We start from the raw sequence: 55,110 nt of genomic DNA, 5'->3' as shown, positions 1-55,110 counted from the left end.
TCACGTCGACCATGGCAAGACCTCGCTGACCGCTGCCATCACCAAGGTGCTGGCCGAAACCGGCGGCGCCACCTTCGTGGACTATGCCAACATCGACAAGGCGCCGGAAGAGCGCGAGCGCGGCATCACCATCTCGACCGCCCACGTCGAGTATGAAACCGCCGACCGTCACTATGCCCACGTCGACTGCCCGGGCCACGCCGACTATGTGAAGAACATGATCACCGGCGCGGCGCAGATGGACGGCGCCATCCTGGTCGTGTCGGCCACCGACGGTCCGATGCCGCAGACCCGCGAGCACATCCTGCTGGCCAAGCAGGTCGGCGTGCCGGCCATGGTCGTGTTCATGAACAAGGTCGACCTGGTGGACGATCCGGAAATCCTGGAACTCGTCGAGCTGGAAATCCGCGAACTGCTGTCGAAGTATGACTTCCCGGGTGATGACATTCCGATCGTCAAGGGTTCGGCCGTGTGCGCCCTGGAAGGCAAGCAGCCGGAAATCGGCCACGCCGCCATCTTGGAGCTGATGAAGGCCGTTGACGCCTACATCCCGCAGCCGGAGCGTCCGCTGGACAAGCCGTTCCTGATGCCGATCGAAGACGTGTTCTCGATCTCGGGCCGCGGCACCGTGGTGACCGGCCGCGTCGAAACCGGCGTGGTGAAGGTTGGCGAAGAACTGGAAATCGTCGGCATCCACGACACCCGCAAGACCGTTTGCACCGGCGTGGAAATGTTCCGCAAGCTGCTCGATCAGGGCCAGGCTGGCGACAACATCGGCGCGCTGCTGCGCGGTGTGGGCCGTGACGAAGTCGAGCGCGGCCAGGTGCTGTGCAAGCCCGGGTCGATCAAGCCGCACACCGAGTTCACCGCCGAGGTGTACGTGCTGTCGAAGGACGAAGGTGGCCGTCACACGCCGTTCTTCGCCAACTATCGTCCGCAGTTCTACTTCCGCACCACCGACGTCACCGGCACCGTTGAGCTGCCGGAAGGCACCGAGATGGTGATGCCGGGCGACAACGTGCAGCTGAAGGTCAAGCTGATCGCTCCGATCGCCATGGACCAGGGTCTGCGCTTCGCCATTCGCGAAGGCGGCCGCACCGTCGGCGCCGGCGTGGTTGCGTCGATCATCAAGTGAGTGTATGGGGCCGCTTCCCTAGGGAAGCGGCCCTGATTCGTTGATGCGCGATACCGCTGCATCGACGGGCAAGCCGGGCCCCACGGCTGAAAACCAGGGGCAAGAATTTCGAAGCGGCCGGTGCAACCCCGACCTACCAGTTCGGGGATGAACCGGTCCGCTTTTTTTGAACACGCTGTTTGACAAGATTGGTGCCATGGACGCTCAAAACATCCGCATTCGCCTGAAGGCTTTTGACCATCGTGTGCTCGATATGGCCACCGGTGAGATCGCCGACACCGCTAAGCGGACCGGCGCTGCTATCCGTGGTCCGATTCCGCTGCCGACGCGCTTCGAGAAGTTCACCGTGAACCGCTCGCCGCACGTCGACAAGAAGAGCCGTGAACAGTTCGAGGTGCGCACCTACAAGCGTCTCCTCGACATTGTTGATCCCACCCCGCAGACGGTTGACGCGCTGATGAAGCTCGATCTGGCCGCCGGCGTGGATGTGGAAATCAAGCTCGGCAAGTAACCGACCTTCCCCAAATACGCGGAGCGACTTTGGAAGGGTCACGCCCCTCCACCCGGCAACGGGAGGGGGCCTCTGATGAAAGGAAACAGATCATGCGCACTGGCGTGATCGCGAAGAAAATGGGGATGACGCGGATTTTCCGCGAAGATGGCCGGCACGTGCCGGTCACCGTTCTCGCCCTGGAGAACAACCAGGTTGTCGCGGTGAAGACCGACGAGACCGATGGCTACACCGCCGTGCAGCTTGGCGCCGGCGTGAAGAAGGCCAAGAACACCAGCAAGCCGGAACGCGGCCACTTCGGCAAGGCCGAAGTCGAGCCCAAGGCCAAGGTGGCGGAATTCCGTGTCGCGGCTGATGCCGTGCTGGAACCGGGTGCCACCATCAGCGCCGATCATTTCGTTCCGGGCCAGCTGGTTGACGTCACCGGCATCACGCAGGGCAAGGGCTTCGCCGGCGCCATGAAGCGCTGGGGCTTCGGTGGTCTGCGCGCCACCCACGGTGTCTCGGTCTCGCACCGTTCGCACGGTTCGACCGGCAACCGCCAGGATCCTGGCCGCACCTTCCCGGGCAAGAAGATGGCCGGGCACATGGGTGCCAAGCAGCGCACGCAGCAGAATCTGGAAGTCGTGTCGACCGACGTCGAGCGCGGCCTGATCTTCGTGATGGGCTCGGTGCCCGGCTCGAAGGGTGGCTGGCTGCTGGTGAAGGACGCCGTGAAGGTTCCGGCGCACGCTGACCGCCCGTATCCGGCCGCGCTGAAGGCGGCTGCCAACACCAACGTCGTTGCTGAAGTGGCTGATGCCGCTCCGGCTGCTGACGAATCCACGGAGGCTTGATCATGAAGGTTCAGGTGAAGACCCTGACCGCGGCCGACGCTGGCGAGATCGAGCTGTCGGAAGCCGTGTTCGGCAAGGAGCCGCGGCTGGACATCCTGCACCGCGTCGTGACCTGGCAGCTGGAAAAGCGCCGCGGCACCGCCCGCAAGGCGCGCGAGCGCAGCGAAGTCGCCCGCACCGGCAAGAAGCTGGGCAACCAGAAGGGCGGCGGTCGTGCCCGTCACGGCAACCGCGCCGCGCCGCAGTTCATCGGCGGCGGCAAGGCCCATGGTCCGCGCGTGCGTGATTTCAACCCGTCGCTGAACAAGAAGATCCGTCGCCTGGGTCTGGCCACCGCCCTGTCGGTGAAGGCCCAGGAAGGCAAGCTGATCGTGGTGGAAGACCTGAACCTTGGCGAAGCCAAGACCAAGGCCTTCATCGCTTCGATGGAAAAACTGGGGATCACCTCCGGCCTGTTCATCGACGGCGCCGCCGTTGATGCCGGCTTCGCGATGGCTTCGGCCAACGTGCCGCACGTGGATGTGCTGCCGGCGATCGGTGCCAATGTCTATGACATCCTCAACCACGACACGCTGGTGCTGACCCGCGCCGCGGTTTCGGCCCTGGAGGCCCGCGTCAATGGCTAACATCGACATCAAGCATTATGACGTGGTGGTGAAGCCTGTCATCACCGAGAAGTCGACCCTGGTGAGCGAATTCAACCAGGTCGTCTTCCAGGTCGCCAAGGATGCCACCAAGCCGCAGATCAAGGCTGCCGTCGAAGCGCTGTATGGCGTGAAGGTGCTGGCCGTGAACACGATGGTGGCCAAGGGCAAGACCAAGCGCTGGCGTGGCCAGGAATATCGCCGGTCTGACGTGAAGAAGGCCGTGGTGACGGTTGCCGATGGCGACCGCATCGACGTGACCACCAGCATCTAAAGGCGGGAAGTCATGGCTCTCAAGAATTTCAACCCGACCAGCCCCGGCACCCGTGGCCTGGTGCTGATCGACCGTTCGGCCCTGCACAAGGGTCGCCCGGTCAAGGCGCTCACCGAAGGTCTGAAGAAGACCGGCGGCCGCAACAACAAGGGCCACGCCACTGCGCGCGGCATTGGTGGCGGTCACAAGCGCCTGTACCGCGTCGTCGATTTCAAGCGCCGCCTGTGGGATGTCGCCGCGACTGTCGAGCGTCTGGAATATGACCCCAACCGTTCGGCCTTCATCGCCCTGGTGAAATATGCCGACAAGGCGGGCACCCAGGCCTATATCATCGCGCCGCAGCGCCTGAACGTTGGTGATCAGGTGATCGCCGGCAAGAAGGTGGACGTGAAGCCGGGCAATGCCATGGAAATCGGCCAGATGCCGGTTGGCACCATTGTCCACAACGTCGAGCTGAAGCCCGGCAAGGGTGGCCAGATGGCCCGCGCCGCCGGCACCTTCGTGCAGGTGGTGGGCCGCGACAAGGGCATGGTGATCATCCGCCTGAACTCGGGCGAAACCCGCTATGTCCGCGCCGAGTGCATGGCGACGGTTGGTGCCGTGTCGAACCCCGACAACAGCAACCAGAACCTGGGCAAGGCCGGCCGCAACCGCTGGCTCGGCTATCGTCCGCTCACCCGCGGTGTTGCCAAGAACCCGGTCGACCACCCGCACGGCGGTGGTGAAGGCCGCACCTCGGGCGGCCGTCACCCGGTCACCCCGTGGGGCAAGCCGACCAAGGGCATGAAGACCCGTTCGAACAAGGCGACGGATCACATGATCATCCGCAGCCGCCACGCCAAGAAGAAGAGGTAAGGCCAGATGAGCCGCTCTGTCTGGAAGGGTCCGTTCGTGGACCTCTCGCTCCTCAAGAAGGCCGAAGCCGCGCAAGCGGGTGGTGCCCGCGCCCCGATCAAGACCTGGTCGCGTCGTTCCACCATCCTGCCGCAGTTCGTTGGTCTCACCTTCAACGTGTACAACGGCAAGAAGCACATCCCCGTGCTGGTCAATGAAGACATGGTGGGGATGAAGCTGGGCGAATTCGCGCCCACGCGCTTCTTCCCCGGCCACGCCGCTGACAAGAAGGGCAAGCGCTGATGTCCAAGCCCAAGTCCCCCCGCAAGGTTGGCGACCGCGAGGCGCTGGCTGTTGCCACCACCATCCGTGGTTCGGCCTACAAGCTGAACCTGGTTGCCGGCCTGATCCGTGGCCGCAAGGCGTCTGACGCGCTGAACATCCTCGCCTTCTCCAAGAAGGCGATGGCGGTTGATGTGCGCAAAGTGCTGGCTTCGGCCGTCGCCAACGCCGTAAACAACCACAACCTCGATGTCGATGCGCTCGTCGTCAAGGAAGCCAGCGTTGGCAAGGCGATCACCATGAAGCGCTTCACCCCGCGGGCGCGCGGTCGCGCTTCGGCAATCACCAAGCCGTTCAGCCGCCTGCGCGTTGTCGTGCGCGAAGCCGGTGAAGAGGGAGCAAACTAATGGGTCACAAGACGTCCCCCATCGGTCTGCGCCTGCAGATCAACCGCACCTGGGACAGCCGCTGGTTCGCCAAGGGCGATGATTACGGCAATCTGCTGCTGGAAGATCTGCGCATCCGCGAGTTCATCCTGAAGAACCACGCCCAGGCCGCCATCTCCAAGGTGGTGATCGAGCGTCCGGCCAAGCTGTGCCGCGTGTCCATCTATGCCGCGCGCCCGGGCGTGATCATCGGCAAGAAGGGCGCCGACATCGAGAAGCTGAAGAAGCAGATCGGCCAGATGACCCGCAGCGACGTGTCGCTGAACATCGTCGAGATCCGCAAGCCGGAAATCGATGCCAAGCTGGTGGCCGCCGGTGTGTGCGATCAGCTGGAGCGCCGCATCGCCTTCCGCCGCGCCATGAAGCGCGCCGTCCAGTCGGCTCTGCGTCTGGGCGCCGAAGGCATCAAGATCACCTGCTCCGGCCGTCTGGGCGGCGCTGAAATCGCCCGCGTGGAATGGTATCGCGAAGGCCGCGTGCCTCTGCACACCCTGCGCGGCAACGTCGATTATGCCGAGCATCAGGCCCACACCGCCTATGGCGTGTGCGGCGTGAAGGTCTGGATCTTCAAGGGCGAAATCCTTGGCCACGATCCGATGGCCCAGGATCGTCTGATGATGGAAGCCCAGACGTCGGGCGTCCGTCCGGCGCGCTGAGGAGTGAATTGAAATGCTGTCGCCAAAGCGCACAAAATTCCGCAAGGCCTTCAAGGGCCGCATCCATGGCAACGCCAAGGGTGGCACCGCGCTGAACTTCGGCGCCTTCGGTCTGAAGGCGATGGAGCCGGAGCGGATCACCGCCCGCCAGATCGAAGCCGCCCGCCGGACGATCTCGCGCCACATCAAGCGCCAGGGCCGCCTGTGGATCCGCATCTTCCCGGATGTTCCGGTCTCGTCCAAGCCCGCCGAAGTCCGCATGGGCTCGGGCAAGGGCTCGCCGGAATATTGGGTGGCTCGTGTCAAGCCCGGCCGCATCATGTTCGAACTCGACGGTGTGCCTTATGACGTGGCCGCCGGCGCCTTCGAACGTGCCGCTGCCAAGCTGCCGATCAAGACCAAGATGGTGGTTCGCCTGGGCGAACCGACGACCCAGGATTAAGGCAAATGGCCAAGAATAATTTCGCCGATCTGAAGGTTTCGACCGACGATCACCTCGCCACCCAGCTCGCTGAGCTGAAGCGCGAGCAGTTCAACCTGCGGTTCCAGGCGGCCACCGGCCAGCTGGAAAAGCCGGGCCGGGTGCGCGAAGTTCGCCGCACGATCGCCCGCATCAAGACGCTGCAATCGGCCCGCAAGGCCGCCCAGCCGGGAGCGTAAGACATGCCGAAGCGTGTTCTGCAGGGCACCTGCGTGTCCGACAAGGGCGACAAGACGGTCGTCGTGCTGGTGGAGCGCAAGGTCGCTCACCCGGTTTACGGCAAGATCATCCGTCGCTCGAAGAAGTATCACGCCCATGATGAGGGCAATGTGATCAAGGCCGGTGACACCGTGCGCATCGAGGAATGCGCGCCGATGTCCAAGCTGAAGACCTGGAAGGTTCTGGAAAAGGTCGGCTGAGCCGCCTGTTCCAGAGTATGTTTCAAGCCGTCTGCCAGTCGGAAATTGGCAGACTTTAAGGAAGGATCGAGCGCATGATCCAGATGCAGACGAACCTCGACGTGGCGGACAACAGTGGCGCCAAGCGGGTGATGTGCATCAAGGTCCTGGGTGGCTCCAAGCGCCGGTTCGCCGGTGTAGGCGACATCATCGTGGTGTCGGTCAAGGAAGCCCAGCCCAAGGGCAAGGTGAAGAAGGGTGACGTGCACCGCGCTGTGGTTGTGCGCACCGCCAAGGATATCCGCCGTCCCGACGGTTCGGTGATCCGTTTCGACAGCAATGCGGCTGTGCTGATCAACAAGAACGAGGAGCCGATCGGCACCCGTATCTTTGGCCCGGTGGTGCGCGAACTGCGCGCAACGGGTCACATGAAGATCATCAGCCTGGCGCCGGAGGTGCTGTGATGAGCGCTGCTAAGATCAAGAAGGGTGACACGGTCATCGTCCTGTCCGGCAAGGACAAGGGCAAGGAAGGCACCGTGACCCGCAGCCTGCCGCGCGAAGGCAAGGTTGTGGTCGCTGGCGTGAACCTGATCACGCGCCACAACAAGCCGTCGCAGACCAACCCCAACGGTGGCATCGAGCGGGTGGAAGCCCCGATGGCCGCGTCCAAGGTTGCGCTGAAGGATCCCACCACCGGCCAGCCGACCCGCGTCGGCTTCGCAATGGTTGATGGCAAGAAGGTGCGCATCGCCAAGAAGTCGGGAGCGCAGATCAATGGCTGACAAGATCACCCCCCGCATGCAGACCCTCTATGCGGACAAGGTCCGCGCCAAGATGGTCGAGCTGTTCGGGTACAAGAACATCATGGAAGTGCCGAAGATCGAGAAGATCGTGCTCAACATGGGCGTCGGCGAAGCCACCCAGGACAAGAAGAAGGTCGAGCAGGCTGCCGGTGAAATGGCCCTGATCGCCGGCCAGAAGCCGGTGATCTGCCGCGCCAAGAAGTCGGTCGCGCAGTTCAAGCTGCGTGAAGGCATGCCGATCGGCTGCAAGGTGACGCTGCGCCGCGAGCGCATGTATGAATTCCTTGACCGCCTGGTGACCATCGCCCTGCCGCGCGTGAAGGATTTCCGTGGCCTGTCCGCCAAGTCGTTCGACGGCCGTGGCAATTATGCCATGGGCATCAAGGAACAGCTGATCTTCCCCGAGATCAACTATGACCGGATCGACAAGATCCGCGGCATGGACATCATTGTCACCACGACCGCGAAGACCGACGAGGAGGCCCGCGCCCTGCTGGCCCTGTTCGGTTTCCCGTTCATTGGCTACACCCTCGAGAAGAAGGCGGCCTGAGCCATGGCAAAGCTTTCGATGATCAACAAGAACGAGCGTCGCAAGGCGCTGGTTGTGAAGTACGCCGGCAAATATGCCGTTCTAAAGGCCATTGCCAACGATGAAAGCCGCTCTGATGAAGAGCGTCTGATGGCCCGCCTGAAGATGGCCGAACTGCCCCGCAACGCGAACCCGACCCGGGTGCGCAACCGCTGCGAACTGACGGGCCGTCCGCGCGCCTATTATCGCAAGTTCAAGCTCTCCCGCGTCATGCTGCGTGAACTGGCCAACAAGGGCCTGATCCCCGGCGTGACCAAGTCGAGCTGGTAAGGATAGCCAGGATGTCGATGTCTGATCCCCTGGGCGATATGCTCACCCGCATCCGCAACGGCCAGCAGGCCCGCAAGGATAGCGTTCTCACCCCGGCCAGCAAGCTGCGCGCCCGCGTGCTCGACGTGCTGCAGCGCGAAGGCTTCATCCGCGGTTATTCGTCGGTTCTTGATGGCGTCCATCAGAACCTGCGCATTGACCTGAAGTATTTCGAAGGCAAGCCGGCCATCCAGCACCTGGCTCGCGTGTCGAAGCCCGGCCGCCGCGTTTACAGCGGCGCCACCGAGCTGCCGCGCGTGCGCAATGGTCTGGGCATCACCATCGTTTCGACGCCCAAGGGCGTTCTGTCGGACGCGGAAGCGCGCGAGCAGAACGTGGGCGGCGAAGTCCTCTGCCAGGTGTTCTAAGCCATGTCGCGCATTGGAAAGAAAGCCGTTGCCATTCCGGCCGGCGTCACCGCCACGATCAACGAGCGCATGCTGGTTGTGAAGGGTCCCAAGGGCGAAATGTCGATGCCGCTGGTGGATGACATCAGCTACACCATCGATGGCGGCGAGATCGCCGTGAAGCCGGCGAACGAGACCAAGCGCGCCCGAGCCTATTGGGGCATGCAGCGCACGATGGTGTCGAACCTGGTCACCGGCGTGACCAGCGGCTTCACCAAGGTGCTGGAAATCACCGGCGTCGGCTATCGCGCTTCGGTGCAGGGCAGCAATCTGAAGCTGCAGCTGGGCTATAGCCACGATGTCGATTTCGCCATCCCCGACGGCATCACCATCAAGACGCCTGACCAGACGACCGTTGAGATCAGCGGTTCCGACAAGCAGCGCGTTGGCCAGGTGGCCGCCGAGATCCGCCGCTGGCGCAAGCCCGAGCCGTACAAGGGCAAGGGCATCAAGTATCGCGGCGAGTTCATCTTCCGGAAGGAAGGGAAGAAGAAATGAGCAAGCTCACCCCCTTCGAGCAGCGTCGCCGCCGCGTCCGCACGGCGATCCGTCTCAAGAGCGGCGGCCGTCCGCGGCTGTCGATTCACCGTTCGTCGCAGCATATCTATGCCCAGATCATCGACGACACCAAGGGCATCACGGTTGCTGCCGCCTCCACCCTGGAGAAGGACGTGCGCGGCACCACCGGTGCCACCACCGACGCGGCCGCGGCGGTGGGCAAGCGCCTGGCCGAACGCGCCAAGGCTGCCGGTGTGTCGGCCGTGGTGTTCGACCGTGGCGGTTTCCTCTTCCATGGCCGCGTGAAGGCGTTGGCCGATGGCGCCCGCGAAGGCGGGCTGGAGTTCTGATATGAGCGAAGAGATCGAAGTTGCCGGCGCTGCGCCGGAAGGCGAAGGCCGGGGCCGTGGCCGCGGTCGCGGTCGTGGTGGCAATGACCGTCGTGGTGGTGGCGAGCGCGGTGAGCGCGGCCAGCGCCGTGGCCGCGAAGCCAGCGGTGAACCCGCCGGTGAAGAGCTGATCGAAAAGCTCGTCCACATCAACCGCGTCTCCAAGACCGTGAAGGGCGGCAAGCGCTTCGGTTTTGCCGCGCTGGTCGTGGTTGGCGACGGCAAGGGCCGCGTTGGCTTCGGCCATGGCAAGGCCCGCGAGGTGCCGGAAGCCATCGCCAAGGCGACGGCCGCTGCCAAGAAGGCGATGATCCGCGTGCCGCTGCGCGATGGCCGCACCATGCACCATGATGGCTTCGGCCATTTCGGCGCGGGCAAGGTCTATGTCCGCTCGGCCACGCAGGGCACCGGCATCATCGCCGGTGGTCCGATGCGCGCCGTGTTCGAAGCGCTCGGCGTTGCCGACGTGGTCACCAAGTCGGTGGGCACCAACAACCCGTACAACATGATCCGCGCGACCTTTGCGGCCCTCACCGGCCAGGTCAGCCCCAAGAGCGTGGCCCAGCGCCGCGGCAAGAAGGTGGCTGATCTGCTGGCGCGCCGTGGCGACATTTCGGCCAAGGTGGCCGAAGCCGACGCCGAAGCGGTGGCGTGAGGAGGACACCATGGCCAAGCTGAAAGTCACCCAGATCGGTTCGCCGATCCGCCGCGCCCCGAACCAGGAAAAGAACCTGATCGGCCTGGGCCTGAACAAGCTGCACCGCAGCCGCGAGCACACTGACACGCCGGAAGTGCGTGGCATGATCGCCAAGGTTGCGCATCTTGTGAAGGTCGAGGAACTGGCCTGACGCATGTTCCGGCCCGTCGGTGCGGCCCTGATGGGCGGCGCCGGCGGGCCGGACCCATTTTCAAGCGCGACAGCGAAAGCGAGTGCAAAACATGACCAAGCTCAACGATCTTCACGACAATCCCGGTGCCCGCAAGAAGCGCGTGCGCGTTGGCCGCGGCATCGGTTCCGGCGTGGGCAAGACCGCCGGTCGCGGCCAGAAGGGCCAGACCAGCCGTTCGGGCGTTGCCATCAACGGCTTTGAAGGCGGCCAGATGCCGCTGCACATGCGCCTGCCCAAGCGTGGCTTCAACAACATCTTCCGCAAGGATTATGCCGTGTTGAACCTGGGCACCCTGCAGTCGGCCATCGACGCCGGCCGCCTGGATGCCGGCAGCCTGATCGATGCCGATGCGCTGGTGGCTGCCAAGATCATCACCAACGCCCGTGACGGCGTGCGCCTGCTCGGCGTTGGCGAACTCACCGCCAAGGTGACGCTGAAGCTGGCCGGTGCCTCGGCCACGGCCAACGCTGCCGTGGAAGCCGCCGGTGGTTCGATCGAACTGCCTGCCCCGGCCCCGGCGCCGCTGAGCCGCGAGGAGCAGAAGGCCGCCCGTGCCGCTGCCCGTGCGGCCAAGGCTCCCAAGTAAGTTTCGGCCCGGGTCAATCAGACCCATGGCAAAAGCGCCGCGTGTCGCCTACATGGGACGGACACGCGGCGTTTGCCGTTTCAACGCACCAGAATGATCGGGTAGGGATCAATGGCGTCTGCCGCCGACCAAATGGCCGCGAGCTTGTCGTTCGCGAATTTCAGCAAGGCCACCGAGCTGAAGAACCGCATCTGGTTCACGCTCGGGGCCCTGATCGTGTTCCGTCTTGTCAGCTTCGTGCCGCTGCCCGGCATTGATCCGCTGGCGCTGAACAGCCTGTTCAACCAGACCCGCGGCGGCGTGCTGGATTTCTTCAACATGTTCTCCGGCGGCGCGCTGGAGCGCATGAGCCTGATTGCGCTCGGCATCACGCCCTACATCACCGCTTCGATCGTGGTGCAGCTGCTGACCAGCCTGATTCCCAGCTTCATGACGCTGAAGAAGGAAGGCGAGGCGGGCCGCAAGACGCTGAACCAGTACACACGCTATGGCACGGTGTTCCTGACCATCCTGCAGGGCTATGGCATCGCGGTCGGCCTGGAAAGCTGGGGCGCCGGTTCGGGCGCGTCGGCCGTGCTCGATCCCGGCATGTTCTTCCGCATTTCCACCGTGATCTCGCTTCTGGGCGGCACCATGTTCCTGATGTGGCTGGGTGAGCAGATCACCAGCCGCGGCATCGGCAACGGCATTTCGCTGATCATCATGGCCGGCATCGTGGCGCAGCTCCCATCGGCGATGGGCACGTTGTTCGAACAGGGCCGCACCGGCGCGATTTCGGCGGGCTTCGTGCTGCTGGTCACGGTGGTGGCCCTGGCGACGATCGCCGGCATCTGCGTGATGGAACGCGCCCAGCGCAAGATCCTGATCCAGTATCCCAAGCGCCAGATGGGCAATCGCATGTTCCAGGGCGATTCCAGCTTCCTGCCGCTGAAGATCAACACCTCGGGCGTCATCCCGCCGATCTTTGCCAGCTCGCTGCTGCTGATGCCGCTGACGGTGGCGCAGTTCTTCAGCCAGCAGGGCAACATGCCGGAATGGTTGACGACGGTGACGACCGCGCTGCAGCACGGCGCTCCGCTCTACATGTTCCTTTATGCTGCCGGCATCGTGTTCTTCAGCTTCTTTTACACCGCCGTGGTGTTCAACCCGGACGAAACGGCGGAGAATCTGAAGAAATATGGTGGCTTCGTGCCCGGTATCCGGCCCGGCACCCGCACGTCGGAATATCTGGACTATGTGCTCACGCGGCTCACGGTGATCGGCGCGGCCTATCTGGTGGTGATCTGCCTGCTGCCGGAGTTCATGATCAGCCAGCTGAAGGTGCCCTTCTACTTTGGTGGGACTAGCCTGCTGATCGTGGTCAATGTCACCATGGACACCGTGGCCCAGATCCAGAGCCACATGCTGGCCCACCAGTATGAGGGCCTGATCAAGAAGTCCAAGTTGAGGGGGAACCGCCGTTGAATCTGATCCTGCTGGGTCCGCCGGGGGCGGGCAAGGGCACCCAGGCCAGCCGCCTCGTCAAGGAGCGCGGCATGGTGCAGCTTTCAACCGGTGACATGCTGCGCGCCGCGGTCGCGGCCGGCACCCCAGTCGGGCTCGCCGCCAAGGCGGTGATGGCGTCCGGCGGTCTCGTCTCTGACGAGATCGTCAACGGCATCCTGTCGGAACGGCTTGACCATGATGACGCCCGTGCCGGTTTCATCCTGGATGGCTATCCGCGCACCGATGTGCAGGCCCATGCGCTTGACGCGATGCTGGCCGAGAAGGGCCTGGCCATTCACCATGTCATCGAACTGGTGGTGGACGAGGACGCGCTGGTGGAACGCATCACCGGCCGCTTCACCTGCGGCAACTGCGGCGAAGGCTATCACGATCATTTCAAGCAGCCCAAGACGGCCGGCGTGTGTGATGTGTGTGGCAGCACCCAGTTCAAGCGTCGTCCGGATGACAATGCCGAGACCGTGCGCCAGCGCATGGCGGAATATCGCGCCAAGACGGCGCCGATCATTCCGCATTATGAAGGCCGGGGCATTGTGTCGCGCATCGATGGCATGGCCAGCATGGATGATGTGGCCGCGGCGATCGACTCGATCCTTAACGCCTGATTGACTCCGCTTGTTGCCGGCTTGACTTCTGCGCGACTCGCGTCTAACCGCCTCTCTTCCGTTCCATCGGATGACGAACTGGCGGCCCGTTCTGGGGTGGCCGGCATATTGCTTTGAGATGGTGGCATCTTGCCCAGGGCCGCCGTGGAGCATGAAAGGATAACGACTGTGGCACGTATTGCGGGTGTCAACATCCCGACCAACAAGCGCGTTGAGATCGCGCTCACCTACATCCACGGCATCGGCCGCACCACCGCCAGCCGCCTGGCGGCCGAACTCGGCTTCCCGCCGGAGCGCCGGGTGCAGGACCTGACCGACGCCGAGATCCTGTTGATCCGTGAAAAGATCGACCGCGAACTGACCGTGGAAGGCGATCTGCGCCGCCAGAACGCCATGAACATCAAGCGCCTGATGGACCTGGCCTGCTATCGCGGCCTGCGTCACCGCAAGGGCCTGCCGGTCCGCGGCCAGCGCACGCACACCAACGCCCGCACCCGCAAGGGCAAGGCCAAGCCGATCGCCGGCAAGAAGAAGTAAGCGCGTCACCGCCGCTCTTCTTCCCCACATCAGGCTTAAGGATTTTTCAAAATGGCTCGCGAAGTTGCTCGCATCAAGCGCAGGGAGCGCAAGAACATCACCTCTGGCGTCGCGCACGTGAACGCCAGCTTCAACAACACCATGATCACCATCACCGATGCGCAGGGCAACGCCATTGCCTGGTCGTCGGCTGGCACCATGGGCTTCAAGGGCAGCCGCAAGTCGACGCCGTTCGCGGCGCAGATGGCTGCCGAAGACGCCGGCAAGAAGGCCGCCGAACATGGCGTGCGCACCCTGGAAGTGGAAGTGCGCGGCCCCGGTTCGGGCCGTGAATCGGCCCTGCGCGCGCTGCAGGCCGTGGGCTTCGTGATCACCGCCATCCGCGACGTGACCCCGATCCCCCACAATGGCGTGCGCCCGCCCAAGCGTCGTCGCGTCTGATCTGTCTGCCCTGGCGCCGGGCTCCGTTGGTGGCTCCCAGCGTGCAAGACTTTCATCGTCCAACGGGACGGGCAGGTGACGATCTGCTCCTCCCACAATCGAGGTGAACCCCGTGGCAGTCATCGCCAAGAACTGGACCGAACTCAAGAAGCCGAACCGTCTGGAGCAGCGCCCCAGCGGTGACGGCAAGCAGAAGGCGGCGTTCATCGCCGAACCGCTGGAGCGTGGCTTTGGCCTGACGCTGGGCAACGCCCTGCGCCGCGTGCTGCTGTCCTCGCTGCAGGGCGCCGCGGTCACCGCCATCAAGATGGACGGTGCGCTGCACGAATTCTCCAGCCTGCCGGGCGTGCGTGAAGACGTCACCGACATCGTGCTGAACATCAAGCAGATCGGCATCCGCATGGCGGGTGACGGGGCCAAGCGCGTTTATCTGAACGCCACCGGCCCCGGCCCGGTCACCGCCGGCCAGATCGCCGTCACCGGCGACATGGAGGTGATGAACAAGGATCTGGTGATCTGCAACCTTGATGCCGGCGCCACGCTGAACATGGAACTGACGGTGGAAACCGGCAAGGGCTATGTCCCGGCCAGTGCCAACCGTCCGGCCGATGCCCCCATCGGCCTGATCCCGGTTGACGCGCTGTTCTCGCCGGTGCGCCAGGTGAGCTACAAGGTGGACAACACCCGCGTTGGCCAGGAACTGGATTATGACAAGCTGACCATCACGGTGGAAACCGATGGCAGCCTGACGCCGGAAGACGCGTTGGCCTATGCCGCAAAGATCCTGCAGGACCAGCTGCAGCTGTTCGTGAACTTCGAGGATGCGGCCGTGGCCGCGCCGGTGGCCCATGCCGCCGCCGCCGGTGGCGCCGTGGAAGTGGACGACAGCGCCAGCATCAACCGCTACCTGCTCAAGAAGGTGGACGAGCTGGAATTGTCGGTGCGTTCGGCCAACTGCCTGAAGAACGACAACATCATCTACATCGGCGATCTGGTGCAGAAGACCGAGAGCGAGATGCTGCGCACGCCGAACTTCGGCCGCAAGTCGCTGAACGAGATCAAGGAAGTCCTCTCGCACATGGGCCTGCGCCTCGGCATGGAGATTGCCGGTTGGCCGCCGGAAAACATCGAAGAGATGGCGAAGAAGCTCGAGCAGGAATTTTGAGTCCTGCGCGGCGGGTTGGCCCTGTGGCCAGCCCGCCGCGTTGGCAGGGGCATCTGGCTGACCCCTTTTCTCAGCCTGGTCCGGGGTACCTGATACGGCCCCCGAACGAACGGAGTGAAGACCCATGCGCCACGGCGTTGCCCATCGCAAACTCGGCCGCACCTCGGCCCACCGCATTGCCATGCTGAAGAACATGGCCGCCAGCCTGATCAAGCATGAGCAGATCAAGACCACGCTGCCCAAGGCCAAGGAACTGCGCCCCTATGTCGAAAAGCTGGTGACGCTGGCCAAGCATGGTGGCCTGTCCAACCGCCGCCTCGCCATGGCCCGCACGGGCGATGAAGCCCAGCTCGCCAAGCTGTTTGACGTGCTGGCTGCCCGCTATGCCGACCGCCAGGGCGGTTATGTCCGCGTGCTGAAGGCCGGCATCCGCCGTTCGGACGCCACGCCGATGGCCATCGTCGAATTCGTCGATCGTGACGTGTCGGCCAAGGGCCAGGACAGCGGCCCGGTCATCACCGGCGACGACGAATAAGCCCATACTGCAAGGACAGGCCCGATGGCTGACGAGATCGATCTGGGCGCCAACGAAGGCAACGGCTTCATGGACGAGCCGATGCCCCAAGTGGCGATCATCACCCAATATGTGAAGGATCTGTCCTTCGAGAATCCCAACGCGCCGAACAGCCTGCAGCTGCAGGCGCAGCCGCGCATCGACGTGAATGTTGGCGTCAACGCCCGCAAGGCGGCCGACAATGTCTATGAAGTCGAGCTGAAGATCAGCGCCAAGGCCGATGTGGATGGCACTGCCACCTTCATGGTCGAGCTGGTCTATGCCGGCCTGTTCGGCCTGCAGAATGTGCCGGAAGAAGCGCTGGAGCCCTTCTGCATCATCGAAGGCCCGCGCATCCTGTTCCCGTTCGCTCGCCGCATCATTGCCGATGCCGTGCGCGACGGCGGCTTCCCGCCGCTGATGCTCGATCCGATCGATTTCGGCGCGCTCTATCTGGCGCAGCAGCAGCAGGGCCAGGTCGGCAACGCCTGATCCAGCCGGTGCTGGAACGAAACGGGCGGCCTTCGGGCCGCCCGTTTTCGTTTGAGGGCCGGCAGAGTCAATTGGTGCCTTGTTGAATGTCCAAACCCGCTCATGCCGAGCTTGTCGAGGCACCGACCGGCTGTGGTGCGTGCCTCGACAAGCTCGGCCTGAACGGGTTGGGTAATGTTCCATCAAACCCAGTTTCCTCGCGACGCCTTGCGCTTTGCGCCGTAACCCGCCATCCCCATCGCAATGAATCTCCTCCGCGCCACCGCCACCATCGGCAGTCTTACCCTGCTGTCGCGCGTTGCCGGGTTCGTGCGCGATGTGTTGCAGGCGACGCTGATCGGCGCCGGCATGGCGGCCGATGCCTTTCTGATCGCCCAGCGCCTGCCCAATTTATTCCGCGCCCTGTTCGCCGAAGGGGCCTTCTCGGCGGCCTTCGTGCCCATGTTCAACCGCCAGGTCGGCGCCGACGGCGGTCGCATGGATGGTGCCCGCGCCTTTGCCGAAGAGGTGCTGGCGGTGCTGCTGCCGGTGCTGTTGCTGTTCACGGTGGTGATGGTGGCGGCCGCCGGCCCGGTGGTGTGGTCGCTCACCGGCGGCTTTCCCGATGCCAGCGCCGAAAAACTGGCGCTCACCGTCCATCTCACCCGGCTCACCTTCCCCTATCTGATGCTGATCAGCCTCACCTCCCTGCTGGGGGCGCTGCTGAATTCGGTCGGCCGCTTTGCCGTCAATGCCGCGGCGCCGATCCTGCTCAACATCGTGCTGATTGCCGGGCTGTTGTGGTCGGGCGGCAGCGATGATGTGGCGGCCGCGCGTGTGCAGGCCTTGTGTGTCACCATCGGCGGCATCGCGCAGCTGGCCTGGCTGGTGTGGTCGTGCAGCAAGGCCGGCGTGGCGCTGCGCCTGCGCTGGCCGCGGGTCACCCCGCAGGTGCGGGCGCTGCTGAAGCTGATCCTGCCGGCCGCGCTCGGTGCCGGCGCGGTGCAGATCAACCTGCTCATCTCCACCGCGCTTGCCGCCCGCTTCCTCGGCGAGGGCGCGGTCAGCTGGCTTTATTATGCCGATCGCCTGAACCAGCTGCCGCTGGGCATCATCGGGATTGGGGTTGGCACCGCGCTGCTGCCCACCATGTCGCGCCTGCTCGGCGGGGGAGACGATGCCGGCGCCATTGCCCAGCAGAACCGCGCCATCGAACTGGTGCTGCTGCTCACCCTGCCGGCCGCCGCCGGGCTGGTGGTGGCGGCCGAGCCCATCATCCGCGTGCTGTTCGAACACGGCCAGTTCGGTGCGGCCGACAGCGCCGCCACCGCCGCCGCGCTCGCCGGCTTTGCCTTGGGCCTGCCGGCCTATGTGTTGATCAAGGTGCTCACCCCCGGCTTCCACGCCCGGGCCGACACGCGCACCCCGGTGCGGGTGGCGCTGGCCTCCATGCTGGTCAATCTGGTCGCCAATCTGGCGTTGGTCTGGCCGCTGGGCCATGTTGGTATCGCCGTGGGCACCGCCATTTCGGCCTGGATGAACGCCTTCACCCTGTGGTGGCTGCTGCGCACGCGCGGTCAATTCCAGCTTGATGCCCGGGCACACCGGCTGCTGCCCCGGCTGGTGCTGGCCACGGCGGCGATGGTGGCCGTGCTGCTGCTGCTGGCCCCCTGGCTGGCGGTGGCGCCGGAAATGGCCTTCACGCACCAGATCCTCCTGCTTGGCCTGTTGATATCGGCGGGCGGCCTGGCCTATCTGGCGGCGGCCCGCCTGTTGGGCCTGTTCACCCTTTCTGCCCTTATTGCCTGCCTCAGGGCGCGACGGAAGCGATCATGAGCCGCATCTTTTCGGGCATCCAGCCCACCGGAAACCTGCATCTCGGCAATTATCTCGGCGCGATCCGCAACTGGGTGCGCATGCAGGACGCGCATGAGTGCATCTTTTCGGTTGTCGATCTGCACGCCATCACCGTGGCGCAGGATCCCGCCACCCTGCGGCGCGGCATCCACGAGATGACCGCCGCGCTGATCGCGGCCGGGCTGGATCCCGAACGCTGCGTGCTGTTCCCGCAAAGCCGGGTGCGCGTGCATGCCGAGTTGGCCTGGGTGCTGATGTGCACCGCCCGTGTCGGCTGGCTCAACCGCATGACCCAGTTCAAGGAAAAGAGCGGCAAGGACCGCGAGGGTGCGTCCGTCGGCCTCTACACCTATCCGGTGCTGCAGGCGGCCGACATCCTGGCCTACAAGGCCACCCATGTGCCGGTGGGTGAAGACCAGAAGCAGCATCTGGAGCTGGCGCGCGACATCGCCATCAAGTTCAACAACGACATGGGGGTGGAGCTGTTCCCGCCGCCCGAACCGGTGATCGAAGGGCCGGCGACCCGGGTGATGAGCCTGCGCGATGGTTCGTCCAAGATGTCCAAGAGCGATCCCAGCGACCAGAGCCGCATCAACCTGACCGATGATGCCGACACCATCGCCGCCAAGGTGAAGCGCGCCAAGACCGATCCCGATGCCTTGCCCTCCGAAGCCGCGGGCCTTGCCGGCCGGCCGGAAGCGGCCAATCTCGTCAACCTGATGGCCGCGCTCACCGATCGCAGCATTGCCGATGTGCTCGCCGAATTTGGCGGCAAGGGCTTTGGCGCCTTCAAGCCCGCCCTAGCCGAGGTGATGGTGACCAGGCTTGCGCCGATCACCAGCCGCTTCAACGAGCTGAAGAACGACGATGTGGCGATCGAGGCGATCTGTGCCCGCGGTGCCGAACGGGCCCGGGCCATCGCCGAGCCCGTGCTGGCCGAGGTTCACCGCGCCGTCGGCTTTGTCGCCTGAGGCCCGGCGTCGCCGAGCTGGCGGCGTAGAAAGACGAACCCCGCGCCCTTTGGACACGCCTCACAGGCCGATTCGGCTGGCGTCAAGGCTGCTCTGCCGCTTGGCCTGGGCCTTCACCGCCAACAGGCGGTCGACTGGAATCGCGGTAAAGCTGGCCGTCCACCCTGTCGGCCGGGTCATAGCCGGGCGAACAGTAGGGCAGGCCCTGCACGGCAAAAGCCCTGCGCGGCCAGCGGCAGGGCATCACTGGCCATCGCCGGCTGCTTGCCAATCGGGCCGGGTGCGGGCAAGTGACGTGTTGTCTGGGTGGCAAGGTGACCGGTTGTTCATCGGCGGGAAACTTGTGCAAGCCTATGGTTTGCGCTATTCATTGCAGAAAGTTCATGTGGAGCGCTACTCGATGATCACCACCGCACCTGCCCGTATCCTGTTGCCGCTGGCAGCGGCGCTGGCGCTCTCGGCCTGCACCACCGGTTTTGAAGCCCGCGTGGCGCGGTTCCAACAACTGCCGGCCGCCCACGGCAACAGCTTTGTGATCGAACCGCGCGACAAGGCGCTGGAAGGCGGGCTGGAATTCGCCACCTATGCCAATCTGGTCAAGCAGAAGCTGATTGCCGCCGGTTTCCAGGAAGCGGCCAGCCCGGCCACCGCCGCGCTGGTGGTGCAGCTGGATTATCATATCACCGCCCCGCGCGAGAAGGTGCAGAGCCGGCCCGGCATCGGCTTTGGTGCCGGCTGGGGCGGCTGGGGCTGGGGCCCCTATTGGGGCGCCGGCTGGGGTGGCTGGGGTGCCTGGGGTCCGGGCTTTGGTGGTTGGGGCGGCTGGGGCAACAATGATGTCTACAGCATGACCCAATACAACACCACGCTGGCCATGCGCATCAACCGCACGGCCGACAAGCAGAGCGTGTTTGAAGGCCGCGCCGAAACCGTGAGCAGCAGCAACAATCTGACCAAGCTGGTGCCCAACCTGGTGACGGCGATCTTCACCAATTTCCCCGGCAACAGCGGTGAAACCGTGCGCGTGCGCTTTGATCCGGCCAAGCCCGCCGTGGCACCGACGGTGAAGCCGCTGCGCTGATCCCGGCGCCGGCCAGGCGTTGGCCAGACATCATGGGGCGTGTCGCTGCTGCGCGATGCGCCCCATTGTCATTTCGGGCCCAGCCGCTAGCGATGGGCCAAGGGAGATTGGAGCATGGCCGTCTGGATTGCGCTTGGCGCGGTGTTCATCAGCCTGATCGGCGTGGCGATTGCGCTTTATGCCGCCAACCAGAAGAAGAAAAACGGCAAATAGGCCGTGATCAGGGCTTGGGCGTGGGTTCGTTGTAGCCCATGCGGTTGGTGCGATCCTGGGCCCAGGCCTCGATCTGCTTGCGGTCGCAACCGGTGAAGCCGGCGGCGCCCACGGCGCTGCAACTGCCGATGCTGCCCCCCGCGCCACCGGCGCCATCGCCCAGCAGCAGGGCGCGATTCTGGGTCAGCACGCTCTGGCGGTTCTCGGCCCGGCGCAGCGGCTCGGGAATGCGATAGACTTCCGATTCGGGCAGGCGGGCGCACACCACCACTTCATCGGCGGAGCGCGGCTTGGGGCAGGCTTCGTTGCCGAACACCGTCACCAGTCGCTGCCGGGGCTGGGTGCCGTCGCCGGTTGGGATGTCGGCCGGCTTCAGGATGGAGGGTCGCGGCGGCGCCGTGGTCGGATTGGCGGGTATCTGCGCCAGTGCCGGAGCAGCAGTCATCAGCAAAAGGGCGAAGGGCAGGCGCATCACCGAGGGCTCCAGTATTTCAGGCCACGAGTTTAGGCGGTTTCGAGGCCGGGGGGAACCGTGAAAGGATGGCGATCCACAGCTGTGCTGATGGTGAACGGCCCTGCGCCTGAAGGCCAAAGAAAAACCCCGCCGCGGTTGCCCGGGGCGGGGTGTGTTTCACGCCGTGATCGGCCGATCAGTTGGTGGCGGCGGCCTGCATGGCTTCCAGCCGGGCGACGGCCGCCTCGTCGCCAGCGCTGCGCGCCGCAGCGAGCTGGGTGGCCACGGCGGCCACATCGATCTCGGCCACCGGGGTCGCCTGTTCGGCCAGGATGGTCAGGCCGGTTTCGGTCACCTCGGCAAAGCCGCCATCGATGAAAAACCGCTGCGTGGCCGGGCCACCATCGGTTTCATGGATGTGGATGGCGCCGGGGCGGATGGTGCTCATCATCGGCGCGTGGCCGGGCAGCACACCAAAATCGCCTTCGGTGCCGGGCATGACCACCATGGCCACCTTGGCGCGGGCCAGGCGGCGTTCCGGCGAGACGAGTTCGAAATCGAGCAGTTCAGCCATGGTCTTCCTCTTGGCCCCTTCCCCGTGGGGGAGAGGGAGGGACCCACCGCACGGCGGTGGGAGGGTGAGGGTTACGCCGCGTCGGCAGCCAGCTTCTTGGCCTTGGCGATCGCGTCTTCGATGGTGCCAACCATGTAGAAGGCGGCTTCCGGCAGATGGTCATATTCGCCGGCCACGATGCCCTTGAAGCCCTTGATCGTGTCTTCCACGGCCACGAACACACCCGGGGTGCCGGTGAAGATTTCGGCGACGTGGAACGGCTGCGACAGGAAGCGCTGGATCTTGCGGGCGCGGGCCACGACCAGCTTGTCCTCTTCCGACAGCTCGTCCATGCCCAGAATGGCGATGATGTCCTGCAGGCTCTTGTACTTCTGCAGCACTTCCTGAACCTGGCGGGCAACGCCATAATGTTCTTCACCCACAACGCGCGGCTCCAGCACGCGGCTGGTCGAATCGAGCGGGTCAACGGCCGGGTAGATGCCCAGTTCGGCGATCTGGCGCGACAGCACGGTGGTGGCGTCGAGGTGGGCGAACGAGGTGGCCGGGGCTGGGTCGGTCAAGTCGTCGGCGGGCACGTAGATGGCCTGCACCGAGGTGATCGAGCCCTTGTTGGTCGAGGTGATGCGCTCCTGCAGGGCGCCCATGTCGGTGGCGAGGGTGGGCTGATAGCCCACGGCCGACGGGATGCGGCCCAGCAGCGCGGACACTTCCGAACCGGCCTGGGTAAAGCGGAAGATGTTGTCCACGAAGAACAGCACGTCCTGGCCTTCGACATCGCGGAAATATTCGGCGATGGTCAAGCCCGACAGGGCGACGCGGGCGCGGGCGCCGGGCGGCTCGTTCATCTGGCCATAGACCAGCGCCACCTTGGAGCCTTCGGAAATGGCATTGCCATCCGCGTCCGACGCGATGACGCCGGCTTCGAGGAATTCGTGATACAGATCGTTGCCTTCGCGGGTGCGCTCACCCACGCCGGCGAACACCGAGGTGCCGCCGTGGCCCTTCGCGATGTTGTTGATCAGTTCCTGGATCAGCACGGTCTTGCCGACGCCGGCGCCGCCGAACAGGCCGATCTTGCCGCCCTTGGCATAGGGGGCGAGCAGGTCGATGACCTTGATGCCGGTGACCAGGATGCTGGCTTCGGTCGACTGGTCGACGAATTCCGGCGCCGGGGCGTGGATCGCCGCGGTGTTGGTTTGATCGATGGGGCCACGCTCGTCGATCGGTTCACCGATCACGTTCATGATGCGGCCCAGGGTGGCCGGGCCGACCGGCACGCGGATCTGGCTGCCGGTGTCGACCACTTCCTGGCCGCGGACCAGACCGTCGGTCGCGTCCATGGCGATGGTGCGCACGGCGTTTTCGCCCAGGTGCTGGGCCACTTCCAGAACCAGGCGGACATCGCCGACCTTGGTTTCCAGGGCCGAAAGGATCGGCGGCAGTTCGCCTTCGAAGGTCACGTCGACAACGGCGCCGATGACCTGGCTGATGCGCCCGACATTGTTGGTGGTGTTGGCCATGTGGCGTGCTCCTTACAGCGCTTCGGCGCCCGAGATGATCTCGATCAGTTCCTTGGTGATCGCGGCCTGTCTCGTGCGGTTGTAGGTGATGGTCAGCTTGTTGATCATGTCGCCGGCGTTGCGGGTGGCGTTGTCCATCGCGGTCATGCGGCTGCCCTGTTCGGACGCGGCATTTTCCAGCAAGGCGCGGAACACCTGCACGGCAAGATTCTTGGGCAGCAGATCGGCAAGGATCGCCTCTTCGCCCGGTTCATATTCCACCGACGCATCGGTGCCGGCGGCATCGCCCGCCGGAAGGGCGGCCGGGATGATCTGCAGCCGGGTCGGCTCCTGGTTCAGGGCCGAACGGAAGGTGGAGAAAAACAGGTGAGCGACATCGAATTCGCCGGCCTCAAAGCGGGCAACCACATCCTCGGCCACCGCCTTGGCATCGGCAAAGGCGACATTCTTGATGTGGCTCATGTCCACCGTGTCGATGATCAGCTCCTTGTGGGTGCGGGCAAAGGGCGCGCGCGCCTTCTTGCCGACAAACAGCAGCTTCACCGTCTTGCCCTGGCCCAGCAGCTCTTCCATCGTGCGGCGGGCCAGCTTGGCGATGTTGCTGTTGAAACCACCGGCAAGGCCACGTTCCGACGAGCAGATGACCAGCAGATGCACCTGGTCCTTGCCGGTGCCGGCCAGGAGGCGCGGGCTTTCCGGGCCAACGCTGACCTTCGACGCCAGGCTCGCCATCACGGCGGCCATCCGCTCCGAATAGGGGCGGGCAGCCTCGGCGGCTTCCTGGGCGCGGCGCAGCTTGGCGGCGGCCACCATCTTCATCGCCTTGGTGATCTTCTGAGTCGATTTCACCGAGGTGATGCGATTTTTCAGAGACTTGAGACTGGGCATTGGCCTGTCTGTCTTCCTTTGCGGTCAACGCCGCCGGTCAGGCCGGCGGCGTGACTGATCCGTTTCAGGCGAAGGTCTTGGCGAAGGCGCCGATCAGCTCCTTCAGCTTGGCGGTGGTGTCCGCGCTCAGGTCCTTCTTGTCGCGGATGTCGGCCAGCACATCGGCATGGGCCGACTTCACATGGCTGAGCAGCGCGGCTTCAAAGCGGGTCACGGCGGCAGCATCGATGCCATCGAGATAACCGTTCACGCCGGCAAAGATCGACACGACCTGATCTTCGAACGGCATCGGGTTGAACTGGGCCTGCTTCAAAAGCTCGGTCAGGCGCTTGCCGCGGTTCAGCAGCTTCTGGGTCGACGCGTCGAGGTCCGAACCGAATTGGGCGAAGGCGGCCATTTCGCGATACTGGGCCAGCTCCAGCTTGATCGAGCCGGCGACCTTCTTCATCGCCTTGGTCTGCGCGGCCGAGCCGACGCGGCTCACCGACAGGCCGACGTTGATGGCCGGACGGATGCCCTGGTAGAACAGCTCGGTTTCCAGGAAGATCTGGCCGTCGGTGATCGAGATCACGTTGGTCGGGATATAGGCCGACACGTCACCGGCCTGGGTTTCGATGATCGGCAGCGCGGTCAGCGAGCCGGCGCCATTGGCGTCGTTCATCTTGGCGGCGCGTTCCAGCAGGCGGCTGTGCAGATAGAAGACGTCACCCGGATAAGCTTCGCGGCCCGGCGGACGGCGCAGCAGCAGCGACATCTGGCGATAGGCGACGGCCTGCTTCGACAGATCGTCATACACGATCACGGCGTGCATGCCGTTGTCGCGGAAATATTCGCCCATGGTGCAGCCGGTGTAGGGCGCCAGGAACTGCAGCGGGGCCGGTTCCGAAGCGGTGGCGGCGACCACGATCGAATATTCCATCGCGCCATTTTCTTCCAGCGCGCGCACGATCTGCGCCACGGTGGAGCGCTTCTGGCCCACGGCGACATAGATGCAATAAAGCTTCTTCGACTCGTCGTCGCCGGCGTTGATGCCCTTCTGGTTAATGAAGGTATCGATGGCGACAGCGGTCTTGCCGGTCTGGCGGTCACCGATGATCAGCTCGCGCTGGCCACGGCCGACGGGCACCAGCGCGTCCAGCGCCTTCAGGCCGGTCTGCATCGGTTCATGGACCGACTTGCGCGGGATGATGCCCGGCGCCTTCACTTCGACGCGGCGACGCTCGGCCGCCACGATCGGGCCCTTGCCGTCGATCGGATTGCCCAGGCCGTCAACCACGCGGCCGAGCAGACCCTTGCCCACCGGCACGTCGACGATGGTGCCGGTGCGCTTGACGGTGTCGCCTTCCTTGATCTGGCTGTCAGAGCCGAAGATCACGATACCGACGTTATCGGTTTCCAGGTTCAGGGCCATGCCCTGGATGCCGCCCGGAAACTCCACCATTTCACCGGCCTGCACATTGTCCAGACCATGGACGCGGGCGATGCCGTCACCAACGCTCAGCACCTGGCCGACTTCCGAAACCTGGGCTTCGGTGCCGAAATTGGCGATCTGGTCCTTGATGATCCGCGAGATTTCGGCGGCATTGATATCCATGACAATCAGCCCTTCTTAAGCTTTCAGCGCCTGGCCGAGATTCTCGAGCCGGGTCTTCAACGAGGAATCGATCATGCGGCTGCCCACGCGCACCACCAGGCCGCCCAGGATCGCCGGATCAACAGTCACATTCAGCGCCACATCGCGGCCGATGCCGGCCTTCAGCTTGGCGGCCAGCGCCTTCTGCTGCGCCGCCGACAGCTTGTGGGCGGCGGTCACGTTGGCGGTCACCTCACCCTTGCGGGCGGCGTTCAGTGCGGCAAAATCGCGGATCACCGCCGGCAGCAGAGCCAGGCGGCGGTTGGCGGCCAGCACGCCGAGGAAATTCTGCGTCAGGCCATCGACATTCAGGCCGGCGGCCACACCCTTGATGGCGGCACCGGCAGCGCCGCGGCCGACCAGCGGGCTGCTGATCAGCGTCTTCAGATCAGCCGATTCGGCCAGCGCCTCGCTGAGCGCGTTCAGGCTGGATTCGACGGCGGCAAGCGCCTTGCCCTCGATGGCCAGATCGAAGAGCGCGCGGGCATAGCGGCCGGAAAGGCCGGTGGCCACTTGGTGAGAAATCTGAGCGTCCAAGGCTGGTGCCCCGCTTTGAATCGGATATGACAAAAAGGCCCGGCGAACGAAGTCCACCGTCTGCGCGGCGCGGCTAGCATGGCCCCCGCAATGTTGCAAGGCAGCATTGGCGCTATTTGGCCTTTGGGATGAGGGGCAGGGCGGCAAACAGCAATTGCCCGGCCAGCCCCAGCAAACCCGCCGGCGCCAGCAGCGCCGCCAGATGCGTTGCCAGCGTGCCACCAAAGGCCAGCGACAGGCTCAGTTCAGCCAGCATCAGCCACAGAAAAGCCGTGCCGCCGATGATGGCCCGGCCGCCCATGGCCAGCGACCGTCCCGCCAACAGCCGCCGGCACCACAACCAGCTGAACGCCAGCATCATCGGCAACTCGATGGCCACCGCCAACACGTCGCCCACCACAGGCGCCAGCCACAGGGTGCTCACGGTGCCCAGCAGGAACCCCAGCGCAAACACGCCGATGAAATAGCGCATGCCAAGGGCGAGGGCGGCCATGCCGTGATCATGCGGCCGCTTGTGGTGCAGTGGCAAGAGGCGCCTGCAGGAGCCAGGGTCGAGGACGCTGAACCCGTCAGTGCCGTGGTTGCCCCAATCACCGCTCATTCGCGGGGAGCGGTCGAGCGACGGCGAAGCCGGTCCGGAAAAGGGGGCTTTGCCCAGCCAAGGCACAGGGTTGATCCCGTTGCCGCTGCGCCGCCAACATTTGCCAAAGCTCCACAGCCCACTTGCCCTCGCGCCTGCGTTATGGCCAAGGGGGCACAGCATCCGCGAGGCCCAGACCCGATCTCATGCCCTGATCTCATGCCCTGGCTGTTCAACCTGTTTCTGGCCATCCACATCGGCGCTGGTGTGGTGGCGCTGACCTCCTTCTGGGGGGCGGTGCTGACGCGCAAGGGCGGGCCGGCGCACCGCTGGTGGGGCTTTGTCTTCTCGGCTGCGATCTACACGGCAGCGGCCCAGGCGCTGGGCATGGGCGGCCTGTCGCTGGTCTGGCCGCTGGCGATGCACCCGCAATTGACCGACGCGGTGCTCTATCGCGGCATGTTCGGCACCATGATGGTCTATCTCGGCCTGCTGGCCATGTCGATGACGCGCTATGGCCTGGTCATGGTCAGCAACCGCCGCAACCATCCCGGCAACCGGCATTGGTCGATGCTGGCGGTGCAGGGCGGCACCATGCTGGCGGCTGGTGTCTGCCTGGCCCATGGGCTGTATCTGCTGAACCGCAATGGCTTGGTGATGGAGCCGATTTTGATGGTGATGGTGGCGCTGCTCGGCTTTGGCACGTCAACCACCTATTTCCGCTATACCTTCAGCACGCCAGCCAATCCTCGCGCCTATATTCCGGAACATTTCAAGGCGATGGTGGCGACCGGGATCGCGGCCTACACGGCCTTCCTGTCGGTCGGGCTGATCGAGATGTTCCCCAAACATGCCTTCAACCCGGCGATCTGGGCGATCCCGACGCTGTTTGGCCTGGCGATCATCGTTCATTATCTGCGGCGGTATCGGCCGGCCACGAAGGCCCAACCGGCACAAACATAAGCAAAAGTGTCGAATTAATTTACACAATCGCCGACGAGCTTTTTTCGATATCATTTGTTTTCAGAGCCTTAACCGCATGGCATGCTCTTTGCATACAAATCGAAGAACCGGTTGGGGTTCGGCTTTAGAGGAGTAATTGAAATGAAGTTGCACATGTTTGTGGCCGCTTCAGCCATGGTAGCCAGCGCCGCCAACGTGCAGGCTACCCATGTTTTGTGGGCAGATTGGTCGCAACGACCGACATTCACTGCCGTGACCGGCACTGTCGGTGGCGTGGACGTGCGTTATGATGGCTCGCACGATTTCGTGCAGCTCGGGAACGATCCCATCGATTATTGGAAGCCGACCGGCTATACGCAAAACCTCGTAAACCGCCCGGTCGGCACCGATCTCATCGGGCTTGTCGACGGTGGCACCAAGACAATCACCTTTGCCAAGCCGGTGACCGATGTGTTCATGGCGTTTACGAGCTGGAACGGCGTTGATGTCACATTCGACCGGCCGTTTACTGTGTTCAGCAAGGGGCCTGGTTTCTGGGGCAGCGGGGACTTTTTGGTCAATGGCACCAGCACGGGCTTTCTCGGCCTCGGCGAGGTGCATGGGGTGCTCAAGTTCGCCGGCACGGTGACGTCGCTCAGCTTCACGGATACCTTTGACAATTGGCATGGTTTCACCATTGGCGTCAATGCTGTTCCGGAACCGCAAAGCTGGGCGATGCTGATCGCCGGCTTTGGCCTGGTGGGTGCCACCATGCGCCGTCGCCGTATGGTTGCGGCCTGAACGATCAATCGGACGCCATCGCTGCGCAGGCCGCAGCGATGGCGTCGATCTGATCGCTGACGGTCGCAAGATGTGGGCGTTCCGCATCGATCATGGCGCGGAAGGTCATGGCCTTGATCGTGTGCAGGGTGGCGGCATCGGGCCGCTGCGCCGTCGGCAGGCTGGAGACCACCAACTCGATCAGCCGTTCGGCCCCATGCAGGCGGCCCCATAGATAGTCATGCTCACGGTAGCTCCGGCTGAAGAAGGCGCCGAACGAGTTGAACAATGATCCCTTCAGTCGCTGCCCACCCGCTTTTGCCAGCGCCACGCAATCATCCGGGCTGATGCGATCGACCTTGATTTCGTCCAGCTCGTCGGCATTGCCATCGGCGATCAGCGGCAGGATGGCGATATCGAAGAAGGGAAAGCCCAGATAGGCCGCCACCAGTTCGCGCCGCACCCGGCGCGGTAGCCCGGCGGCGAGCAGATCGATGAGCGCCTGGTCCGAGCGGGCATCAAGGCTCTTGAGGTCGAGCGCCGTCGCCATGGCCTGCAACGCGGCCTCCGGATCGGCGATGGCGTTGCCGGCGGCGGCCTGTCCGCCTGTCGGCCAGCAGGTGAGATGCGGGGCGAGAATGGCATAGAGTCCGGCCTTCACCTTGCCCAGCGCCGCCGCCGTCGCATCATCGGCGCCGGTCATCGCCATGTTGACCCGCCGGATCAGGAAGCGCAGCCGGCGGATGCGGAAATCGACGTCAAACTGGCGCAGGAACAGCACGAAGGCGGATGCGGCACCGGCCTTGGTGAGCGCCGCTTCCGGGCGGTTGATGCCGGCGCTGGTCAGGTGCCGCCACAAGCTGGCGCGCACCGCGGCGGCATCCTGCCCGCCCAGTGCCGCGATGCGTGTCGCCAGCCGCTCCACCACCATGCCGAATTTCAGCCGGCCATAGGCGCCATAGGCAAAGCCCGTCTGGCGGGCCGCCTCGCTGTTCATCTTGCTGCGCCAGGCGGCCAGCCGCTCCAGGTTGGGCGAGAACAGCAGCAAGCGCATGCCGATGGCGGCCTCGATGGCGGCGTCCACCTGGGGCATCATGCCGATCACGATGTGGCGCAGACGGCGGGCGCGGGTGGAAATCGCCTCGATGGCGCCCAGGCTGTCGCGGATCGGCTGCTGGCGCGGGATATCGGCGAGGGAACGCAGGATGGTGGCGAAAAAGCCCGGCGGCGTGGTGCTGGCCATGTCGGCCGGCCGCATGCCGGGCTTGGGATCGAGATAGACGAAGCGCCGATCCACCTCGCGGTGCGCCGGCCGCATGCCGAGCACGGCCAGCGCCGGGCCAAAGGGCCGATTGTCGAGCACCGCGCCATCGATCAGGTCGACGCTTTCCGGGTGGGCGCGCCCGGGCAGGATCTTGTCGATGAAGGCCTGCCGCTCCGGCCAGTCCTCGCCGCGGCTGGCCAGCAGCGTGTCGATCTCGCTGATCCGCGCCGGCGGGAAGGCACCGGGAAAGCTCGCCGTCGCCCGCGCCGCAAACACCAGATCGGGGGTTGCGCCCAGATGCCGCTGCGCGCCATCGCCGGGGCAGGTGAAACCGATCACCAGCCGATGTTCGGGCTCGGTCACTTCGGCCGGCGTGTTCAGCCGCAGCAGCCGCGGCGCGCCATGATAATCAGTGACGGTGACGAACAGATCGAACGGGTGCAGGCGCGGCACCAGCGGCGGCGTGCGCTCGCCGGCCGCCATCGCGGCAAAGGCATCGGCCAGCAGCCCGGAAAAGGCAGCGCCGGAAAAGGGCGGCTTGAACCAGCGGCTGCGCATGAAGCGGGACAGCTTGCGCTTCACTTCGCCATGCGCGGCAACTTCGGCCTTGTCCTCCGCCTCCAGCCCGCGCCGGCGCACCCACCACACCAGCGGGATCGCCCACAGTTTCGACAGCGACCGCGACGCCGCCGCCTTGTCGAGCAGCGCATCACTGTCGGCCCCGTCCAGCCACAGGCTGCGGATGGCATCCAGATCATGGCCCTCCACCAGCGCCCGGGCCAGCAGCACGCCGTTGATGCCGCCCGCCGACGCACCGGCAACGATGTCGCACACCACCCGCAAATCAAGGCCGGGCAGCGTGTCGAGCAGCGCCTGGTAGACAATCTCGCTGTCGCGCGCCGGCGGCAGTTCGGTGCCGGCGGGTGCCTGCCGCCGCATCGAGGCGCGGGCAAGTTTCCAGACCTCCTTGGTGAGGCCGTGCATGTAGACGGCGAGACTTACCCCGCCATAACAGACCAGCGCGAGGCGAAGCTCCTTTGTCTGCACGCACGCTCCTTTCGCCCGCCAGTGTAACGGCCACACAAGCCCCGGCAAGTGCGGGAGAATTCGCAAAAGGCAGGTGCTGCGTTACGGGGAGAAGGAGGAACTGGCTCCGGTGGGCAGGGGCGAGGCCTCTGCACCCCTGTGATTTCGGGCGCGCTCGCGGGTCGGGCACTGCCCTCGGATCCCGGATGGAACCCTGTCTGTCCTACACGGGCAAAGCCTGTCATCATGGCGCTGCCTGGCGTGTGGCCCGGGCGGGTTCCGATTGGCGTTAAAAATCCTGAATCCTGCCCAATTCGTAAAAAGTGGAAAAACGGGCGGACCAGGGTGATTCGCGGGACATCGCCCGAGAAATCTGAAGAATAATCGTTCTTTCTCAAGTTGATATCAGAATGGCGTCAACGTCGGCGCTGGCAGTCTCCGTCAAAAAGGGACGCCGATCGGCCTTGTTGCGCCGTCCAAAGCCAAAAGCGGGTGCGGGCGCTCTGCCCCTGCCCACGTCACCCCGGAATTGATCCGGGGCACAGGCCTTTCTTCCTTGACCATTCAGCGCTTGATGTTGGCCGCTTCCACCACGATGTCGAATGCCGTCGTCAGCCCCTTCACGAATGCGGTGCGTTCGACGTTCACATATTCATCCAGCGCATGGGCGCGGAAGCCGCCGCCGCCGGCACCCAGGGTGATGGCTGGCAGCCCCAAGCTGATCGGGATGTTGCTGTCGGTCGAACTGGGCATCAGCTCGGCATCATAGCCGCCGGCCTTCAGGATCCGCGCGGCCGTCTGCACCAGCGGGTCGGTGGCGGGCGTGGTGCCGGCCGGGCGGTCGCCGATGAGTTCGGGGACGGCGCTGATCTTGCCATAGCGCGTGTCGCGGGCGGCGTTTTCGGCGGCGACGCTGTCCTCGATGATCTTCAGGACCTGGCTTTCCAGGGCTTTCAGATTGGCGGTGGAGGCCGAGCGCATGTCGAATTCGGCGAGGATCAGGTTGGGGATGGAGTTGACGGAGGTGCCGCCGGCGATGGTGGAGGCGGCGAAGGTGGTCTTCACGTCGGTGGGCGGCACGATCTTGTAGAGGCCCTGCACCGTGCCGGCCATGGCGGCCATCGGATTGACGATGCCGAACGCGCCATAGCTGTGGCCGCCCGGCCCCTTGAAGGCGACGCGATAACGGCGGGAGCCGACGCCGCCATTGACGATGCGGGCGACGTTGCTGCCATCGAAGCTGATGAAATCGCCGATGCGCGGTTTCAGCGAGCTGGCCGAAAACAGGTGGCGCACGCCGCGCAGATCGCCCTGGCCTTCCTCGCCCACGTTGGCGACAAAGATGATGTCCCGCGGCGGGGTGATGTTGGCGGCATTGAGGGCGCGGTTGAAGGCCAGCAGCGCGGCCAGCGTGACGGTGGTGTCGCCAATGCCGGGCGCGTGCAGCGTGTCGCCTTCGCGGCGGACCTTGATGGGCACATCGGGCGGGAACACGGTGTCGAGATGGGCGGCAACCATCAGCGCCTTGGCGGTGCGGTCCTTGCCCGGCCTGGTGCCGATCACATTGCCGACGGCATCGACATGGACATCGGTGAGGCCCAGCGCCTGGAACTTCTCGGCCATGCGCGCCCCGCGCGCGGTTTCGCGGAAGGGCGGCGCCGGAATCTCCGTCAGCTCGATCACCTCGGCGATGGTCGTCTCATAATCGGCGGCGATCTTCGCATGGGCCGCCTGCATCGCTTTCGGCTGGGCGCCGGGCAGGGCCAGCGCCGGGCTGGCGAGGAACAGGGCGGAGAGCAGGAGCGTGCGCATGGCCGGCATGTGGCACGCCGCGCGGGCTGCTTGCAAGTGGCCACCCCACCGACTAATGTTCCGCCTCTGTTCTGGAAGGGTGACAATGGCCAAGGGCAAGACGCGCTATGTGTGCCAGGCGTGCGGGGCGGTGGCGCCGCGCTGGGCCGGGCAATGTGCGGACTGCAAGGAATGGAACACGCTGGCTGAAGAGGCGGCACCGGTCTTTACCCCCTTTGCCGCCAAGCAATCGCTGCAGTCGGGCGGCCGCCGCATCGCCATGGAAAGCCTGGCCGATGATGTGACCCTGCCGCAGCGGCTGTCCACCGGCATCACCGAGCTGGATCGGGCGCTGGGCGGCGGGCTGGTGGCCGGCAGCGTCACCCTTATCGGCGGCGATCCTGGCATCGGCAAATCCACATTGTTGTTGCAGGCGGCGGGCAAGATGGCGCGCAGTGGCAATCGCGTCGCCTATGTCTCAGGCGAGGAGGCGGCGGACCAGGTGCGGCTGCGCGCCCGCCGGCTCGGCCTGGCCAAGGCCGATGTGGCATTGGCGGCCGAAACCAATGTGCGCGACATATTGACGACGTTGGGCAGCCAGAGCGCCGCCCCGGCGCTGCTGGTGATCGATTCCATCCAGACGATGCATTCGGACACGCTGGAGGGCGCGCCCGGCACCGTATCACAGGTCAGGGCGTCGGCGCAGGAGCTGATCCGCTTTGCCAAGCTGTCGGGCTGTGCGCTGGTGATCGTCGGCCATGTCACCAAGGATGGCCAGCTCGCGGGCCCGCGCGTGCTCGAGCATATGGTTGACACCGTGCTCTATTTCGAAGGGGAGCGCAGCCACCAGTATCGCATCCTGCGCGCGGTGAAGAACCGCTTTGGCGGGACGGACGAGATTGGCGTGTTTGCCATGGGCGCCGATGGCCTGGAGGAGGTGGCGAACCCGTCGAGCCTGTTCCTGACCAACCGGGCGGATGGCGCCAGCGTGACCGGCGCTGTCGTCTTCCCGGCGCTGGAGGGCACGCGCCCGGTGCTCTGCGAGATCCAGGCGCTGGTGGTCAGGGTGCCATCGGGGGCGACGCCACGCCGGGCTGTCGTCGGTTGGGATTCGGGCCGGCTGGCCATGCTGCTGGCGGTGCTGGAGGCGCGTTGCGGCCTCGGTTTTGGCGGCCACGAAGTCTATCTGAATGTCGCGGGCGGCCTGCGCATCGCCGATCCGGCCGCCGATCTGGCAGTGGCCTGCGCGCTGGTCTCAGCCCTGACGGACCGGCCCTTGCCGGGCGATTGCGTCGCCTTTGGCGAAGTGGCGCTGTCCGGCGAGTTGCGCAGCGCTGGCCTTGCCTCGCTGCGGTTGAAGGAAGCGGCCAAGTTGGGCTTTGGCCGTGCCTTCGTGCCCGATGGCACCGGCGGCGGCGGGGCGATGCGGGTGGCGAGTTTCCGCACCCTGAACGCCGTGGTGGATTCGCTCGGCAGGCCAGAATGATGCTGTTGCCATGAGCTGTTTTGGATTGGCAACACACCCCGGTTTGGCGTAGGCGAAGCAGCATCATGGATTTCATCGCTTCCCTCGCCGGTTTTGACTGGATTGTCGTCATCATCGTTGGTGCCGCCGCCGGCTTTGGCCTGATGCGCGGCTTCATTGCCGAGGTTGCCAGCCTGGCCGGCTGGTTTGCCGGTTTCGTCGCCGTCCGCCTGTTCTACACGCCGGCCAAGGCGATTTTTGCCGAAGCCAGCGGCAGCGACATGATCGGCGCCTTTGCCGCCGTGCTGGGGCCGTTCCTGCTGGCGCTGCTGGGCGTCAAGCTGATCGGCAGCTTCCTGTCCAGTTCGGCCAAGGGCAGCACGATCGGCGTGATCGACCGCATCCTTGGTCTGGGCTTTGGCCTGGTGAAGGGATTTCTGGGGGCCAGTCTGATCTTCCTGCTGATCACGCTGGCCCTGCGCATCGTGCCGGGCGGAGCCGAGCGCCCCGATTGGCTGGCCAAGGCGCGCACCACCCCCACGCTGGCGCTGGTGGCCAGCGCCATGGTCGGCTGGGTTGGCGAGGCCTGGAAGCAGCAGCAGCAACTGATTGATCCGCACGCCGATGTGCCCAGCTTTGGTGATGATGCGCCGGCCGATGACGGCGGTTATGACCGCAAGCAGCGCAGCGCGCTCGACAGCCTGCTTGACGAGCAGGAAAAAAAGTCGCCTTCCACCGCGATATGACGATCCGGCTCTACAACACCGCGACGCGCACGAAGGATGTGCTGCAACCGATCAACCCCGATCGGGTGACCATGTATGTCTGCGGCCCCACCGTCTATGGCCGCGCCCATATCGGCAATTTCCGCCCGGCCGTGGTGTTTGATGTGCTGCAGCGGCTGCTCCGCCATGTCTATGGGCCCGACAAGTTGGTCTATGCCCGCAACATCACCGACATTGACGACAAGATCATGGATCAGGCCCGAGCCGAGGGCGTGGGGATCGAGGTGATCACCCAGCGTTATGAGGCGCTGTATCTCGAGGATGCCGCCGCCCTGGGGGTGGAGCGGCCCGATCTGCACCCGCATGCCACCACCAGCATCCCGGCGATGGTTGACATGATCGCCCTGTTGATCGCCAAGGGCCATGCCTATGCCGCTGAAGGCCATGTGCTGTTCGATGTGGCCAGCCACGGCGGCTATGGCAGCCTGTCGCGCCGGCCGCTGGACGAGATGATCGCCGGCGCCCGGGTGGAGGTTGCGCCCTACAAGAAGAACCCTGCCGATTTCGTGCTGTGGAAGCCGTCTTCCAGGGATCAGGCGGGCTGGCCCAGCCCCTGGGGGCGTGGCCGGCCGGGCTGGCACATCGAATGCTCGGCGATGATTGCCGAAAGCCTGGGGCAAACCATCGATATCCATGGTGGCGGCATCGATCTCACTTTCCCGCACCACGAGAATGAGTGCGCGCAGAGCGCCTGCGCCCATGATGGTGCGCCGCTTGCCAACATCTGGATGCACAATGGCTTCCTGAACTTTGGTGGCGGGGAGAAAATGTCGAAATCGCTCGGCAATGTGCAGACCGTGGGTGATCTGCTCGCCGCCGGCTGGACCGGGGACGAGCTGCGCCTCGGCATCCTCAGCGCCCAGTATCGCCAGCCGCTGCAGTGGGACGAAGCGCTGCTGACCCAGATGCGCGGCCGGCTCGACAAATGGCTGCGCAAGCTGGGCGACGTGCCGAAGGGCGTGCGTCCGCCGCCGCCGCCTGCGCTGGTGGAGGCGCTGTCCGACGATCTGAACACGCCCGCGGCCCTGGCGGCGATTGCCGGGATCGAGCAGGACCGTGAGGCGCTGCTGGGAGCGCTGGCCTTTCTGGGCCTGCCCTCGCTCAGCCCGGAAAAGAGCCGCCACGCGCACGACATGCGCAGCGCCGATCCCGATGCGGCGCGCTTCGATGCGCTGGTGGCGGAACGCACGGCCGCTCGCAAGGCGAAGAACTGGGCCGAATCCGATCGCATCCGCGATGCGCTGGCCGCCGAAGGCATCAGCCTCGAAGACGGGCCCGCCGGCACCACCTGGCGGCGGGCCTGAGCGGCGTTTTCCCGCCTGTTCAGCGCCGCTGCCGAAGGGCATGAAGCAGATATGGCTGACACGCTCTATAGTGCGGCGATTCTGCGCCTGAAACTGGCCGGGGAAGGCGCCCATCGCCTCGCCGCGCCGGGCGGCAGTGCCACGCGGGTATCGCCGGTGTGCGGCAGCAAGATCATTGCCGATGTCACGCTGGCCGACGGCCATATCGCTGCGGTGGCGCTGGATGCTGCCAAGGCCTGCACGCTGGGCCAGGCGTCGGCGGCCGTGGCGGCGGAGCGGGCACTTGGTGCCGATGCCGATGCGCTGGCCGCCACCCGCCGCGCGCTGGCCGAGTTCCTGGCCGGCACGGGCGAAACCGCACCGGATGGCTGGGCCGCCTTTGCCCCGGCGCGGGCCCATCGCGCCCGCCATGCATCGATCCTGCTACCGCTCGATGCCCTGATGGCTGCCGTGGAAGCGGCGGGCTGATGGCGGACGGCCAGCCCAATCTGCTGCGCGATGTGGTGGTCTATCTGGCCGCCGCCGTCGTGCTGGTGCCGCTGTTCATCCGATTCCGGCTGGGCGCCGTGCTTGGCTATCTCGCGGCCGGCATCCTGATCGGCCCGTCGCTGCTGGGCCTGGTCGCCAATGCCGAGCAGACGTTGCATTTTGCCGAATTCGGCGTGGTGCTGCTGCTCTTCGTCATCGGGCTGGAACTGCAGCCGTCGCGGCTGTGGGCCTTGCGGCGCGATATCTTCGGGCTGGGCGCGGCGCAGGTGATCCTGTGCGGCCTGGCGCTGACCGGGCTGCTGCTGGGGCTGACCAGCCTGACGTGGCAGGCGGCGCTGGTGGTCGGCCTGCCGCTGGGCCTGTCGTCCACCGCGCTGGTGATGCAGCTGCTGGGCGAACGGCAACTGGCGGCCACGCCCTTTGGCGAACGCAGCTTTGCCATGCTGTTATTCCAGGATCTGGCCATCGTGCCGCTGCTGACCGTGGTTGGCGCCCTGTCGCGGGCGCCGGTGGCCAATCCCGAACCGGGCTGGCTGATGGCGGCCAAGACACTGGGGGCACTGGCCTTTCTGGTCGCGGTTGGCCGTTGGGTGCTGCCGCGCCTGTTCCGCATCATCGGCACGCTGGGCGCGCGGGAGGCGTTTGTGGCCGCCGCCCTGCTCTCCGTGCTGGGCAGTGCGCTGCTGATGGCAAGCCTGGGGCTCTCCATGGCGCTCGGCGCGTTCGTCGCCGGCGTGATGCTGGCCGAATCGTCCTATCGCCACGCGCTGGAGACCGACATCGAGCCGTTCCGCGGCCTGATGCTAGGCCTGTTCTTCATCGCCATTGGCATGAGCCTTGATCTGACCGTGATGCGCGACAATTTTGCGCTGCTGATCGCGCTGGTGATTGGCGTGATGGCGGTAAAGACGGCGGTGATCGCGGCGCTCGCCCGCCAGTTCGGCACCGATTGGCGCCGCGCCGGGGAAATGGGCATGCTGTTGGCCCAGGGCGGCGAATTCGGCTTCGTGCTGTTTGGCGAGGCGGAGCGTGGCCTGCTGATCAGCCACAGCGCGGCGCAGCTGTTCGGCGCGGTGGTCACCTGCTCCATGGCGTTGACGCCGCTGCTGTTTCGGCTGGCGATGCGGCTGTTCGAACGGGTGGAGGAGGCCGGCAGCCGCGACGGGCCGGAAATGGCCGGCGATCTGCCCGGCGGCCATGTCGTGCTGGTGGGCAGCGGCCGGGTCGGGCAGGTGATTGCCCAGATGCTGCGGGCGCGCGGCCTGGCGTTGACCGCTATCGATCTGGATGCCGAACTGATCGACGTCACCGCCCGCTTTGGCAACCAGGTGTTCTGGGGCGACGGCACAAGGCTGGATATCCTGCGCACCGCCGGCATCGATCGCGCCAGCGCCCTGGTGTTCGCCATCGACGGCCAATGGGATACGAAGCCGGTGCTGGAGCCGATCCGCGCCGAATGGCCCGACCTGCCGATCATCGCCCGCGCCTATGATCGGATGCACACCATTGCCCTGCGCCAAGCCGGGGTGGAGCAGGTGACACGCGAGACGCTGGAAAGTGCGGTGGCCATGGGCCGCGCTGTGCTGGCCACGCTCGGCACCCCCGACACGATGATCGATGCCATCGAAGCCGAATATCGCCGCCGCGATCTGGAGCGGTTGGACCTGCAAATCTGCAGCGGCGACATGATGACCGGCGCCGACAGCATCATCCGCGGCGCGTTGGACTTCAACGCCCCCGATCCGGCCGCCCTCGGCGAAATTCCGCCGGCTTAGAGCGTTTTTNATCGTAACCGACGAGCGACGCAGCCCTGGGCCAAATTCGCCCCGCCCCGCAGGGGTCGCCGGAACGGCGATGACGCTGATTCAGATTGGTCGGGAAATGCTCTAATCAATGACATCAAATGCATAGACGGTCGTTTCGCTGAACAGCGCGCCGGGGCGCAGCAGCGTGCTCGGATAGGCGGGCTGGTTCGGGCTGTCGGGCACGTGCTGCGTTTCCAGCGCCAGCCCATCGCCTGCCCGCAGCAACCGGCCAGCCGCCGCCGGCGCCGTGCCATCCAGGAAATTGGCGCTGTAAACCTGGATGGCCGGCTGGGTGGTGTGGATCGACAGCCGGCGGCCGCTGGCGGGATCGACAAGGATGGCCGCCGGCCGCAGGCTGCCGGGCGCGCCGTCAATCATCATCGTGTGATCAAGGCCGCGCGCCAGCCGGATCTGCGGGTGATCCTGGCGCAGGGCCGGGCCGAGCGGCCGGCCGGAGCGGAAATCCAGCGGCGTGCCGTCCACCGGCGCCAGGCCGCCGCTGGGCAGCATCTGGCCATCGATTGGCACAAAATGGCTGGCAAACAGCTGCAAGTGATGGCCATCCGCCGATCCGGCCCCGGCCAGGTTGAAATAGGGGTGGCTGCAGACGTTGATATGGGTGGCAGCGGTGGTGCGGGCTTCGAAGGCAAGCTGCAACCGGTCCTGCCCATCCAACGTGTAGCGGGCGATGATGTCCACCGCGCCGGGAAAGCCATTGTCCCCATCCGGGCTGTGCAGCGCCAGCGCCACGCCGGCGCAGCCATCCTCTTCGAACAGGCTGGGCGTCCACAATTTCGTGCCCCAGCCGGCGCCGGCGCCGCCGTGGCTGCAGATGCCGGTGGCCGGATCGGCATTCAGGGCATGGAATCTTCCATCGATGACGAAGCCGCCGCCGGAAATGCGGCCGGCAAAGCGCCCGACCAGCGCATTGAACGAACCGCCGCGATCCCAGCCGGCAAAATCGGCGCGGGTCAGCACCACATTGGCCAGCGTTCCGGTCCGGTCCGGAACGCTGATGTCGGCCAGGGCGCCGCCGCGCGTGAGGATCACCACGCGCATGCGGCCGTTGTCGAGCGTGATGGCTTCCACCAGCTCGCCAGCGGCGTTGCGGCCAAATGGGGTGAGGCGGGCTGTGATCATGGCGCCAACATGGCACGGGCGGCCCGCCGGGTGCAATTGCCGCGCTAGACCAGCAATCGTTCGATGAACCAGTAACTGGCAAGGCTGCCAATGCCATAGGCCAGCGTGATGATGGCCGGGCGCAGGGCCGCAGGCGCCATGCGGCGGAGCAGGGCGAGGAGACCGGCCGCGACGGCGATGATCAGCAACTGCCCGGCCTCCACCCCCAGATTGAAGGCCAGCAGCGCCATCGGCAGCTCGCCCGGCGGCAAGCCCACCTCGCGCAGGGCACCGGCAAAGCCAAAGCCGTGCAGCAGGCCGAACAGAAAGGCCACCAGCCAGGGCCAGCGCTCCGACAGGCGGGGCTGGCCGGGTGTGGCCTTCACGATCTCCACGGCGAGGAAGATGATCGACAGGGCGATCACGGCCTCCACCGGCGCCTGTGGCAGGCCGAACAGGCCCAGGGTGGTCCCGGCCAGCGTGAGCGAATGGGCGATGGTGAAGGCAGTGGCGGCGGCCACCACCGGGCCAAGGCTCCGCTGTTCCCTGCGCAACAGCAGCACCAGTGCCACCACGAACAGCAGATGATCGATGCCGCCCAGAATATGCTCGACACCGATCACGCCATAGGTGCGCGCCACCTGCCACCGGCCGGGCTGGCCCGCCACGATCAGGCTGGGCGCATCGGCGCGCAACTGGGCTGCCACCACCGGCTGGCCCCGCGGCGCGATGCGCAAAAGGCCATCGGGGCTGCCGGGGGCCAGGCCGGCGACGCCCACGCGGGCGCCGGCCAGTGGTGCGGTGCAACGGGCCCGGCCGCTGGCCACAAGGGCGCCGTTCACCAATTGGGGCGGATCCAGCGCCAGGGTGCAGACGGGCGGCAATTGCGGCCGGCCCTGCCCGGCAATGCCGCCCAGCACCGGCGCCTTCCACAGCACGTCCCACTGGCCGGCGCTGGTTTCCGTCAGCTCCAGGTAAAAGGGGCGCAGCTCGTCGGCGCGGGCCGCGCCGGCCAGCCACAGCAGCAGCAGGGCCAGGGCCAGGCGGATCATGTCACCGGCTCGATCACCACATCATATTTCGCCATGAGCGCCTTCAAATCTGCCTCCTCGGCGGCGGCGATGGCGGTGCGGCGCCAGTCATTCTCCACACGCTGGCGCACATCGGCCAGGGTCGGGCGGGGCGGATCGACCCGGCGCTCCACCCGCACCAGATGCAGGCCAAATCCCGATGCCACCGGCCCGGCCCAGCGGCCGGTCGGCACGCGTGCCAGGCCTGCGGCAAAATCATCGCCAAATTGCATCGCCACCTCGTCGGCGGGTGTGCCGCTCAGCCGGGCGGGCAAGGGCAGGGCCGGCGCCGTGGCCGCCGGGGCCTTGCCCTGGTCAGTTGCGCCCAGCATGGCCGTCGCGGCGGCGCGGGTGGCCGGCGTGTCGTCGCCCAGGAACCGCTGCTCCAGCCAGTAACGCACCGGCCGGGCATAGCGTGCCGGGTTCCTGTCGATCAGGGCCTGCAGCTCGGCATCGGTGGGCGTCCGGGCTTCGGCGCGGGCGCTGGCGATCGCCAGCATCTTGTTGCGCAGCCGCTTTTTCACCGCATCATCATCCTGGTCCAGCCCCAGGGCGAGCGCCTCGCGGTAATAGATTTCGGTGCGGACATGGTCGCGGATCAGATCATCCAGCTCGGCGGCGGTGGGCGGGCGGCGGAAGGCCCGCAGATGATGCGCCACGATCCCGGCCACCACGGCTTCATCCACCACAATGCGCCGGTCGCCCACATCGGGGCCACGGCCGGCCATGAGGCCAAACACAGCAGCGCCGGCGATGAAGAAATGCAGCAACGGTTCGCGCAGCAACGACCTGGCGCCAACGCGCCATTGCTTCATCATGCCGGCGTGTACCAGATGGGCGAACTATAGGCCCGCTCCTGCGCCTTCAGCCGCACATCGGCCGGCAATTTCAGCTTGTACCGCACCGCATCAAAGGCCGGCCATGTGGGGGTGGGGATTTCCAGCACGCGCACATAATAAAAGGCGCGGGTGGCAGGATCGAAATCGGAATCGGTCCACAGCGTTGTCAGCGCCGGTGCGCCGATGCTGTTGCGATAGGTGGCAGTGGCCAGGTCCACCGTGTCGCCCACCGGTGGCAACTTGCCGGCCACCGGCTTCCTTGTCTCCGGGCTGCTCCAGGCCACATCATACACGTGCTCCTGGGCCTTGCCGGCGCCATCGATCCAACCCTTCACCACCTGCACCCGATCAAGATTGGCCCCCTGGGGATCCTTCAGGGCCGAGATGATGAACCGCGGCGGGCCCTTGGCGGATTTCGGCTCCCCACCAGGCTTATGATTGGGGTGGGGCGCAAGCTCCCCACCGGACTTTTGATTCGGGTGGGGCGCAAGCTCCCCACCCATGGGAACCCCGCGCGTGTAACCGGCGCGCACCCAATCACCCTTCAGATCGGCCGGCGTGAAATCCCAGCCGGCGAACAGGCGCAGGGTCATGCGCGGGCCGGTGGTGCCATAGACCTCGCGCCGCGCCATCGCATCGAAGATGGCGGCCCGTGTGTTGGCGCGTGCCCACACGGCGGCATAGCCGCTGGCCAGATAATGCCAGCCAAAGCGCTCCACCCTGGTGCCGATGTTCTGCGGCGCCATCGCCCGGCCGGCGCGCGGCTCGTTGCCGCTGTGCTTGCCAAAGAAATTGTCCTCGTCGGCCGTGGCCAGCGATGTGTGGCTGTCGGTCGATCCGATCACGCCGAACTTGTAGGGGTTGGCGCCGGTTTGCGCCTCGATCAGCAGGCCGCGCTTCAACGCCTCGCGCACATAATTGCCGGCCCGCATGCCTGGCTGGGTGGGCTGGTTGCTCAGCAGATTGTTCAACTCCCAGCCGGCAACGCCATAGCCGGCCAGTTCGTCATTCGGCGACAGGAAGGGGTGCGCCTCGCTGTCACCCTTGATCTGGGTGATTTCCACCACCGGTTCCAGCCGGGCGCGGCGCCGGGCATAGGCCGCGGTCATCGGCCCGCCGCCGGGCATGGTCAGTTCGAACATCAGGCCGTTGGACAGATTGCTGTTGTGCGGAATGGCCAGAACCCGGCCGCCGGTCGCCTTTTCATAGGCTTCCATGTAATTCCAGATCTCGTCCGGCGTCGCCTTGTAGGTGGGATCGATCGGCACCACCGTGCGCACCTTGTCTTCGCCATCGCGGAAGATGATGTTGCGGTGCAGATTGTTGCCACCCTGCATCAGCGTGTATTCAAAGCCGTGGAAGGCGGTGAACCGGCCGGGCTCGTTGTAGCGTTCCACCGCATCGATATTGGCGTTCCACACCGATTTCGTCCGCTCTGCCGCGCCATCGGGGTTCAGCATGGCTTCGGGCAGATCGTTGCGGCCGCGTGCTGCCAGGATCTCGATCATCGCCCGCTGCGAGCCGGCGGGCCCCTCGTGCATCATGTCGTGCCAGCGCCGCATCCGCTCATCGCGGATCAGCAGTCGCGGCGCGTCATACAGCGCCTTGGTGGCGCCCAGCCCCTCGGCATGATCCGACACCACCAGGAAATCGAGCGGCCGTGCCAGCTTTGCCTGCATGCCGGTCGTGGCGGTCACCGTTTCACCCCGGGCGAAGCGCAGCGCATCTTCCGGACCCAGCCGAACGCCCAGACCAAAGGCATCAACCGAATTGCTGGTGTGCAGATGCGTGTCACCCCAATACACCCGCTCGGGAAACGCGCTCAGCGGCACATCCTCGGCCTTGGGCCCCGCCGGCTTTGCCGCTTCGCAGCCGGCCAGCAGCGCCGCAGCGCCCAGCAGCACTGCCATCCCCATCGTCGTGCGGGCCATCATCATCCCCCAAGGATTGCCGGGCGTCCCGGTCTTGGCCTGCATCATGCCATGCAGCGGTGGCCGGTCAATCTGCTGGAAAGTCAGGGGTTGGACTGTGCGGGTGGCGATGGGCTTGTCCGGCCAATTGACTTGCCGGCCAATTCGGTTCAACTTTCTTAACAATTGGCGAGAGGCGCACGCCATGCCGGGCTTGTTGACTCTGTGTGTGCGTGTGCTGGCCATCATGGGTCTGGCGGTTCCGGCGCTGGGCCAGCCCGCTGGCGATGCCGTGCAGCCCCGCATCATCGTGCAATCGGTGACCGATGGCGGCATCGACGTGGCGGCCTGGACACCGGATGGCCGCTTCATCTGGACAGCGTCAGGCATGGCGCGCGAACTGCTGCTGTGGGATGCGGCGCAGGGTGTGATCATCGACCGGTTGCGCCTGCCCAGCCCGCCGGGCCGGGCCGTTGATCTGTTGCGGCTGCAGGGCATGGCGGTTTCGGCCGATGGCGCCATCCTGACCATTGATGGCGACACCACGGGCGTTGGCGATGAGGTGATCATCGCGCGCCGCCGCTATCGCGTGATGCTGGCCAGCCGCCGCATCGACATCGTCGATCCCCCGGTCGCGCGGCTGGACATCAGCCCGGCTGACTGGATCGGCGGCCTCACCGCCCGGATCGAGGCGCTGTCCGTGGTTTATGCCGGGGGCACGAAAATCCCGCTGGCGCAAGCGCTGGCGGCCTTGCCGGCCTTGCCGCGTTCGCCCGATGGCCGCACCGAACTGCTGCGCGCCGGCACCGGCTTTGCCCTGCGCGGCGGCAATGGCGTGATCCGCCGACACGGGTGCGCGATATCGGCATCAGCATCGCCGATGCCGAACTGTCGCCTGATGAACGCCATCTGGCGGTGCTGGGCCTGACCGACGAGCGGGCGGCCAACGGCAAGGACTGGTTCCAATCGGTGTATCTGCTGGATTTGACCACCGGCCAGATGCGGCTGCTGGTGGCGGCGGCCGGCCCCTATCAACGCATCGCCTGGCTGGACAATGATCATTATGTGCTGATGGCGCAGGACGCGGCCGATGATCCGCAGCGGGCCAACACCCGCACTGGCCGCCCGGCAGCAGCGGCGATCGTCAGGGCGGTTTCGGGGGCGACGCAGGCGGTGGTCGGGGCGCGCTGTTTCATGGCGGTGCTGCCCGGCGGCCGCCTCATCGGTGCCAGCCTCGCCAATTGCCGGCGCGATGCCGGCGATGACCGGCAGTTGCAGATCTGGGCAGACGGCCGCTGGCGGAATTTCGCGGGCCAGATCATGCCGGCCAATGCTGATGTCCGCCAGATTGCAGTGTCGCCGGTTGGCGATCGCCTGGCCTACGGTCTGCGCATGGGCGGCACGATGCGCATCGTGGTTGCCGATCTGGCGACTGGCGCAACCATCCGCTCGCTTGATCTGGACAGCGGGACGGACCTGACCCGGATCAGCTTTTCGCCCGATGGCCGGCGGCTGTGGGTGGCAATGGCCGGCATGCTGGAGGAATGGACGATCGATGCGTTGCCGGATGCCGACGGACGCCCGGTTGCGCGGGCATTTCCGGTCAGGATCATCCTGGCCCAGCGCATGGCCAGCAACGGCCGCCGCCTGATGATCAGCGGCCCGGCCGAGGAGCGCATCCACACCATCGATCTGGCCAATGGCCACCCGCTGGCGGCCACCGAATTTGCCGGCGCGGCGGCGGTGGGCATGATGCGCACCCGGCCGATTTTGTGGGCCGCATCGACCAGCGGCGGCATCCGGTTCTGGGACCAGCTTCTGGGCAGGGTGCTGGCGACCGTGGCGTTGCTGCCTGATGGCCGCTTTGTCGCGGTGGCCCCGGATGGCCGTTATGACACCAACATGGGGCCGGATTCGGAAAAATTCCGCTGGCTGTTTTCCGATCAGCCGGACCGCTCGCTGCCGCCGCAAACGCTGATGCGGGATTTCTATGAACCACGCATGATCGCCAAGCTGATGGACTGCACCAGCGCCGGCCGTTGTGCCAGCATCCTGCAAAAGGTGCCGCCGGTGGCCGGGTTGAACCGGGAACTGCCGCTGGTGGCGGTCACAGCGGTGCGCGCCACCGACAATGGCGCGGTGGCGGTGGATGTGGAGGCCCGCGAAATCCGCGACGCCCGGACCGGGCTTGCATCGGGCGTCCATGGCATCAAGCTGTTGATGAACAACCGCGAAGTCGCAGCGGATCCCGTCAATGATTTCAACATGTTTCCTGATCTGGCCGCTTGGCGCAATGCAAGTTTCACGCGGGAAGACGATGCCAGCGGCGTGCGCCGTTGGTGTTTTCTGGTTCCCATCCCCAGCGATGGCAAGCCCATCGAGTTTGCCGCCTGCAGCTTCAATGCAGATCGGGTGAAGAGCGACACGGCCCGTCTGTCATGGCAGCCGCCGCCGCAACGCCCCCGCCCGCGCCGCGCCTTCGTGCTGACCATCGGGGTGAATCATTATCAGGAACGCCGGCTGCAGCTGGGCTTTGCCGTGCCTGATGCTGAACTGATCGGGCAGCGCCTGGCGGCCATTCCGGGTCATGACGTGCAGCGCACCCTGCTCACGACCAGCCGGGGCCGGCAGGTGACCTCACAGGACATTCTCGATCCGATCGCGCTGCTTGGCCCCCTGCTGCCTGTCACCCGCGAAAAGCTGCAGTCACGGCTGCGAGCCGGTGGCCATGATCCATCCCGGCTGCGCGAAGCAACCCCCGATGATGTGGTGATCATCAGCTTTTCCGGCCATGGCGTCGCTGATTCCGGCGGGAATTTTGCCCTGCTGGCATCGGATACGCGCTGGGATCTGTCCCGAACCTTGCCGGATCCGCGCCGGGCGGTGGAGATGGCCAGTCTGACTTCGGTGTTTCGGGCCATCCATGCCGGGGAAATCGCCTTCATCATCGATGCCTGCCATTCCGGGGCGGCGGTCGACACGCCGGATTTCAAGCCGGGGCCGATGGGCGATCCGGGGCTGGGCCAGCTGGCATTTGACAAGGGGCTGCGCATCCTGGCCGCCACCGAGGCCGACAATGTGGCGCTGGAGGATGCGGCCCTGGCCCAGGGTTTTCTGACCGCGGCGCTGGGCGAGGGGCTGACGCCCTCCGGCGGCCCGGCCGATCTGGATGGCAACAAGGCGATCACGCTGGATGAATGGCTGCGCTATGCCGTGCAGCGCCTGCCCAGCCTGGAGGCGGAGATGCGCAGCGGCACCGGCCCGCTCAGCGCACGCGGCGTCTTGCTGGTGATGCCCGATCATGGCCCGCCACCGCGCGCGCAGCAGCCCAGCCTGTTCGATTTCACCAACGCGGCCTCGCCGGTGCTGTTGCGCACATCGCCTTGACGGCCGGCACGGATCATTGCCCGATCATTGACTTGCGCCGCCGGGCAGCCCAGATTCCGGCAAGTTTGGGACGGGGGATGGCGCGATGCCGGGCATCATGATGCTGGTGGTGCGGGTTGCGTTGCTGATGGGGATGTTGTGGGGGTCGGGTGCGCTGCTGCGCGCGCAGCCGGCCGCTGCCCCGCCAGCACCGCCCGCCGTGCAGCCCCGCATCGTGCTGCAGTCGGTCAGCGAGGTTGGCCTGGATGTCGCGGCCTGGTCGCGTGATGGGCGGCTGCTCTATACGGCGTCGGGCCTGGCCCGCGAGCTGCTGGTGTGGGATGCCCGCGATGGCATCATCCTCGATCGCCTGCGCCTGCCGTCGGCGGCCAATGCCACGGCGGAATTGATGCGGCTGAAATCGCTGCAGCTGGCCGCCGATGGTGCCAGCCTGACCATTGATGGCGAAGTGATTGACCAGCGTGCCACCGGCATGCGCAGCCCCCGGCGTTACCTGGTCGATCTCGCGCGGCGCCGGGTGGTGATGGCAAAGGACGCGCCTGCACTGCCGCCGCTGCCGGCCGGCATGACGGCGATTGACGATGTCATGCGCTGGGTCGATGCGCTGGCGGCCCTGCATGGCACGGGCAGCACCACGCCCCCCGCGCAGGCCCAGGCCGTGTTGCCCGCGCTGCCGGCATCGCCCGATGGCCGGACCCAGCTGATCAGGGTCAACCCCGGCTTCAACCTGCGCGGTGCCGATGGCAAGGTGCGGGCGATGCGGGTGCGCGAGGTGATGGGCAGCATCGGCGATGCCGAACTGTCGCCGGATGATCGGCTGCTCGCCATCCTCACCCTCAACGAGGTGCCCGATCCCACCGGCACGGGTGTCACCCCGGTGGAGGTGCTGGATCTGGCCACCGGCACGATGCTGCCGCGCGTTGATGCCAGGGGCAGTTATGATCGGGTGAAATGGCTGGACCGCAACCGCTATGCCATCATTCCCGAAGATGATGAGGATGATCCCAAGGCCGGCGGCGCGGCCGCCGACAAGCCGGCCGACACGCGGATTATCCAGGCCCGCAGCGGCCGGGTTCTGCAGGATGTGCCCAGCCTGTGTTTCATGACGCCATTGCCCGATGGCCGCATGCTGGGGGCGGGGCTGGCCAATTGCCGGTCGAAGGTTGGCCGGGACCGCGGCCTGTATCTGTGGAACGGCAAGGCCTGGCAGCCGCTCGACAATGTCGAGGTGGAACGCGGCGTGGAGGTGCGGCGGCTGGCCGTGTCGCCACGCGGGGACCGGTTTGCCGTGTTGCTGCGCCTGCCGGATGGCCAGTTGACCCTGACACTGGTGCCGTTCGCGGCCACCGCCGGCGATTTTCCGCAAGTGGCGCTGGAAGCCGGCACCGATATCAGCCTGATCAATTTCTCGCCCGATGGCAGCAAGCTGTGGATCGCCGGTGAAAACAGCCTGGTGGAATGGAATGGCGATGCGCCCTTTGATGCCGCCGGCAATCCGGCGCTGCGCGAATTGCCGCTGACCAGCACGGCCCCGCAGCGCATGGCCAGCAACGGCACCCGCCTGATGCTGAGCGGGCCGTTCGAGGAAAGCATCCAGATGGTCGATCTGGCCAGCGGCAAGGCGCTGCGCGCCGTGTCATACCCCGGCGCCGGAGCGGTGGGGTACATGCGCAGCCGCGAGGTGATCTGGGCAGCCTCCAGCACCGAGGGCATCCGCCTGTGGGATCAGCGCACCGGCGCCGTGCTGATGACGATCAGCCTGCTGCCGCGCAGCCGCTATGTCGTGGTGGCGCCCGATGCCCGTTATGACACCAATGCCGGGCCGGAGGCCGATCTGTTCCGCTGGGTGATTTCCGATCAGCCCGGCCGGTTGTTGCCGCCGCAGACGCTGATGCGCGATTTCTATGAGCCCCGCATGATTGCCAAGCTGCTCGATTGCAACCGGGCGCGCAATTGCGGCACCGTCCTGCACAAGCTGCCCTCGGTCGCCAATCTGAACCGCGAACTGCCGCTGGTGCGGGTGATGGCGGTTCGCCCCGCCGGCTATGGCCAGGTGGAGGTGGATGTGACCGTGGCGGAAACCCGCAACCCGGCCACCGGCCTCAGTTCGGGCGTATATGGTGTCAAGTTGTTGATGAACAACCAGGAAGTGGCCCGCAACCCCGACGATCCCTTCGCGCCGCCAACGCCGGATCTGCCCAGCTGGCGCAAGGCCAATTTCACCCCGCCCGGCGATGATCAGGGCCGGCGATACTGGACCTTCACCCTGCCCATCCCCAGCGATGGCCAGCCGATCGAATTTTCCGCCTACAGCTTCAACGCCGATCGGGTGAAGAGCGACACCGCCCGCCTGCGCTGGACACCGCCGCCGATGGCGCCGCGCCCCCGCCGTGCCTATGTGCTGACGATCGGGGTGAATGATTATGCCAGCCGCAACCTGAAGCTGACATTCGCGGCGGCCGATGCCGAACTGATTGCGGGCCGGTTGCAGTCCATCCCCGGCTATGAGGTGCGCCGCGCCACCCTGACCAGCGCGCCGAACCGGCCGTTGACGGCCGAACATGTCACGCTGGCGCTGCGGTTGCTGGCCGGCCCGGAGGATGCCGGCATCCGCAAGATGCTGGCGGCGGCCGGGCATGATGGCTCGGCGCTGGCCCAGGCCACGCCGGATGATGCGGTGATCATCAGCTTTTCCGGCCATGGCTTTGCCGATGCCGCCGGTGCCTTCTCGTTGCTGGCCAGCGATGCCGAATGGGGCGCGCTGGAACCGGCGCCCAAGCCCGACAATCTGATCACCGCCGATGATCTGACCATGTGGTTGCGGGCGATCGCCGCGCGCGACATCAGCTTCATCATCGATGCCTGCCATTCCGGTGCCGCCGTCGACAGCCCGGATTTCAAACCCGGCCCGATGGGCGATCCGGGCCTGGGGCAATTGGCGTTCGACAAGGGCATTCGCATCCTGGCGGCCACCCAGGCCAAGAGCCTCGCAATGGAAAACAATGGCTTGCAGCATGGCTTTCTCAGCTATGCGCTGGGAGAGGGGCTCAATCCGGACGAGCCGAAGGCCGATGCTGACCGCAACGGCCAGATCTGGCTGGATGAATGGCTGCGCTATGCCGTGCGGCGGGTGCCCAGCCTGGCGGACATGGTGGCCAGCGGCGACACGACCTCGCTGCCGCGCGGCGTGCTGCTGATGATGCCAACCGAGACGGCGCCGCCACGCCTGCAGGAGCCCAGCCTGTTCGATTTCAACCGGCGCCGGTCGCCGGTGCTGCTCAGGGGCCAGCCATGATCCGTTTGCTTGCCGGCCTTTGGCTGTTGCTGATGCCGTTGGCGCCGGCAACGGCGGCGGTGCGCGCCGTGTTTGTCGGCATTGACGATTACCGCTTTTCCACCTCGCGCGGCTTTGCCAACGCCGGCTTTGCCAATCTGGCCGGCGCGGTGGCGGATGTGAATCGCATCCGCCAAGCGCTGGGCCAGGCGCTGGGCGTGGATTTCGGGCCGATGCCGGCCCGGCCCGGGTGCCAGCAGGTGGGCGATGCGGCGATCACGCTGGTCAACCATTGCGCCACGCGCGACCGCATCCTGGCGGCGTGGGATTATGTGATCGCGCAAAGCCGGCCGCAGGATATCGTCATCCTCTATTTCGCCGGCCATGGATCGCGCTTCATCGATGGCAAGGTGCTGGATCAGGCCAGCCGTTACAACAGCACCCTGATGCCGCATGACGCCCGCGATCCGGAGGCCGAGAATCTGGCGCAGAATGACATCATCGACCATGAGGTGCGCAGCGTGATCGATGCCGCCACGCGGCGCGGCGTGCGGGTGATCACCATCTTCGACAGCTGCAACAGCGGCACCGCCAGCCGTGATGGCAACAGCGCCAGCCGCAGCGCCCCCAGCCTGGCTGTGGAGGGCCTGACGCCCCGCCGCGCGCCGGCGCAATATGGCAATCTGGGGGCGTGGCGGGTGCATCTGGCGGCATCCGGCGATGGCCAGGATGCGCGCGAGAGCGGCAAGGTTGATCAGCGGGCGGGCGTGTTCACCAGCGCGCTGGCCCGGGCGCTGGCCGCCATGCCGGATGCCAGCTTTGCCGATATCGCCGCCCGGGTGGCGGTGGAGGTGCGGGCTGTCACCAATGGCCAGCAGGTGCCCCATGCCGAAGGGGCCTTGCGGGCCAGCCTGTCGGGCAATGAGATCAAGGTGCCGCTGTACCGGGTGGTGAACGACAATAGCGGCCTGTTCCTGGTCGGCGGCCAGCTGCTGGGCGTGACGCGCGGCTCGCGCTTTGCGCTTTATGCCGGCACCAGCGCGGCGCTGGCGGGCGATGGCGTGACCGCGATGCGCGCCGTGGTGACCAATGTGCGCGGCGCGGTGGCACAATTGCAGCTGGAAGGGCCAGCGCCGGCGGACCTGCCGGCCGAACTGGTGGCGCGCGAGCTGGGCCATGAATTTGGCGGCCGGGTGCTGCCGCTCAGGGTTGATGATCCGGCGGCGGCGCCGGTGGCGGCGGCGCTGGGCTTTGTGCGGCTGGCCCCCAATGCCGGCCTGATCCTGCAGCGCGGCGATGATGCCATGCTGCTGTCCCGGTCCGGCGGCCCGATGCTGGCGCGCTTGCCGCTGCCGGGTGATCCGGCCTTTCCCGACCGGCTGCAGGCGGCGCTGGGCAAGATTGCCCGGGTGGAACAATGGCTGGCGGCCCTGCGCGGCGGCGAAGACCTGTGCCTGGCGGTGAGCAATGCCGAATCGCGTGGCTACAACCCGGCCAGCTGCCCCATCGGCCCGCCGCCGGCCAGCGTCACCCTGGCAAAAACGAAGTCCATCCGGCTGGGCCTCGTCAACCGCTCCCCCCAGCCGCGCCAGCTTTATGTGTTCTACGTCGGCCCGAAATATGATGTGACCCTGGTGTTGCCGGCCTTTGGCGGCCGCGATGAACCGGTGCTGCCCGGCGGCAATCTGCGCGATGCCGCGGGCATTTTCCCGGCGGATCTTGGCGATGTGCGCGTGGTGGCGCTGTCGTCCAACTTGGCGCTGGATGCCACCGCGCTGGAACAGACGGCCACCGATGTGATCGATGCCGATGCCTGCCTGTCGGCGGTGGCGGCAGCCTATTGCAAGCCGGTCAGCGCCAGCCGGTCGGGCGGCCTGGGCGACATCAATGGCTGGTCGGCCGTGGTGATCCCGGCAAGGGTGCTGCCATGATCGGGCTGGCTCTGGCCCTGGCCGCGGGCCTGGCGCAGCCGGTGCTGCCACCGGAACCGCCGCCGCCACCACCGCTGCCCGAACAGGCGGCACCGGCCGCCGCCGGCGGCGGGGACGACACAAGGGTGGTGCGCGGCACCCCGGCGGCGCAGTTCGTGCCCTGGCAGGTGCAATTCTTCACCACCTTGCCCATCCCCGAAGCCGAGCTGCAGGCCGATCGGGCCAAGCCGCCCGGCGACCGCACCAAGCGTTATTTCGACAAGATGGACCGCACCGAACAGGATCATCTGTGCGGCGCGGTGCTGGTTGCCGATGGCTGGGCGTTGACGGCGGCGCATTGCCTGGTCGATGCCGAAGGCCGGTTCAGCTTCCGGGTGGGCCAGCTGCGGGTGCGGCTGGGCAGCAACCGGCTGGACCGGGCCACCGAAATGGCCATCGAACGCGCCGTGGTGCACGGCGGCTATGTGCGCAAGCGCAGCCGGCTCGATGATATCGCCCTGATCCGCTTGCAGCCGATTGATGGCATCACGCAGCCCGCGGTGGCCGCACGGGCCGAGCCGATTCCAATTGAAACCGGCGCGGTGCCGGCCGGATCCACGCTGGTGATCACCGGCTGGGGCCAGACCGGCGAGCGCAAGCCGAAACAGGTGCAGGATGTGCGCGGCCTGCCGATGCGTGGGCCCGACAAGGGCCGCCTGCTGGAAGGCCGGCTGACGCCGGTTGCGGCCGACGAATGCCGCCAGATCCCGGGCTATGCCAAGGCGCTGGGCCCCGGCGTCATCTGTGCCGTGGGCGCCGACGACAAACGGCAGGACAGTTGCCAGGGTGACAGCGGCGGCCCGCTGACGCTGCAGGGCCGGCTGGTCGGGCTGGTCAGCTGGGGGCTGGGCTGCGGCCGGCCGGGGGTGCCCGGCATCTATACCCGCGTCGCCTTTTACCAGGACTGGATTGATCAGGTGATGCGCCAGGCCACGGGGCCGGCACTGGCCGGGCGGATCAGCCGCTGCACCCCCGCCGGCCGCGCGCGGGTGGCGTGCGGCTGATCAGGACGGCACCGCCAGCTTGCGATCGGCATAGCTGGACCGCCATTCGGCCAGATCGGCCAGCATGATGGCTGCGGCTTCCTCCAGCGCGCGGGCGGCAAGCATGGGCGACAGGCCATCGCGGCGCAACAGCGCGGCCACGCGCGCCAGCCGCTCGGCCGTGGCCTGTGATCGCCGGGCCACGCCGGCAAAATCCCCGGCACCGCGCAGCCCGAACAGCGCACCGCCCAAGGTGGGCAGCGCGGCGCTGAGCAGGCTCAATTCCAGGCTGAACGGCTTGATGGCGGCATAGGCGACGATCAGGCCCACCAGCGTGCCCACCCCGATCAGCCCGGTCAGCATCAGCAACGCCTGGCCGCCGCTGTGCAGACGGTGATCCAGCCGGTGCATGCGATCATGCACCAGATGGTGATAGGCGATCTGCCCATCCAGTTCATGGGCGACGATGTGGCGGGCCAGCGCCGTGAAGCCGGCCTGATCGGGCGGTGCACAGGGGTGCGGCAGGCCCTGCCAGATCGCCAGCGCATACCAGTCGGTCCAGCGGCGTGGGCCGATCAGGTCGCGCCCCGGCGGGCTGGCGGCGCCCAGCATCCTGAGGCTGCGCTGCAGCCGCAGGGTTTCGGCGAGATAGCGATAATCCAGCCAGCGCCGGTGCCATTGCTGGCCATTGCCGATGCTGGTGTTGGCCACCACCGCGCCCACCACCAGCAGTTCGGCGATCAGCAGCGGGATTTTCGCCCCCGGCAGCAAGGCCGCCAGCAGCGCGAACACCACCGCCACCGACGCACCAAAGAAATTGAACACCAGCCCGCTGCGGAAGATATGGGCATAATGGGTGGCCAGGCCATCGGCCCAGGCAAAGGCCGCTTCCAGCCGGTCATGGCCCTGCGGCGCGGCCCCGGCGGCGGCACAGCCTTCGGCATGGCCGGCCCAATCCTCGCGATTGGCGGCGCGATAGGGCATCGCCTTCAGAAACCCGCGCCGCAAGCTCTGCACGCCGGTCACCGCCAGCAGCAGCGGCCATTCCGCCCGCCAGCGCCGCAGCTGTTCGGTTTCGGCCAGATAATCATCCAGCTCGGTCGCCGGCAGCGGCGGCGTCAGCAGCACGGCCAGTGTCTGGGCCAATGCGGCATCATCCAGTTCGCAGGCCGGCACCGTGTCCAGCCGCAGCCGGTCGGGCGGCACGGCATCAAGGCCGGCCCACAGCAATTCGGGCGGGCCGCCGTCGCTGGGCACATGCACCACCGGCACGCCGCGCCGCACCGCCTCGGCCACCACGGCCGCGGTGCCGCCCGGCCCGCGCTCGGGCTCTCCGTCCCACACCGCGATCAGCAGGTCGCAGCCCGCCACGGTGACATCGCCGGCCAGCACATAGGCCGCATCGCCGCTCACCGAGCCGGCGGGCGGGGTCCACACATGATCGGCGCGGGCCACCAGGCTGGCCATGCGCGCCCGTTCGGCCGGCGCCATGGTGGTGGCATAATGATCCTGATCAAAGGGCAGCAGCGCCACCAGGCGATAGCCCTGGGCCAGCGCGGTTTCGGCGGCAATCTGATCGGCGCCGGCGGCCAGCCCCGACACCATGGTGAGGCGCGACGGTTCATCGGCAAAGCGGCCACGCTGCTGTTCGGCGATGCGGCCCACATCGGCGCGCATCCGCGCCAGCACACCCCCCACCGCCGCCGCCAGCGCCGGCTCCACCGCCGGGTCAAGCGTGCGATGGCCGGTGATGCCTACAGTGAGCGCCAGCAAGGGCCGGGGCGGGTGCTGGCCCGTCAAGCGGTCTGGTGCCGGCATGATCGCCCGCTCGTGCCCGTCTGCAGCCCCTGCCCCATGTCATCCCCTTGCGTTTCACGGCCATTTGACCGCTTATCGCCGGGCAAGCAAGGGTCAAACCACCGCGTGGCGGCGACGGCGCATGGCAGCACCGGTCAACCCGAAGCCGGCGATCAGCATCAGCCAGCTGGCCGGTTCCGGAACGCTGCCGGGCGGGGGGACAAAGACGCCGCTGTAGATGATCGGCGGAGCGACCGGATCGGTCCTGGTATCGGGGACGCTCTGCGGTGCAAGCGCCGTTTCGATCTTGTATGCATCGAATTTTGCGCCAACCACCGGGCTGTATGAACTTGGCAGCCCGGCAAGCGACGCCAAGCCGCTTCGCGCTGCGCTGAGTTCAGAGCTGCCATCGTTGCGGGGATCGCCGAAGGCGACTTGCAGGCCGCCACAGGTGGCGAAGTCGCTGCAGGTGCTTTCCATGCGGATGTCTGTGCTCAGCACATAGTAGAAATCCCGCGTTTCATACCCATAGCCCGGATTATTCACCGGCCGGGTGA

At 66.2% G+C, this 55,110-nt stretch carries 59 protein-coding genes (1 of these 59 only partly in view); 44 read left to right on the top strand and 15 right to left on the bottom strand.

From position 1 onward, the window contains the following. From tuf to CHU93_RS09900, 32 genes are all read left to right on the top strand, one after another. On the top strand, window positions 1-1,135 hold the 3' portion of the coding sequence (gene tuf, locus CHU93_RS10055) for an elongation factor Tu (protein ID WP_086117745.1). It extends 56 nt beyond the left edge of the window; 1,135 of the gene's 1,191 nt are visible here — the last part of the coding sequence; its start codon lies beyond the left edge, outside the window; it ends in the stop codon at window positions 1,133-1,135. A 196-nt stretch (window positions 1,136-1,331) separates the two neighbouring features. Beyond that, entirely contained in the window at window positions 1,332-1,646 is a 315-nt protein-coding gene (gene rpsJ, locus CHU93_RS10050; protein WP_086117758.1) for a 30S ribosomal protein S10, read from the top strand. A gap of 92 nt (window positions 1,647-1,738) precedes the next feature. Further along, the gene (rplC, locus tag CHU93_RS10045) at window positions 1,739-2,482 is read left to right on the top strand and encodes a 50S ribosomal protein L3 (protein WP_086117744.1); all 744 of its coding nucleotides are present in this window, start codon (window positions 1,739-1,741) and stop codon (window positions 2,480-2,482) included. Window positions 2,483-2,484: 2 nt separating this feature from the next. Beyond that, a complete protein-coding gene (gene rplD / locus CHU93_RS10040; protein WP_086117743.1) occupies window positions 2,485-3,108 on the top strand; it encodes a 50S ribosomal protein L4 in 624 nt (207 codons plus the stop codon). After that, window positions 3,101-3,400, top strand: a complete 300-nt coding sequence (locus CHU93_RS10035) for a 50S ribosomal protein L23 (protein ID WP_086117742.1) — start codon at window positions 3,101-3,103, stop codon at window positions 3,398-3,400. Before rplD ends, CHU93_RS10035 begins: the two co-directional genes overlap by 8 nt. Before the next feature lie 12 nt (window positions 3,401-3,412). Then, window positions 3,413-4,255 (top strand): 50S ribosomal protein L2, encoded by an 843-nt coding sequence (gene rplB / locus CHU93_RS10030; RefSeq protein WP_086117741.1) that lies wholly within the window; start codon window positions 3,413-3,415, stop codon window positions 4,253-4,255. 6 nt (window positions 4,256-4,261) lie between these two features. Then, window positions 4,262-4,537, top strand: coding sequence for a 30S ribosomal protein S19 (rpsS, locus tag CHU93_RS10025; protein ID WP_086117740.1), 276 nt, complete (start codon window positions 4,262-4,264; stop codon window positions 4,535-4,537). Next, window positions 4,537-4,923: a 50S ribosomal protein L22 gene (rplV, locus tag CHU93_RS10020; protein ID WP_094473920.1), complete on the top strand. Its 387-nt coding sequence runs from the start codon at window positions 4,537-4,539 to the stop codon at window positions 4,921-4,923. Before rpsS ends, rplV begins: the two co-directional genes overlap by 1 nt. Then, entirely contained in the window at window positions 4,923-5,618 is a 696-nt protein-coding gene (gene rpsC / locus CHU93_RS10015; protein ID WP_086117738.1) for a 30S ribosomal protein S3, read from the top strand. Before rplV ends, rpsC begins: the two co-directional genes overlap by 1 nt. 13 nt (window positions 5,619-5,631) lie before the next feature. Then, a complete protein-coding gene (rplP, locus tag CHU93_RS10010) occupies window positions 5,632-6,060 on the top strand; it encodes a 50S ribosomal protein L16 (RefSeq protein ID WP_086117737.1) in 429 nt (142 codons plus the stop codon). A gap of 5 nt (window positions 6,061-6,065) precedes the next feature. After that, a complete protein-coding gene (gene rpmC / locus CHU93_RS10005; protein ID WP_094473919.1) occupies window positions 6,066-6,278 on the top strand; it encodes a 50S ribosomal protein L29 in 213 nt (70 codons plus the stop codon). A gap of 3 nt (window positions 6,279-6,281) precedes the next feature. Continuing rightward, window positions 6,282-6,518, top strand: coding sequence for a 30S ribosomal protein S17 (rpsQ, locus tag CHU93_RS10000; RefSeq protein ID WP_086117735.1), 237 nt, complete (start codon window positions 6,282-6,284; stop codon window positions 6,516-6,518). Between the two features lie 74 nt (window positions 6,519-6,592). After that, entirely contained in the window at window positions 6,593-6,961 is a 369-nt protein-coding gene (gene rplN / locus CHU93_RS09995) for a 50S ribosomal protein L14 (protein WP_017666969.1), read from the top strand. Beyond that, the gene (gene rplX / locus CHU93_RS09990) at window positions 6,961-7,281 is read left to right on the top strand and encodes a 50S ribosomal protein L24 (protein ID WP_086117734.1); all 321 of its coding nucleotides are present in this window, start codon (window positions 6,961-6,963) and stop codon (window positions 7,279-7,281) included. The genes rplN and rplX overlap by 1 nt, the downstream gene beginning before the upstream one ends. Beyond that, window positions 7,274-7,852, top strand: a complete 579-nt coding sequence (rplE, locus tag CHU93_RS09985; protein WP_086117733.1) for a 50S ribosomal protein L5 — start codon at window positions 7,274-7,276, stop codon at window positions 7,850-7,852. Before rplX ends, rplE begins: the two co-directional genes overlap by 8 nt. Before the next feature lie 3 nt (window positions 7,853-7,855). Further along, the gene (gene rpsN, locus CHU93_RS09980) at window positions 7,856-8,161 is read left to right on the top strand and encodes a 30S ribosomal protein S14 (RefSeq protein WP_086117732.1); all 306 of its coding nucleotides are present in this window, start codon (window positions 7,856-7,858) and stop codon (window positions 8,159-8,161) included. An 11-nt stretch (window positions 8,162-8,172) separates the two neighbouring features. Next, window positions 8,173-8,568, top strand: a complete 396-nt coding sequence (gene rpsH, locus CHU93_RS09975) for a 30S ribosomal protein S8 (protein WP_086117731.1) — start codon at window positions 8,173-8,175, stop codon at window positions 8,566-8,568. Window positions 8,569-8,571: 3 nt separating this feature from the next. After that, window positions 8,572-9,105, top strand: coding sequence for a 50S ribosomal protein L6 (gene rplF, locus CHU93_RS09970; RefSeq protein WP_086117730.1), 534 nt, complete (start codon window positions 8,572-8,574; stop codon window positions 9,103-9,105). Further along, complete coding sequence (rplR, locus tag CHU93_RS09965; protein WP_086117729.1) at window positions 9,102-9,455, top strand: 50S ribosomal protein L18; 354 nt, start codon at window positions 9,102-9,104, stop codon at window positions 9,453-9,455. The genes rplF and rplR overlap by 4 nt, the downstream gene beginning before the upstream one ends. A 1-nt stretch (window position 9,456) precedes the next feature. Next, entirely contained in the window at window positions 9,457-10,149 is a 693-nt protein-coding gene (gene rpsE, locus CHU93_RS09960) for a 30S ribosomal protein S5 (protein WP_094473918.1), read from the top strand. A gap of 10 nt (window positions 10,150-10,159) precedes the next feature. Further along, window positions 10,160-10,342: a 50S ribosomal protein L30 gene (gene rpmD / locus CHU93_RS09955; protein WP_086117727.1), complete on the top strand. Its 183-nt coding sequence runs from the start codon at window positions 10,160-10,162 to the stop codon at window positions 10,340-10,342. A 91-nt stretch (window positions 10,343-10,433) separates the two neighbouring features. After that, on the top strand, window positions 10,434-10,970 hold the full coding sequence (gene rplO / locus CHU93_RS09950; RefSeq protein WP_094473917.1) for a 50S ribosomal protein L15: 537 nt from the start codon (window positions 10,434-10,436) through the stop codon (window positions 10,968-10,970). A 111-nt stretch (window positions 10,971-11,081) separates the two neighbouring features. Then, a complete protein-coding gene (gene secY / locus CHU93_RS09945; protein WP_086117725.1) occupies window positions 11,082-12,434 on the top strand; it encodes a preprotein translocase subunit SecY in 1,353 nt (450 codons plus the stop codon). Beyond that, window positions 12,431-13,078: an adenylate kinase gene (locus CHU93_RS09940; protein WP_094473916.1), complete on the top strand. Its 648-nt coding sequence runs from the start codon at window positions 12,431-12,433 to the stop codon at window positions 13,076-13,078. The genes secY and CHU93_RS09940 overlap by 4 nt, the downstream gene beginning before the upstream one ends. Before the next feature lie 168 nt (window positions 13,079-13,246). After that, a complete protein-coding gene (gene rpsM, locus CHU93_RS09935; protein ID WP_086117723.1) occupies window positions 13,247-13,615 on the top strand; it encodes a 30S ribosomal protein S13 in 369 nt (122 codons plus the stop codon). A 51-nt stretch (window positions 13,616-13,666) separates the two neighbouring features. Then, a complete protein-coding gene (gene rpsK / locus CHU93_RS09930; RefSeq protein ID WP_017666982.1) occupies window positions 13,667-14,056 on the top strand; it encodes a 30S ribosomal protein S11 in 390 nt (129 codons plus the stop codon). A gap of 112 nt (window positions 14,057-14,168) precedes the next feature. Next, entirely contained in the window at window positions 14,169-15,221 is a 1,053-nt protein-coding gene (locus CHU93_RS09925; RefSeq protein ID WP_094473933.1) for a DNA-directed RNA polymerase subunit alpha, read from the top strand. A 124-nt stretch (window positions 15,222-15,345) separates the two neighbouring features. Continuing rightward, entirely contained in the window at window positions 15,346-15,756 is a 411-nt protein-coding gene (rplQ, locus tag CHU93_RS09920; protein ID WP_094473915.1) for a 50S ribosomal protein L17, read from the top strand. 24 nt (window positions 15,757-15,780) lie between these two features. Then, window positions 15,781-16,266: a protein-export chaperone SecB gene (gene secB / locus CHU93_RS09915; RefSeq protein ID WP_086117721.1), complete on the top strand. Its 486-nt coding sequence runs from the start codon at window positions 15,781-15,783 to the stop codon at window positions 16,264-16,266. A gap of 243 nt (window positions 16,267-16,509) precedes the next feature. Next, complete coding sequence (murJ, locus tag CHU93_RS09910) at window positions 16,510-18,081, top strand: murein biosynthesis integral membrane protein MurJ (RefSeq protein WP_094473914.1); 1,572 nt, start codon at window positions 16,510-16,512, stop codon at window positions 18,079-18,081. Beyond that, a complete protein-coding gene (gene trpS, locus CHU93_RS09905; RefSeq protein ID WP_094473913.1) occupies window positions 18,078-19,073 on the top strand; it encodes a tryptophan--tRNA ligase in 996 nt (331 codons plus the stop codon). Before murJ ends, trpS begins: the two co-directional genes overlap by 4 nt. A gap of 400 nt (window positions 19,074-19,473) precedes the next feature. After that, the gene (locus tag CHU93_RS09900) at window positions 19,474-20,154 is read left to right on the top strand and encodes a DUF4136 domain-containing protein (RefSeq protein ID WP_094473912.1); all 681 of its coding nucleotides are present in this window, start codon (window positions 19,474-19,476) and stop codon (window positions 20,152-20,154) included. A gap of 220 nt (window positions 20,155-20,374) precedes the next feature. On the opposite strand, the gene CHU93_RS09895 is transcribed toward CHU93_RS09900, so the two are convergent. The 7 genes from CHU93_RS09895 to CHU93_RS09865 all read right to left on the bottom strand — a co-directional run bounded on the left by CHU93_RS09895 (window position 20,375) and on the right by CHU93_RS09865 (window position 26,466). Then, window positions 20,375-20,839, bottom strand: a complete 465-nt coding sequence (locus CHU93_RS09895) for a hypothetical protein (RefSeq protein ID WP_094473911.1) — start codon at window positions 20,837-20,839, stop codon at window positions 20,375-20,377. A gap of 178 nt (window positions 20,840-21,017) precedes the next feature. Further along, entirely contained in the window at window positions 21,018-21,395 is a 378-nt protein-coding gene (locus tag CHU93_RS09890) for an ATP synthase F1 subunit epsilon (RefSeq protein ID WP_094473910.1), read from the bottom strand. Window positions 21,396-21,466: 71 nt separating this feature from the next. Beyond that, on the bottom strand, window positions 21,467-22,915 hold the full coding sequence (atpD, locus tag CHU93_RS09885; RefSeq protein ID WP_094473909.1) for a F0F1 ATP synthase subunit beta: 1,449 nt from the start codon (window positions 22,913-22,915) through the stop codon (window positions 21,467-21,469). 12 nt (window positions 22,916-22,927) lie between these two features. Then, a complete protein-coding gene (locus CHU93_RS09880; RefSeq protein ID WP_094473908.1) occupies window positions 22,928-23,803 on the bottom strand; it encodes a F0F1 ATP synthase subunit gamma in 876 nt (291 codons plus the stop codon). A 64-nt stretch (window positions 23,804-23,867) separates the two neighbouring features. Beyond that, complete coding sequence (gene atpA / locus CHU93_RS09875) at window positions 23,868-25,397, bottom strand: F0F1 ATP synthase subunit alpha (protein WP_094473907.1); 1,530 nt, start codon at window positions 25,395-25,397, stop codon at window positions 23,868-23,870. 15 nt (window positions 25,398-25,412) lie between these two features. Then, a complete protein-coding gene (locus CHU93_RS09870; RefSeq protein ID WP_094473906.1) occupies window positions 25,413-25,949 on the bottom strand; it encodes a F0F1 ATP synthase subunit delta in 537 nt (178 codons plus the stop codon). A gap of 136 nt (window positions 25,950-26,085) precedes the next feature. Next, window positions 26,086-26,466, bottom strand: coding sequence for a hypothetical protein (locus tag CHU93_RS09865; RefSeq protein WP_094473905.1), 381 nt, complete (start codon window positions 26,464-26,466; stop codon window positions 26,086-26,088). Between the two features lie 306 nt (window positions 26,467-26,772). Between CHU93_RS09865 and CHU93_RS09860 the strand changes: the two genes are divergently transcribed. Both CHU93_RS09860 and CHU93_RS17950 read left to right on the top strand, forming a co-directional pair. After that, window positions 26,773-27,516, top strand: a complete 744-nt coding sequence (locus tag CHU93_RS09860) for a hypothetical protein (RefSeq protein WP_094473904.1) — start codon at window positions 26,773-26,775, stop codon at window positions 27,514-27,516. A gap of 141 nt (window positions 27,517-27,657) precedes the next feature. Next, complete coding sequence (locus tag CHU93_RS17950; protein WP_243375514.1) at window positions 27,658-28,296, top strand: PEPxxWA-CTERM sorting domain-containing protein; 639 nt, start codon at window positions 27,658-27,660, stop codon at window positions 28,294-28,296. A 4-nt stretch (window positions 28,297-28,300) separates the two neighbouring features. Here the strand turns inward: CHU93_RS17950 and CHU93_RS09850 are convergent, their stop codons facing one another. Further along, window positions 28,301-30,586, bottom strand: a complete 2,286-nt coding sequence (locus CHU93_RS09850; RefSeq protein WP_094473903.1) for a patatin-like protein — start codon at window positions 30,584-30,586, stop codon at window positions 28,301-28,303. A 543-nt stretch (window positions 30,587-31,129) separates the two neighbouring features. Next, complete coding sequence (locus CHU93_RS09845; protein WP_094473932.1) at window positions 31,130-32,377, bottom strand: M20/M25/M40 family metallo-hydrolase; 1,248 nt, start codon at window positions 32,375-32,377, stop codon at window positions 31,130-31,132. A gap of 85 nt (window positions 32,378-32,462) precedes the next feature. Between CHU93_RS09845 and radA the strand changes: the two genes are divergently transcribed. From radA to CHU93_RS09820, 5 genes are all read left to right on the top strand, one after another. Beyond that, the gene (gene radA, locus CHU93_RS09840; RefSeq protein WP_094473902.1) at window positions 32,463-33,842 is read left to right on the top strand and encodes a DNA repair protein RadA; all 1,380 of its coding nucleotides are present in this window, start codon (window positions 32,463-32,465) and stop codon (window positions 33,840-33,842) included. A gap of 65 nt (window positions 33,843-33,907) precedes the next feature. Then, window positions 33,908-34,567, top strand: a complete 660-nt coding sequence (locus CHU93_RS09835; RefSeq protein ID WP_094473901.1) for a CvpA family protein — start codon at window positions 33,908-33,910, stop codon at window positions 34,565-34,567. Beyond that, the gene (gene cysS, locus CHU93_RS09830; RefSeq protein ID WP_094473900.1) at window positions 34,564-35,910 is read left to right on the top strand and encodes a cysteine--tRNA ligase; all 1,347 of its coding nucleotides are present in this window, start codon (window positions 34,564-34,566) and stop codon (window positions 35,908-35,910) included. Before CHU93_RS09835 ends, cysS begins: the two co-directional genes overlap by 4 nt. 51 nt (window positions 35,911-35,961) lie before the next feature. After that, window positions 35,962-36,378, top strand: a complete 417-nt coding sequence (locus CHU93_RS09825; protein ID WP_094473899.1) for a hypothetical protein — start codon at window positions 35,962-35,964, stop codon at window positions 36,376-36,378. Beyond that, window positions 36,378-38,174 carry a monovalent cation:proton antiporter-2 (CPA2) family protein gene (locus tag CHU93_RS09820; protein WP_094473898.1) on the top strand — a complete coding sequence of 599 codons (1,797 nt, stop codon included), beginning with the start codon at window positions 36,378-36,380 and terminating at the stop codon, window positions 38,172-38,174. The genes CHU93_RS09825 and CHU93_RS09820 overlap by 1 nt, the downstream gene beginning before the upstream one ends. Window positions 38,175-38,285: 111 nt before the next feature. Here CHU93_RS09820 and CHU93_RS09815 read toward each other — a convergent pair whose 3' ends face one another. From CHU93_RS09815 to CHU93_RS09800, 4 genes are read right to left on the bottom strand one after another with little or no spacing between them, the layout of a single operon-like run. Further along, the gene (locus tag CHU93_RS09815) at window positions 38,286-39,344 is read right to left on the bottom strand and encodes an aldose epimerase family protein (protein ID WP_094473897.1); all 1,059 of its coding nucleotides are present in this window, start codon (window positions 39,342-39,344) and stop codon (window positions 38,286-38,288) included. A 44-nt stretch (window positions 39,345-39,388) separates the two neighbouring features. Continuing rightward, entirely contained in the window at window positions 39,389-40,375 is a 987-nt protein-coding gene (locus CHU93_RS09810; protein WP_094473896.1) for a HupE/UreJ family protein, read from the bottom strand. Then, a complete protein-coding gene (locus CHU93_RS09805) occupies window positions 40,372-41,178 on the bottom strand; it encodes a peptidyl-prolyl cis-trans isomerase (protein WP_165768682.1) in 807 nt (268 codons plus the stop codon). Before CHU93_RS09805 ends, CHU93_RS09810 begins: the two co-directional genes overlap by 4 nt. 29 nt (window positions 41,179-41,207) lie before the next feature. Beyond that, entirely contained in the window at window positions 41,208-43,211 is a 2,004-nt protein-coding gene (locus CHU93_RS09800) for a DUF3604 domain-containing protein (protein ID WP_243375510.1), read from the bottom strand. Between the two features lie 136 nt (window positions 43,212-43,347). On the opposite strand from CHU93_RS09800, the gene CHU93_RS09795 reads away from it, so the two are divergent. The 5 genes from CHU93_RS09795 to CHU93_RS09775 all read left to right on the top strand — a co-directional run bounded on the left by CHU93_RS09795 (window position 43,348) and on the right by CHU93_RS09775 (window position 52,777). After that, on the top strand, window positions 43,348-44,070 hold the full coding sequence (locus tag CHU93_RS09795) for a hypothetical protein (RefSeq protein ID WP_094473894.1): 723 nt from the start codon (window positions 43,348-43,350) through the stop codon (window positions 44,068-44,070). Next, a complete protein-coding gene (locus CHU93_RS09790; protein ID WP_094473893.1) occupies window positions 43,995-46,529 on the top strand; it encodes a caspase family protein in 2,535 nt (844 codons plus the stop codon). The genes CHU93_RS09795 and CHU93_RS09790 overlap by 76 nt, the downstream gene beginning before the upstream one ends. Before the next feature lie 85 nt (window positions 46,530-46,614). After that, on the top strand, window positions 46,615-49,824 hold the full coding sequence (locus CHU93_RS09785) for a caspase family protein (RefSeq protein ID WP_094473892.1): 3,210 nt from the start codon (window positions 46,615-46,617) through the stop codon (window positions 49,822-49,824). Then, entirely contained in the window at window positions 49,821-51,734 is a 1,914-nt protein-coding gene (locus CHU93_RS09780) for a caspase family protein (RefSeq protein ID WP_165768681.1), read from the top strand. Before CHU93_RS09785 ends, CHU93_RS09780 begins: the two co-directional genes overlap by 4 nt. Then, window positions 51,731-52,777, top strand: coding sequence for a serine protease (locus CHU93_RS09775; protein ID WP_133064372.1), 1,047 nt, complete (start codon window positions 51,731-51,733; stop codon window positions 52,775-52,777). The genes CHU93_RS09780 and CHU93_RS09775 overlap by 4 nt, the downstream gene beginning before the upstream one ends. Here the strand turns inward: CHU93_RS09775 and CHU93_RS09770 are convergent, their stop codons facing one another. Next, window positions 52,778-54,529 (bottom strand): hypothetical protein, encoded by a 1,752-nt coding sequence (locus tag CHU93_RS09770; RefSeq protein ID WP_094473890.1) that lies wholly within the window; start codon window positions 54,527-54,529, stop codon window positions 52,778-52,780. It abuts the gene before it with no gap. Window positions 54,530-54,667: 138 nt separating this feature from the next. Next, the coding region (locus CHU93_RS17945; protein WP_243375507.1) for a PEPxxWA-CTERM sorting domain-containing protein at window positions 54,668-55,110 on the bottom strand (443 nt) is incomplete at its 5' end.

Origin of the sequence: Sandarakinorhabdus cyanobacteriorum (assembly GCF_002251755.1) — a bacterium.
Lineage (GTDB): Bacteria > Pseudomonadota > Alphaproteobacteria > Sphingomonadales > Sphingomonadaceae > Sandarakinorhabdus > Sandarakinorhabdus cyanobacteriorum.
This window is presented reverse-complemented; position numbering and strand designations above follow the sequence as displayed.

What these genes read in the sequence shown, in the direction of transcription:
- rplX (WP_086117734.1), top strand. Translation starts at nt 6,961, where the DNA reads ATGAGCGCTGCTAAGATCAAGAAGGGTGACACGGTCATCGTCCTGTCC.
- rpmC (WP_094473919.1), top strand. Translation starts at nt 6,066, where the DNA reads ATGGCCAAGAATAATTTCGCCGATCTGAAGGTTTCGACCGACGATCAC.
- rpsJ (WP_086117758.1), top strand. Translation starts at nt 1,332, where the DNA reads ATGGACGCTCAAAACATCCGCATTCGCCTGAAGGCTTTTGACCATCGT.
- atpA (WP_094473907.1), bottom strand. Translation starts at nt 25,397, where the DNA reads ATGGATATCAATGCCGCCGAAATCTCGCGGATCATCAAGGACCAGATC.
- CHU93_RS09835 (WP_094473901.1), top strand. Translation starts at nt 33,908, where the DNA reads ATGGATTTCATCGCTTCCCTCGCCGGTTTTGACTGGATTGTCGTCATC.
- rpsE (WP_094473918.1), top strand. Translation starts at nt 9,457, where the DNA reads ATGAGCGAAGAGATCGAAGTTGCCGGCGCTGCGCCGGAAGGCGAAGGC.
- rpsQ (WP_086117735.1), top strand. Translation starts at nt 6,282, where the DNA reads ATGCCGAAGCGTGTTCTGCAGGGCACCTGCGTGTCCGACAAGGGCGAC.
- murJ (WP_094473914.1), top strand. Translation starts at nt 16,510, where the DNA reads ATGAATCTCCTCCGCGCCACCGCCACCATCGGCAGTCTTACCCTGCTG.
- rplC (WP_086117744.1), top strand. Translation starts at nt 1,739, where the DNA reads ATGCGCACTGGCGTGATCGCGAAGAAAATGGGGATGACGCGGATTTTC.
- rpsS (WP_086117740.1), top strand. Translation starts at nt 4,262, where the DNA reads ATGAGCCGCTCTGTCTGGAAGGGTCCGTTCGTGGACCTCTCGCTCCTC.
- rplQ (WP_094473915.1), top strand. Translation starts at nt 15,346, where the DNA reads ATGCGCCACGGCGTTGCCCATCGCAAACTCGGCCGCACCTCGGCCCAC.
- CHU93_RS09785 (WP_094473892.1), top strand. Translation starts at nt 46,615, where the DNA reads ATGCCGGGCATCATGATGCTGGTGGTGCGGGTTGCGTTGCTGATGGGG.
- CHU93_RS09860 (WP_094473904.1), top strand. Translation starts at nt 26,773, where the DNA reads ATGCCCTGGCTGTTCAACCTGTTTCTGGCCATCCACATCGGCGCTGGT.
- rplB (WP_086117741.1), top strand. Translation starts at nt 3,413, where the DNA reads ATGGCTCTCAAGAATTTCAACCCGACCAGCCCCGGCACCCGTGGCCTG.
- secB (WP_086117721.1), top strand. Translation starts at nt 15,781, where the DNA reads ATGGCTGACGAGATCGATCTGGGCGCCAACGAAGGCAACGGCTTCATG.
- CHU93_RS10035 (WP_086117742.1), top strand. Translation starts at nt 3,101, where the DNA reads ATGGCTAACATCGACATCAAGCATTATGACGTGGTGGTGAAGCCTGTC.
- rplP (WP_086117737.1), top strand. Translation starts at nt 5,632, where the DNA reads ATGCTGTCGCCAAAGCGCACAAAATTCCGCAAGGCCTTCAAGGGCCGC.
- CHU93_RS09890 (WP_094473910.1), bottom strand. Translation starts at nt 21,395, where the DNA reads ATGGCTGAACTGCTCGATTTCGAACTCGTCTCGCCGGAACGCCGCCTG.
- CHU93_RS09900 (WP_094473912.1), top strand. Translation starts at nt 19,474, where the DNA reads ATGATCACCACCGCACCTGCCCGTATCCTGTTGCCGCTGGCAGCGGCG.
- rpsN (WP_086117732.1), top strand. Translation starts at nt 7,856, where the DNA reads ATGGCAAAGCTTTCGATGATCAACAAGAACGAGCGTCGCAAGGCGCTG.
- CHU93_RS09780 (WP_165768681.1), top strand. Translation starts at nt 49,821, where the DNA reads ATGATCCGTTTGCTTGCCGGCCTTTGGCTGTTGCTGATGCCGTTGGCG.
- CHU93_RS09795 (WP_094473894.1), top strand. Translation starts at nt 43,348, where the DNA reads ATGCCGGGCTTGTTGACTCTGTGTGTGCGTGTGCTGGCCATCATGGGT.
- rplF (WP_086117730.1), top strand. Translation starts at nt 8,572, where the DNA reads ATGTCGCGCATTGGAAAGAAAGCCGTTGCCATTCCGGCCGGCGTCACC.
- rpsC (WP_086117738.1), top strand. Translation starts at nt 4,923, where the DNA reads ATGGGTCACAAGACGTCCCCCATCGGTCTGCGCCTGCAGATCAACCGC.
- CHU93_RS09810 (WP_094473896.1), bottom strand. Translation starts at nt 40,375, where the DNA reads ATGATCCGCCTGGCCCTGGCCCTGCTGCTGCTGTGGCTGGCCGGCGCG.
- CHU93_RS09895 (WP_094473911.1), bottom strand. Translation starts at nt 20,839, where the DNA reads ATGCGCCTGCCCTTCGCCCTTTTGCTGATGACTGCTGCTCCGGCACTG.
- rplN (WP_017666969.1), top strand. Translation starts at nt 6,593, where the DNA reads ATGATCCAGATGCAGACGAACCTCGACGTGGCGGACAACAGTGGCGCC.
- rpsK (WP_017666982.1), top strand. Translation starts at nt 13,667, where the DNA reads ATGGCTCGCGAAGTTGCTCGCATCAAGCGCAGGGAGCGCAAGAACATC.
- CHU93_RS17950 (WP_243375514.1), top strand. Translation starts at nt 27,658, where the DNA reads ATGAAGTTGCACATGTTTGTGGCCGCTTCAGCCATGGTAGCCAGCGCC.
- rpmD (WP_086117727.1), top strand. Translation starts at nt 10,160, where the DNA reads ATGGCCAAGCTGAAAGTCACCCAGATCGGTTCGCCGATCCGCCGCGCC.
- rplD (WP_086117743.1), top strand. Translation starts at nt 2,485, where the DNA reads ATGAAGGTTCAGGTGAAGACCCTGACCGCGGCCGACGCTGGCGAGATC.
- CHU93_RS09845 (WP_094473932.1), bottom strand. Translation starts at nt 32,377, where the DNA reads ATGCGCACGCTCCTGCTCTCCGCCCTGTTCCTCGCCAGCCCGGCGCTG.
- CHU93_RS09820 (WP_094473898.1), top strand. Translation starts at nt 36,378, where the DNA reads ATGGCGGACGGCCAGCCCAATCTGCTGCGCGATGTGGTGGTCTATCTG.
- secY (WP_086117725.1), top strand. Translation starts at nt 11,082, where the DNA reads ATGGCGTCTGCCGCCGACCAAATGGCCGCGAGCTTGTCGTTCGCGAAT.
- CHU93_RS09800 (WP_243375510.1), bottom strand. Translation starts at nt 43,211, where the DNA reads ATGATGCAGGCCAAGACCGGGACGCCCGGCAATCCTTGGGGGATGATG.
- rplE (WP_086117733.1), top strand. Translation starts at nt 7,274, where the DNA reads ATGGCTGACAAGATCACCCCCCGCATGCAGACCCTCTATGCGGACAAG.
- CHU93_RS09865 (WP_094473905.1), bottom strand. Translation starts at nt 26,466, where the DNA reads ATGGCCGCCCTCGCCCTTGGCATGCGCTATTTCATCGGCGTGTTTGCG.
- radA (WP_094473902.1), top strand. Translation starts at nt 32,463, where the DNA reads ATGGCCAAGGGCAAGACGCGCTATGTGTGCCAGGCGTGCGGGGCGGTG.
- rplO (WP_094473917.1), top strand. Translation starts at nt 10,434, where the DNA reads ATGACCAAGCTCAACGATCTTCACGACAATCCCGGTGCCCGCAAGAAG.
- cysS (WP_094473900.1), top strand. Translation starts at nt 34,564, where the DNA reads ATGACGATCCGGCTCTACAACACCGCGACGCGCACGAAGGATGTGCTG.
- CHU93_RS09880 (WP_094473908.1), bottom strand. Translation starts at nt 23,803, where the DNA reads ATGCCCAGTCTCAAGTCTCTGAAAAATCGCATCACCTCGGTGAAATCG.
- CHU93_RS09825 (WP_094473899.1), top strand. Translation starts at nt 35,962, where the DNA reads ATGGCTGACACGCTCTATAGTGCGGCGATTCTGCGCCTGAAACTGGCC.
- CHU93_RS09775 (WP_133064372.1), top strand. Translation starts at nt 51,731, where the DNA reads ATGATCGGGCTGGCTCTGGCCCTGGCCGCGGGCCTGGCGCAGCCGGTG.
- CHU93_RS09815 (WP_094473897.1), bottom strand. Translation starts at nt 39,344, where the DNA reads ATGATCACAGCCCGCCTCACCCCATTTGGCCGCAACGCCGCTGGCGAG.
- trpS (WP_094473913.1), top strand. Translation starts at nt 18,078, where the DNA reads ATGAGCCGCATCTTTTCGGGCATCCAGCCCACCGGAAACCTGCATCTC.
- rplR (WP_086117729.1), top strand. Translation starts at nt 9,102, where the DNA reads ATGAGCAAGCTCACCCCCTTCGAGCAGCGTCGCCGCCGCGTCCGCACG.
- rplV (WP_094473920.1), top strand. Translation starts at nt 4,537, where the DNA reads ATGTCCAAGCCCAAGTCCCCCCGCAAGGTTGGCGACCGCGAGGCGCTG.
- rpsH (WP_086117731.1), top strand. Translation starts at nt 8,173, where the DNA reads ATGTCGATGTCTGATCCCCTGGGCGATATGCTCACCCGCATCCGCAAC.
- atpD (WP_094473909.1), bottom strand. Translation starts at nt 22,915, where the DNA reads ATGGCCAACACCACCAACAATGTCGGGCGCATCAGCCAGGTCATCGGC.